Below are 54,914 nucleotides of genomic sequence, written 5' to 3'. Positions count from 1 at the left end.
GCGCCCGTTCCGGCCCGACCGCGGGGACGGTGCAGTTGACCGGGATCCGGTCGCGCACCGGCGCCGGCGGCGGCCGCGTCGCCTGCTCGACGGCCGCCAGCAGCCACGACACGGACTCGGCGTCGTCGTAGTCGGCGAACGGGCAGAACTCGCCCCAGCCGGCCGGCCCTTCGATCAGCATGCCCTCGCGGACAGTGATGCCGCGGAATCGGGTGCGCAGCGGGATCGCGTAGACCAGCGCGCCCGCGAAGTCGAGGTCGGCCACCCGGTCCATGCTGCCAGGGGTTTGATCAGCCGGTCGCCGGGCACCCTACGGGCGGAGGCGCGTGCATGGACTGGTTCTCCGCCGAGGGCTACTGGCTGAGCCGGCTGGTGTTCCAGCGGGCGCTGGCCGGCGTCTACCTGCTGGCGTTCCTCGGCGCGGTCCGTCAGTTCAAGGGGTTGATCGGCGAGCGCGGCCTGACGCCTGTCCCGCGGTACGTGGCGCGGGTGCCGTTCCGCCGCGCGCCGAGCCTGTTCCAGCTGCACTACTCCGACCGCTTCTTCGCGGCCGTGGCGTGGCTGGGTGTGCTGTGGTCGGCCGGTCTGGTGCTGGGCCTGGCCGACGACCTGCCGGTCTGGGCGAACCTGCTGGTCTGGGCGGTGCCGTGGGCGCTGTACCTGTCGATCGTGCAGGTCGGGCAGGTCTGGTACGGCTTCGGCTGGGAGTCGCTGCTGTGCGAGGTGGGGTTCCTGGCGATCTTCCTCGGGCCCGCGGCGATGCCGCCGCCGCTGCTGGTGCTGGTCGCGCTGTGGTGGGTGCTGTTCCGGCTGGAGTTCGGCGCCGGGCTGATCAAGCTGCGCGGCGACCGCTGCTGGCGCGACCTGACGTGCCTGTACTACCACCACGAGACGCAGCCGATGCCGAACCCGCTGAGCTGGTGGTTCCACCGGTTGCCGCGATGGGCGCACCGGGCGGAGGCGGCCGCGAACCACATGACGCAGCTGGTCGTCCCGTACCTGCTCTTCGCGCCGCAGCCCGTGCGCACCGTCGCCGCCGTCGTCGTCCTCGTGACGCAGGGGTGGCTGGTGCTCAGCGGCAACTTCGCCTGGCTCAACGTGCTGACGATGGTGGTGGCGACGACGGCGGTGGGTGGCGGCCTGTGGGCGGCGTTGCTCCCGGTGGACCCGCCGGCCGCACTGTCCGGCCTGCCCGCCTGGTACGCGGCCGTCGTCGTCGCTCTCACCGGCGTGCTGACGGTGCTGAGCTACTGGCCGGTGCGCAACCTGGTCTCCAGCCGGCAGGTGATGAACACCAGCTTCAACCCGTTGCTGCTGGTGAACACGTACGGGGCGTTCGGCAGCGTCACCCGGATGCGGCACGAGGTCGTCATCGAGGGGACCGCCGACCAGGTGCTGCGCCCGGACACCGTCTGGCAGGAGTACGAGTTCCGGGGCAAGCCGGGCGACGTGCGCCGCCGCCCGCGGCAGGTGGCGCCGTACCACCTGCGGCTGGACTGGCTGATGTGGTTCGCCGCGATCTCACCGGGCTACGCGCACCCGTGGTTCCCGGTGCTGCTGGAGAAGCTGCGCGACAACGACCCGGACGTCGTGGCGCTGCTGCGGCGCAACCCGTTCCCGCACCTGCCCCCCGCGCACGTACGGGCGCGGCTCTACCGGTACCGGTTCACCGACCGCCGGGAGCGCCACGACACCGGCGCGTGGTGGCACCGGAGACTCGTCGGCGACTACCGGGCCTGAAAACACGCTGGCCCCGGGCTCAGTGCCCGGGGCCTCAGCGTCCTGAAAGGTGTCAGCCGGCTTTGATCGTGTACTCGTCGCGAGCGGCCTCGAGCAGCCCACGCCAGGAGTCGACCTCGGGACGGCGGCGGAGGAGGGCACGTCGCTCCCGCTCCGTCATGCCACCCCAGATACCGAACTCGGTGCGGTTGTCCAATGCATCTGCCAGGCACTCGGTGCGCACCGGGCAGCCGAGGCACACGGCCTTGGCTCGATTCTGTGCTGCGCCCTGGACGAACAGTTCGTCTGGCTCAGCACTGCGGCATGCCGCCAAGCTGGTCCAGTCATCGATCCACGTCATCCGGCTGTCACCCCCGTCAACTCGGTGAACACACCAAACCCTCTCTAGTTCACCCCGATGACGTGACGCTATGCAAACACGAGGGTCATGAACAGACCCTGATTGACCGAAACTACTATCAGCCGGTTGGACGATGGCGGCGGTCCCGAACATCTGTTAATTGTCGGCTCGCCGTGTCTCGGTTACTGCCAGTGTGGCATAAGCACGTAAGCTTGCCGTCCATGGCGATACGTCCCTCCGCCGTCGTAGCCACGGTACGCCGTGTCCTCCTGGTCGCGGGTGTCGCCGCGCTGTGCGGCGTCCTACTCGCTGGCTTAGCCCTGCCCGTCGTCGCGGGCCTGGGGCTCACCGCCCGCGAGAGCGCCGACACGTTCGCGGAGCTGCCCGCCGACCTCGAGCCAGGCCCCATGGCCCAGACGTCGTACCTCTACGACGCCAACGGCCAGCAGTTGGCCACGTTCTTCCAGGAGAACCGCATCGAGGTCGGCCTCGATGCGATCGCGCCGGTCATGAAGGACGCCATCCTCGCCATCGAGGACGACCGCTTCTACGAGCGCGGCCCCATCGACATCCAGGGCACGCTGCGCGCGTTCCTGCGCAACGTCGAGGCCGGCGAGACCCAGGGCGGTGGCTCCACCCTCACCCAGCAGTACGTGAAGCAGGTGCGCGTCTCGCAGGCCACCAGTCCGGACGAGGTCCAGGACGTCCTGGCCAGCACCGGCACCGAGGGCTACCGCCGCAAGCTCGAGGAACTGCGCATGGCCGTCCAGGTCGAGCAGGAGCTGAGCAAAGACGAGATCCTCCAGCGCTACCTCAACATCGCCTACTTCGGCTCCGGCGCCTACGGCGTCGAGGCGGCCGCCCGCACCTACTTCTCCACGTCGGCCGCCGAGCTGACGCTGCAGCAGGCGTCGCTGCTGGCCGGCATCGTCCAGCGGCCCGACGCCTACGACCCCACCAAGGACCCCGAGGCCGCGCTCGGCCGCCGCAACGTCGTGCTCAACCGCATGGCCGCCACCGGCCGCATCACCGAGCAGCTGGCCGCCGAGGCCCGGCAGACCGAGCTCGGCCTGAACCCGACTCCGACGCCGAACGGCTGCGTCAACGCCTACGCCGGCTACTTCTGCGACTACGTACGGCGCGAGCTGCTCACCATGCCGGAGCTCGGCGAGACCCGGGCGGATCGCGAGGCGATGCTGCTGCGTGGTGGACTGCGGGTCGAGACCACCATCAGCCGGGCGTCGCAGCAGGCGGCGCAGGCAGCCGTCTCCGACCGTGTCGCGCCCCGAGACTCCGTCATCGGCTCGCTGGCCACGGTGCAGCCCAACAACGGCTACATCCGGGCCATGGCCAACTCCCGCGACTACGGCGTCGAGGGTGAAGGCGTCAGCAACCTCAACTACGCCGTCGACCAGAGCATGGGCGGTGGCGCCGGCATCCAGTCCGGGTCGACGTTCAAGGCGTTCGTGCTCGCGGCCGCCATCAGCCAGGGCATCCCGCTCAACACGTCGATCAACGCGCCGCAGCAGGTCAACCTGCGGGTCAACTCCTTCAGCACCTGCGACGGCCGCATCCGCAGCAGCGAGACGTGGTCGCCGAAGAACTCCACGGGCAGCGGCTCGTTCAACCTGCGCACCGGCACGGAGCGCTCGGTCAACACCTTCTTCGCCCAGCTCGAGCAGCGCACCGGGCTGTGCGAGCCGGCCACCATCGCGCAGGGCGCCGGCGTCATGCGCGCCGACCTCGACGAGGACGGCCAGATTCAGCCGCTGCGCCAGGTGCCGTCGTTCACCCTCGGCGCCAACGAGGTGTCGCCGCTGTCCATGGCCGCGGGCTACGCGATGTTCGCCAACCGCGGCCTGCACTGCCCGACCACGTCGGTCGTGCGGGTCACCGACGCCGCGGGCAACGTCCTCGTCGACCACACCCAGCCGACCTGCGAGAAGGTCGTCGAGCCGGCGGTCGCCGACGCCGTCAACTCCGTCCTGCAGGGCGTCATCGACAACCCGGGCGCCACCGGAAACCGCATGCGCCTCGACGACGGCCGCCCCGCGGCCGGCAAGACCGGTACCACCAACGGCGCCATCGCGGTCTGGTTCGTCGGCTACACGCCGCAGCTCTCCACCGCCGTGGCCGTCGCCGACGTCGAGGCGCCGCAGGAATCGCTCGACGGCCGCACCTACAACGGCGAGCGCATCGGCGAGGCCTGTGGTGGGTGTATCCCCGGCCCCATCTGGAAGCAGATGATGGACCAGGCGCACGACGGCGCCGAGGAGGTCGCGTTCACCGCGCCCGACCCCGAGACCATCCGTGGCATCACCGTCGCTGTTCCCGACGTCCGGGGCATGAGCTCCGAGGACGCCATCCGCACGCTCGAGGACGCCGGCTTCGGCGCCGCCGTCGCGGGGGAGGTGAATTCGGACTTACAGGAGGGCCTCGTCGTCAACACCGATCCCGGTGCTGGCGCAGAGGTCGCCTCAGGTTCGAATATCTCCCTCACGGTGAGCAACGGCGAGCCGGAGGAGCCCACCGACGACTTCACCGTCGGCCCGCCCCTCGAGGAACCGCCGGTCTTCGGCAACGAGGAAGGCGACGAGGAGGGCGGCGGCGAGGACGGCTGGCGCGACGGCTTCTCGCCGGGCGCGGTGCTACCCGGCGAGGTCCTGCCAGCGCGGTAGCGACCCGTGAGCGGGGCGGTGCGACGCAGGTCCGGCGCTGACCCCGCGCCCCACGAGGGCCATGTCACGCGGGCTGGGCAGGGCCTGGGCTGACCCTGCGCCCCACGAGGGCCTGGGTGATGCCAGACACGCAGAGGCGCGTCGACCGCTGGAAGGCGCTTCGGGACTGGAGCCTGCTTGCTCTGCTCGTCCTGGTCGCCGCGGGGGTATGGCGCGGTACAGAAGCGCTGCCTGAGTCGCCGTGAGCACACTCAGCCGGCGTGGAAGAGGCCGCCGATCTGGCGGAGGCCGTCGAGGTCGTGGACGTCGCCGGCGAGGGCCGGGATGCGGGTGACCGGCACCTCGGGGTGGGCCGCGCTGAACCGTTCGCCGATCCGCTCGTCGCGGGCGGCCAGCTTGAGGCGGTCGGAGTGCAGGCGCAGCAGCGCCGCGGTCAGCGCGTGCGACCCGGACGACTCCAGCCGCTCGGCCGCGGCGACCGCCTGTTCCGCGCCGATGCTCGCGGCCTCGGAGGCGTGCACCCGGTTGAGCACCAGCCCGGCCAGCGGCATCGCGTCGCGGCCGAGGCGGTCGACGAAGTAGGAGGCCTCGCGCAGGGCGTCGTGCTCGGGGGCCGCGACGACGATGAAGGCGGTCTCGGGGCGCTTGAGCAGGGCGTACGTCTGCTCCGCCCGCTCGCGGAAGCCGCCGAACATGGTGTCGAGGGCGTTGACGAACGTGGAGACGTCCTTGAGCAGCTCGCCGCCGAGGACCTTGGTGAGCGCCGACGTCACCACGTTGAAGCCGGCGTGCAGCACCTTGAGGTACGTCCTCCCGCCGGCCCGCGCCGTGCCGCCGAGCAGCCGGATCAGCCGTCCGTCGAGGAAGGAGCCGAGCCGCTCGGGCGCGTCGAGGAAGTCCAGTGCCGACCGCGCCGGCGGGGTGTCGACGACGATGAGGTCCCAGTCGGAGCGGGCCCGCAACTGGCCCAGCTTCTCCATCGCCATGTACTCCTGCGTCCCCGCGAACGACGACGACAGCGCCTGGTAGAAGGGGTTGGCGAGGATCTGCTTGGCGCGGTCGGGCGTGGTGTGGTCCTCGACCACCTCGTCGAACGTGCGCTTCATGTCGAGCATCATCGCGTCGAGGCTGCCGCCGGCGTCGCCGTCGACGCCCTTGACGGCGCGGGGGGTGTTGTCGAGCTCGGACAGCCCCATCGACTGCGCCAGCCGCCGGGCCGGGTCGATGGTCAGCACGACGGCCTTGCGGCCCCGCTCGGCCGCCCGCAGCGCGATGGCCGCCGCCGTGGTGGTCTTGCCGACGCCGCCGGAGCCGCAGGTGACGACGATGCGGATGCGGCGGTCGTCGATGAGGCGGTCGACGTCGAAGTGGGCGGGCTTCGCGGCCCGTGGTCCGGGGTTCACACGGCACCCTGCTCGGCCAGCGCGTCGGCCAGTTCGTAGAGGGCGGTCGGGTCGATGCCGTCGGCGACTCGGGGCAGCTCGTACACCGGACGGCCGAGGTCGTCGACGAGCGCCCGCTGGGCCGTCTCCAGCGCGGTCCGCTCGGCGTGGTCGGCGGCCTCGCTCGTGAGCAGCTCGACGACGCCGTCGGACGCGGGCAGCCCGGCCGCGCGCAGCCCGGCGAGCACCTCGTCGTGGTCGAGCCGGCCGCGCCGGGCGGCGGGCAGCGACCGGCTCGCGAGGTGCGGCGGCCGGACCTGGTTGACGATGACGGCACCCACCGGGATCTGGGCGGCCTGCAGGGCCGCGACTGCGTCAGTGGTCTCCTGGACCGGCATGTCCTCGAGCAGCGTCACGACGTGCACGGCCGTGCGCGGGCTGTGGATGAGGTCGGTGATGGAGTTGGCCTGACGGTTGATCGGGCCGACCCGGGCCAGCGACGACACCGAGGTGGTGACGTCGAGGAAGCGGACCACCCGGCCGGTCGGCGGCGCGTCGAGCACGACGGCGTCGTAGGCGTACCGGTCGCCCGTGCGCCGCCGGGTCGCCTCGTACGCCTTGCCCGTGAGCAGGACGTCGCGCAGGCCGGGGGCGATGGTGGTGGCGAAGTCGACGAAGCCGAGTTTGTCCAGCGCGCGCCCCGCCCGGCCGAGCCGGTAGAACATCGCGAGGTACTCGTGCATGGCCTCACGTGCGTCGATGGCCAGTGCGTACACCTCGCCGCCGCCGGGTGCGGAGGCCACCCGCTGCTCCTCGTAGGCCAGCGGCGGGACGTCGAACAGCTGGGCGAGACCCTGCCGCTCCTCGACCTCGGCGATCAGCACCCGCCGCCCGCCGGACGCCAGCGCCATGGCGAGCGCCCCCGCCACGGTCGTCTTGCCGGTGCCACCCTTCCCAGTGACGACGTGCAGCCGCACGCCCTCCCAGTCGCCCATACTCCCAGAGCCTACGGAACCGCCGGCACGTGCTGCTTGAAGGCATGGACGGAGCGCCCGTGCAGCAGCCGCTGCAGACCGAACCCGGCCGCGAGCGTGAGGTAGCCGCCGACGGCGTCGAGCACGTAGTGGTTGCCGGTGGCCGTGATGACCAGCACCGTCGCGAGCGGGTACAGCACGCCCAGGACACGCAGCCATTTGTGCCGCGCGAACATGATCAGCGCGATGCCGCACCACAGCGACCAGCCGGCGTGCATCGACGGCATGGCCGCGTACTGGTTCGACAGGCCCTGTAGGTCGCCGGACGTCAGCGCGCCCACGGTGTCGTGGATGGCGACGGTGTCGAAGAACCCGCCGCTGGGCAGCAGCCGCGGCGGCGCCAGCGGGAACAGGTAGTACCCGAACAGCGCCAGCCCGGTGGTGAACGCCAGCACCGTGCGGGCCGCGCGGTAGCGGCCGGGGTGGCGGACGAACAGCCAGACCAGCACCGCTCCGGTGACCGCGAAGTGCATGAACACGTAGAAGTAGTTGACCGTGACGGTCAGCCACTGGACGGCATGCACGGTGTGGTTCAGCCAGAGCTCGAAGTCGATGTGCAGGTCTTGCTCGGTGCTCCAGATGCGCACGCTGTTGGCGACGGCGCGCGCTTGGTCGTCGGGCACGTTGTTGCGGATCATCGAGTACACGCCGTAGGCCGCGGCGAGGATGCCGAGCTCGACGATGAGGATGGGGCGCCGCGGCGTGCGGATGTGCCGTAACGCTCGTCGGATGAGTTCGGTCGGGGTACGCGGACCGGCCGGCGCGGGGGTGTCCCGCTCCGGCTCATCCACGACTGATGGATGTGCCACCCTGATATCCCCCAGTAGCCGGTTCAGGTCGTCGTGAGGTCACGCCGGCGGAAGCCGAGCAGACCGATCCAAACGAAGGCGACCGCTAGCACACCCATTATGACAACCGCTACCGTGCTGAGGTCTCCTCCTGGAAGACTAGATGCGGCGTCGAAGGGCGAGATCTTCGTCACCCAGTCGGGGAACTGGAAGAATCCGCCCAGCAGGCCGACCACGACGCCGTAGGTCAGGACCACCCAGCCGAGGTGCACCAACTGGGGGGCCCACCCGAACAACGCGACGACCACGGCGATGACCAGCCACACGCCGACGGCATGCGCCAGCGCGGCGCCGAACAGCCGGCCGACGATGCTGCCGTCGTCGAGAGCGATGGCCGCCGTGATGCCCAGGCCGAGCCCGCCGGCCAGCAGGAGTACCAGGCTGCCGCCCATCGCGACGATCAGGTGACCGGCGGCGAACCGGGTCCGCGAGACCGCCGTGGCCAGCACCGGTTCGGCCCGCCCGGCGGTCTCCTCGCTGCGCAGCCGCAGCACGGACGTCAGCCCGTATGCCGCCGCGAGCAGGGCCATCATCAGCACCACGATGGCCATGAAGCCGTCGACCAGGCTGTCGGAGTCGGCCAGGAAGTCCTGGATCGTCGAGTTGTCGGAGACGAACTCCTCGATCGACGAGGCGAGGCCGCCGTAGGCGAGCCCGAACACCAGCAGGCCGACGGCCCAGCCGATGAGGCCACCGCGCTGCAGGCGGATCGCGAGACCCAGCGGCGACGACAGCAGCGCGCCGGCCCGTGGGCTGCCCGGGCTCGGCTGCACCAGCCCGGCGCCGACGTCGCGCCGGCTGGTGGTGGCGAACGCCAGCGCGACCAGCAGCACCGTCAGCCCCAGCGACAGCAGCAGCGGCCACCAGCGGTCGTCGACGTAGACCTGGGTGCGCTGCGCCCAGCCGATGGGCGACAGCCACGACAGCCAGTCGTTGCCGACGTCGCCGATGGCCCGCAGCGCGAAGGCGACGCCCAAGGCGGCGGCGCCGAGCCCGGTCGCGGCCCGGGCATGCTCGGTGACCTGTGCCGTCAGAGCACCGATGCCGGTGAAGACCAGGCCGACGGAGGCGACCGCGGCGGCGAAGAGCAGCGAGCTGGACGCGGGCAGTTCGCTGAGCGTGGCCGGCATCAGCACCGCGAGCAGCAGGCCGATCAGCACATTGGCGGCGCCGACGACGACGAACGCGGCGGTGGTGGTGGCCTGCCGGCCGAGGACGCCGGCGCGCAGCAGCTCGGTGCGGCCGGTCTCTTCCTCGGCGCGCGTGTGCCGGACCATGAGCAGGATGCTCATGAGCGCCATGGCGATGGCGACGAAGCCGAGCAGCTCGTTGGCCGTCATGGCGCCGAACGTGTAGTCGTCGCGGCCGTACGCCGGGCCGGTCAGCGCGATGGTGGCCGGGTTGTCGAGCAGGTTGGCCCGGGCCTGGCGGTCGGCCGCCGTCGGGTAGGTCTCGGGGAACGCCGGCAGGCTGCCGACGACTCCGAGGACGATGGCGCCGATCCAGATGGGCAGGCGGACGCGGTCGCGGCGCAGGATGAACCGGATCATCGTCGCGGTGCCGGTGAGCGTGGTGCCGCCCTGCCCCCGCTGGGCGGCGTGGTCGCGGTGCCGTGGCTCGGCGGTCGTGATGCTCACGACGGGGCACCTGCCTCGGTCGCGACGCCCTCGGCGGCGAGCTCGTCGCCGTAGTGGCGCAGGAACAGCTCCTCGAGCGTCGGTGGCTGGCTGGTGAGCGTCAGGATGCCGGCCGGTGTGAGGTGCTTGACGGCGCCGTCGAGCTGGGCGGTGTCGACACTGAACGTGACGCGGTTGCCCTCGGCGACGAGGTCGTGGATGCCCGGGAGCTGGTCGAGCCCGGTGACCGGCCGCTGCGTCTCGGCGGCGATGGCGGTGCGGGTGAGGTGGCGCAACTCGGCCAGCGTGCCGCTCTCGACGATCTTGCCGGTGCGGATGATGCTGACGCGGTCGCACAGCTTCTCGACCTCGGCCAGGATGTGGCTGGACAGCAGCACCGTCTTGCCGTCGTCCTTCCACTCGTCGATGCAGTCCTGGAACACCGCCTCCATCAGCGGGTCGAGGCCCGAGGTGGGCTCGTCGAGGATGAGCAGCTCGACGTCGGAGGCCAGCGCCGCGACCAGCGCGACCTTCTGCCGGTTGCCCTTGGAGTAGGTGCGGCCCTTCTTCGTCGGGTCGAGGTCGAACCGCTCGAGGAGATCCTGACGGCGCTTCTCGTCGACGCCGCCACGGAGCCGGCCGAGCAGGTCGATGGCCTCGCCGCCGGTGAGGTTGGGCCAGAGGTTCACGTCGCCCGGGACGTACGCCAGCCGCCGGTGCAGCGCGACGGCGTCGTCCCAGGGGTCGCCGCCGAGCAGCCGCGCGGTGCCGGAGTCGGCACGCAGCAGCCCCAGCAGCACTCGGATCGTCGTCGACTTGCCGGCTCCGTTGGGGCCGAGGAAACCATGGACCTCGCCGGTGGAGACCCGCAGGTCGAGCCCGTCGAGGGCACGGACCGTCCCGAAGGTCTTGACGACCCCGGCGACGTCGATCGCAGTAGTCATGGTTTCGACACTACACACTCTTCACAGTTTTGTGAATTGACTTAAGTCCGTTATGGTCGGAACACAACAAGGGGGTGGGACGGTGTCCAGCGAGGACCAGGAGCGCGCGCGCAGCCGGTTCGTCGAACAGTTCGCCATGGTGTTGAACGACGCCGGCATGCAGCGGATGCCGGCCCGGGTGTTCGCCTACGTGCTGGCCTCCGACGCCGAGACCCACACGGCGTCAGAGCTCGCCGACGGCCTGCAGGTCAGTGCGGCGGCCATCTCGGGGGCGGTGCGGCCGCTGATCGACATGGGCATCCTGGTGCGCGACCGCGTCCCGGGCGACCGTTCCGACCACTACCGCATCTACAGCGACGACGTCTGGTCGACCATCATCGGGCGGCAGGAGTCCATGTTCCGCCACATCGACGTGCTGCTCACCAACGGCCTGCGAGCCCTGACGCCGGGGGCCGGTCGCCGGCGGGTCGGCGAGACGCGCGAGTTCTACCGGTTCCTGAACTCGCAGGTCGACACGCTGGCGCTGCGGTGGCGAGCCCACCAGGCCGCGCTCACGACGTCACCGGAACCTGCTCGGGCCGCGTCGAGCGAGTGACCGGCGCCCGGCTGCCGCGGGCCAGCAGCACGACCCCGGTGGCGGCGGCCAACGCGGCGGCCACCGACAGTGTCACCTCGAACGGCCCGCCGGTGAACCGCTCGCCGAGCAGCCCGATGCCGATGGCCGAGGCGGCCACCGGGTTGACGATGGTCGCGGTCGCCAGCGGGGCGCCGAGGCCGCCGCGGTAGGCCCGCCGGGCCAGCAGCAGGCCGGTGGCCGCCAGCACCAGCACGACGGCGCTGGCCGGCTGGAGGGCAGCGGACATGCCCGAGTCGCTGACCCGGATGGTGACCGTCTGGGTCAGTGCCGACGAGACGCCGAACGTCGTGCCGGCGGCGAGCGCGAACAGCAGGCTGCGTCTGACCGGTCGCAGGGGGAGCCGGGAGGCGGCGGCGAGGGTCACCGCGATGAGCCCGACGACCCCGAGCGTCAGGAGGAGGATCTGCGTGGAGGTCAGCTCGCTCCGCGGCCGTGTCGGCGCGGCCAGCAGCAGTAGTGCGGCCAGGCCGGCCATGCACAGCGCCATGCCGCGCCACTCGCGCGGGGTGACCCGTCGCCGCGTCAGCGCCCACGAGAGCACCAGCGCGAACGCCAGGCTGAGCACGCCCAATGGCTGCACCAGCGTCAGCGGGCCGAAGTGCAGCGCGCACACGTGCAGGCCGGAGGCGGCGATGGTGAGTGCGGTGGGATACCACCAGCGGCGCTGGGCGACCATGCCCAGGGCGGCGAGGGCGTGCAGGCTCGCGGCACCGGCGGCGAACGCCACCGCCAGGCCCGTGCTGCTCACGCCATCCCCCAATCCCGGGGTCGTGGGGCGGCTCGACCGCGACGCCCACGGCTCCACTGAGAATGTAGTGGCTCTCCGGGGCGTGCGGCCGTAGCACCCCCGCCTACTAGCCAACCTAGCGTATTCACGAAGTTGTGAAATGGCTAAACGTAAGATGGTTGCTCACAGCGAAGGAGGACGCCCGATGACCGGTCCGGCCACGGACGACGACCAGGACGCGTTGCTGCGGTTCGTGGAGCAGTTCGCCCTGGTGCTCACCGAGTCCGGACTCCCGCGGATGCCCGCGCGCGTGTTCGCGTACGTGCTGGCCGAGGACGCCGAGCGTTACACCGCGGCCGAGCTGGCCGAAGGACTGCGGGTGAGTCCCGCCGCCATCTCCGGCGCCGTGCGCGCCCTGGTGCAGGCCGGCCTGCTGGCCCGCGAACGCGAGCCCGGCTCCCGCGCCGACCACTACCGCATCTACGACGACGACGTCTGGGCGCACATCATCATGCAGCGCGAGCCGCTGCTGCGTCGCTACACCACCGTCCTCTCCGACGGCCTCGACGCGCTCGGCGAGGGCCGCGGCGCCCGGCGCATCGCCGAGACCATCGACTACATGCAGTTCATGCGGGCGGAGCTGCCGCTGATGATCGAACGCTGGCGCCGGCACCGCGCCGAGCACGCACGTCCCGGGGCGTCAGAGATCGAGGAGTAGCCCCAGCGGCGACTCCACGCAGTCGGCGACGTAGCGCAGGAAGCCGCCGGCGACGCCGCCGTCGCAGACGCGGTGGTCGAAGGTCAGCGACAACTGGCTGACCTTGCGGACCGCCAGCCGGCCGTCGACGACCCAGGGCTTGTCGACGATGCGGCCGACGCCGAGCAGCGCGGCCTCGGGGTGGTTGATGATCGGGGTCGAGCCGTCGACGCCGAACACGCCGTAGTTGTTCAGCGTGAACGTGCCGCCGGTCAGGTCGGCCGGGGTGAGCGTGCCGGCCCGGGCCGCGTCGGTGAGCCGGGCCAGCTCGGCGGCCAGCTCGGCCGTGCTGAGGTCCTGGGCGTCGTGGACGACGGGAACGACGAGGCCGCGATCGGTCTGCGCGGCGAAGCCGAGGCCCACCGAACGGTGGCGGACCAGCACGAGGTCGTCGCCGTCGTGCTCGACGGATGCGTTGAGCTCGGGGAACCGGGTCAGCGCGGCCACCGTGATGCGCCCGAGCAGCGCCAGCAGACCGACCGGACGGTCCGGCGCGGCCGTCCGCAGCGCGTCGCGCGCCTCGACCAGCGCCGTCGCGTCGACGTCGACCCAGGTGGTCGCGTCGGGGATCTCGCGCCGGCTGAGGGCCAGCTTGTCCGCGATGGCGCGGCGCACGCCCCGCAGGGGTTCTCTGCTCTGACTCGACGGTGCCGGATGCGGCGCCCGCTCCGGCGGTGCTGGGAGGACAGCCGGCTCGACGCCGCCCGTGGCCGCGCCGTGCGCCACGGGCGTCCCGTTGCTCGTGGCCGTCCCGTTCCCCGCGGCGGCCTCGACATCGCGACGGAGGATCACGCCGCCCGGACCCGAGCCGCTCACCGCCCGCACGTCGACGCCGTGGTCGCGGGCCAGCCGGCGCACGACCGGCGAGAGCACCCGGGGCGCGCCGCCGGCCGCCGCCGCCGTCGCCGCCCGCCCGCGCGACCGCCGAGCCAACGTCGCGTTCCCGGTGCCGTAGCCGACCAGCACCGCGCCCGACTCAGCCGTTCCCGGCCCGCTCGGGCCCGCTGCGGGTGCGGCGACCGTGATGAGCGGCGCGCCGACCTCGATCGTCGCTCCGGCGGCGCCGTGCAGCGTGACCACCCGGCCGGCGTGCGGGCACGGGACCTCGACCGTCGCCTTCGCCGTCTCCACGTCGACCACGACATCGTCGACGCCGACCTCGTCGCCGACCGCGACCCGCCAGGCGACGATCTCGGCCTCCGTCAGCCCTTCGCCGAGGTCAGGGAGAACGAAGGTCCGTTCCACCGCCTGAGCTCCGTCCTGGCCGGAGGAGCCTGTCTCGGCCGAGGGGATCGGGTAGTCGGTCATCGCGACCCCGCCAGGAAGCGCGGGTCCGGCACGTCGTCCCACTGCAGCCTGTCGACGGTGTCGAGGATGCGGTCGACGCCCGGCAGTTGGTACTTCTCCAGCACCGGCGGCGGGAACGGCACGTCCCAGCCGGTGACCCGCAGCACCGGCGCCCACAGCGAGTGGAAGCAGCGCTCCTGCACGCGCGCGGCGATCTCCGCCGACACGCCGGCGAACCCGGTGGCCTCGGCGACGACGACGCAGCGGCCGGTCCTGCGCACCGACGCCGCCACCGTCGCGTCGTCGAACGGGACCAGCGTGCGCAGGTCGACGACCTCGAGCGAGCGCCCGTCGGCCGCCGCGGCCTCGGCCGCCTCCAGCGCGACCGGCACCGCCGGGCCGTACGCGACCAGCGTCGCGTCGGACCCCTCGCGCCGGACCACCGCGGTGCCGAACGGCTCGGTCGTCACCGGCAGGGTGACCTCGTCCTTCGCCCAGTAGAGCTTCTTGGCCTCCATGAACACGACCGGGTCGGGGTCGGCGATCGCCTCGCGCAGCAGCGAGTAGGCGTCGGCGACGGTGGCCGGAGTGACGACCTTGAGGCCGGGCGTGTGCGCGTAGTAGGCCTCGGAGGAGTCGGAGTGGTGCTCCACACCGCCGATGCCGCCCGCGTACGGCACCCGGATCACCATCGGCAGGCCGATGGCGCCGCGGGTGCGGTTGCGCATCTTCGCGACGTGCGAGGCGATCTGCTCGAAGGCCGGATAGGCGAACGCGTCGAACTGCATCTCGACGACCGGGCGGAAGCCGTTCATCGCCATGCCGACGGCCAGGCCGACGATGCCGGCCTCGGCCAGCGGGGTGTCGAAGCAGCGGTCGTCGCCGAACTCGGCGGTGAGGCCGTCGGTGACGCGGAAGACGCCGCCGAGCGCGCCGACGTCCTCACCGAACATCAGGACGCTGTCGTCCTCGCGCATCGCGTCGCGCAGCGCGGCGTTCAGCGCCTTGCCCATGGTCACCGTCATCGCGCCAGCTCCTCCGCCAGCCAGGTCGCCTGCTCGCGCAGCTGCGGCGTCGGCTCGGCGTACACGTGGGCGAACAGGTCGGCGGGGTCGCCTGCGGGCTCGTCGCTCAACCGGGCGCGGACGTCGGCGGCGAACGTCTCCGCGGCCTCGCGAGCCGCACTCACGTCGTCGTCGGTCAGTTCGCCGCGGGAGCGCAGGTGCGCCTCGAGCCGGGTGATCGGATCGCGCCGCTTCCACGCCTCGACCTCGTCGTGATCGCGGTAGCGGCCGTCGTCGTCGGCGTTGGTGTGCGGCTCGACGCGGTACGTGTGCGCCTCGACGAGCACCGGTCCGCCACCCGCGCGGGCGGATTCGACGGCGTCGGTGAGGACGGCGAGGACCGCGAGCGGGTCGTTGCCGTCGACCCGCTCGCTCCGCACGCCGTAGCCGACGCCCTTGTGCGCCAGCGACGGCGCGGCCGTCTGCCGGGACAGCGGGACCGAGATGGCGTACCCGTTGTTCTGCACCAGGAACACGACGGGCGCGTGGAAGACGGCGGCGAAGTTCAGCGCCTCGTGGAAATCGCCCTCGCTGGTGCCGCCGTCGCCGATGAGCACCAGTGCGACGGTGTCCTCGCCGCGCCGGCGGGCGGCGTAGGCGAGCCCGACGGCGTGTGGGGCGTGCGTCGCGAGCGGCGTGCACTGCGGAGCCGTGCGGGTGGCGACGGGGTCGTAGCCGCAGTGCCAGCTGCCGCGCAGCAGCGTCAGCGCCTCGACCGGGTCGATGCCGCGGCCGATCAGCGACATGGTGTCGCGGTAGGTCGGGAACAGCCAGTCGGTCTCGCGCAGCGCCAGGACGGCGCCGATCTCGCCCGCCTCCTGACCGCGGCTGGACGGGTAGACGGCCAGCCGGCCCTGCTTGGTCAGCGCCGTCGCCTGGGCGTCGAACCGGCGGCCGAGCACCATCGCGTCGTACGCGCGGCGCAGCAACTCGGTGGGCGGCCGCTCGAACCGGCCGTGGGCGTCGTCCGGCGCGGGGCCGCCGTCGTCGTCGAGGAAGCGCACCGGTTCGGCGGACGGCAGCAGGCCGGCCTCGGCGGGCGCGGCGGCCGTGGTGGCGGGCATCCGGTGCTCGGCCTGCGTGGTCATGGCTCAGTCACCTCTGTCGGCAGGCGGACGCGCTGTTGTTTTCGCAGAACCGTCCGCATCGGAGACGCCGGCCGGTCCTCCCACAAATAGTGCGCCTCGTGAGATGGTCATCTCTACAACGGGCCGAAATCGGTGACAGCTGGCAGAGTGGAGCCGCCATGAGCGACCAAACGTCTCAAGGTGATCGGGGTCACACCTGGAATACCGGCCGTTCGTCTGCCAGCGAGCTCGACGACGTCGACCGCCGCATCCTCGCCGAACTGGTCGACCACGGCCGGCTGTCCATCCGGCAGCTGGCCGAACGCGTGCACGTGTCGCGGGCCAACGCCTACGCGCGGGTCGACCGGCTGCTCGCCGACGGCGTCATCACCGGGTTCTCCGCGCAGGTGAGTCCCGAGCGGGCGGGCCTGGCCACCAGCGCCTACGTCATGCTGTCGATCCAGCAGAACGCCTGGCGCGAGGTGTCCGCCGCGCTCGGCTCACTGCCCTACGTCGAGCACTTCGCGTTGGTGGGCGGCGACTTCGACGTGCTCGCGCTGGTCCGCGCGCCCAACAACAGCGAGCTGCGCCACGTCGTCCTCGAGCACATCCAGGACGTCGCTGGCGTGCTGAGTACCCGCACCTGGCTGGTCTTCGACGAGCACCTCGGCCAGGGGTCGCGCTGGGCCTGAGGAGCCGTGCCGCCCAGCCATCGTCGTTCCACCGGTCCCGTGCCCCGTCGCTCGCGGGCGCGGGGACTTCCGTCCGGGCGGGTTGACGGCGCTGCCAACCATTGGCGCTGGTGTCACCCCACCGACGAGGGACGCCGTCCCGGAGCGGATCGTCGCCGTCAGCGCTCGCGCCTGCCGCGCCGGCCGGTCACCGCGCCCAGTAGGCTCGCGGCCATGGCCAAGTGGGAGTACGCGACCGCACCCGTGCTGGTGCACGCGACCAAGCAGATCCTGGACAACTGGGGCGAGGACGGCTGGGAGCTGGTCCAGATCGTCCCCGGCATGAACCCCGAGAACGTGGTGGCTTACTTCAAGCGGGAGAAGGCCGAATGACGGGCACGCCCGAGGAGCGGCTGGCCGAGCTCGGCCTGAGCCTGCCCGACGTCGTCAAGCCCGTCGCGGCGTACGTCCCGGCCGTCCGCAGCGGCTCGTTCGTGTTCACGTCCGGTCAGGTCCCGGTGCGCGACGGCGAGCTGCTCTACAAGGGCAAGGTCGGCGCCGAGGTCACGCCCGAGCAGGCGTACGAGTGCGCGCAGCAGTGCGCCCTGAACGCGCTGGCCGCCATCCGTGCCGAGGTCGGCGACCTGTCCGCCGTCACCCGCGTGGTGAAGGTGCTCGGCTTCGTCGCGTCGACGCCCGACTTCACCGGTCAGCCGCAGGTGGTCAACGGCACCAGCGAGTTGCTCGGCAAGGTCTTCGGCGACCTCGGCCAGCACGCCCGCAGCGCGGTCGGCCTGACGGTGCTGCCGCTGGACGCGCCGGTCGAGGTCGAGATGATCGTCGAGGTCGGCTGAGGTCGCTCGAGTGAACGACGGCCGACGGCGCGCGCTGCCCGCTCCGATCGCGGAGCGGGCCCGGGCGTTCGCCGCCGGCGGCCTGCCGGCCGGCCCGGCTCGGCCCGCGTCCACGGTCGGACTGCTGCGCGACACCGGCGACGGTGTCGAGGTGTACGTGCACGTCCGCCACATCGGCATGGCGTTCGGCGGCATGCTGGCGTTTCCGGGCGGGAAGGTCGATCCGGTCGACGGCGCGGATCCCGCCGAGGCGTTCGTCCGCGCCGCGATCCGTGAGACGCACGAAGAGACCGGCGTCGTGCTGGCGCCCGGTGAGCTCGTGCCGTGGGCGCACTGGATCACGCCGCGGTTCGAGGCGCGCCGCTACGACACCTGGTTCTACCTGGCCGCGCTGCCGGCGGGTCAGGAGGCGGCCGACATCTCCGGCGAGGCGTCGGAGGTGGGGTGGGTACGCCCGGCCGACGCGCTGGCCCGGGCCGAGGCGGGCGAGTGGGTCGTGCTGCCGCCGACGGCGGTCCTGCTGACCTCGCTCACCGGGTTCGCGACGGTGACCCACGCGCTCGCTGCGGGCGCCGGCCGCCGTATCGAGACCGTTCTCCCCGGCTGGTTCGACGACGGCGCGCAGGTGTGGAGCCTGCTGCCCAGCGACCCCGAGTATCCCGGCGACGATCCTGGAGAGCAGACGTGACCGACGTGGTGCTGCCGGAGTGGTGCCGGCTGGTGCGGGCCGACAACCCCGGCCCCATGACGCTCGACGGCACCAACACCTACGTGCTGCGCACCGCCGACGGCACCGTCGTCATCGACCCCGGGCCGTGGCTCGAGGAGCACTTCGACCACGTTCTCGCCCTCGGGTCGGTCTCGCTCGCGCTGATCACGCACCACCACGCCGACCACTGCGGCGGCATCGAGCTGTTCCGTGAACTCACCGGCGGCGCGCCCGTGCTGGCCCGCGACCCCGCCGCCAGCGGCGCCGACGCCGAGCTGCCCGCTCACGGGGAGCGACTGGACGATCTCGGCCTGACGGTGCTGGACACACCCGGCCACACGGCCGACTCCGTGTCGTTCGTCGCCGACGACGGCGAGTCGGTGCTGCTGTTCAGCGGCGACACCGTCCTGGGCCGCGGCACCACGATCGTCTCGCACCCCGACGGCGATCTCGGCGACTACCTGGCGTCGCTGGAGCTGCTGCGCACCGCCGTCCCCGGCGACGCTCTGCTGATGCCCGGCCACGGCCCGCTGCGGCCCCGCGCCGCCGATGTCGTCGACGAGTACGTGGCGCACCGGCAGCAGCGGATCGAGCAGGTACGGGACGCGCTGGGCGGCGGCGCCCGGACCGCCCGCGACGTCGTCGAGGTGGTCTACGCCGACGTCGACCCCGTGCTCTGGCCGGCCGCCGAGCGCACCGTCGAGGCGACGCTCGCCTACCTGCGCGCGGCGGGCTGACCCGACGGCGTCAGCGGGCGCGGCGGCGCAGGCGGTCGACGTCGAGGACGACGACGGAGCGCTGCTCGAGCCGCAGCCAGCCGCGCGACACGAAGTCGGCCAGGGCCTTGTTGACCGTCTCGCGGGACGCGCCGACCAGCTGGGCCAGCTCTTCCTGCGTGAGGTCGTGGACGACCCGCATGCCCTCTTCGGACGGCACGCCGAACCGGGTCGAGAGGTCCAGCAACTGCTTGGCCACCCGGCCGGGCACGTCGGAGAAGACGAGGTCGGTCTGGATGTCGTTGGACCGGCGCAGCCGTGACGCCAGCTGCAGCAGCAGGCCGCGGGCCACCTCGGGCCGCCCCGTCAGCCAGGGGGTGAGGTCGGCGTGGCTGAGGCTCCAGAGCGTGGTGTCGGTGACGGCGGTGGCCGTGGCCGAGCGCGGGCCGGGGTCGAACAGCGACAGCTCGCCGAACATCTGACCCGGGCCCAGCAGCGCCAGCAGGTTCTCGCGGCCGTCGGGCGCCGTGCGGCCGAGTTTGATCTTGCCCTCGGTGACGACGTAAACCCGGTCGCCTTCGTCGCCTTCGCGGAAGAGGGTCTCGCCGCGGCTCAGGTGCACCTCGGTCATCGACGCGCGCAGCGCGCCGGCGGCCTCGTCGTCGAGTTCGCGGAACAGAAGTGCGCTCCGTAGAGCGTCGTCAACCACTGCCAGATCCTCCTTGCCGTCGAGCCACGCGCGGTCCACGGTCTGGTGTTTCGCGTCACGTCGGCCGCAACCTATTGTGCCTGGGTGCCATCATGGCGGACCATTCGCCCCCACACAGCAAACTCGGCAACGCCGAGTCCTAGGGCAACGAGGTGGAATCGCGGGCCTGTCGGTCCCGGAACGTAGAGTGAGGTGGTGTCGATGGTCGCTACCGAGTCCAAGCTCGCCCTCACGCGGCGGGCCCGCAAGATCAACCGTGAGCTCGACGCGACGTACCCCGACGCGCACTGCGAGCTCGACTTCACCTCCCCGTTCGAGCTGCTGATCGCGACGGTGCTGTCGGCGCAGACCACCGACGTCCGGGTCAACGGCGTCACGCCCACGCTGTTCGCCCGCTACCCCGACGCCGTCACGCTGGCGGCCGCCGAGCGCGACGACGTCGAGAAGATCATCCAGCCCACCGGCTTCTTCCGGGCCAAGACGCAGTCGATCCTGGGGTTGTCGCAGGCCATCGTCGAACGGTTCGGCGGTGAGGTCCCCGGCACGCTGAAAGACCTCGTCACGCTGCCCGGGGTCGGCCGCAAGACCGCCAACGTCGTGCTCGGCAACGCGTTCGGCGTCCCCGGCATCACCGTCGACACCCACTTCGGCCGGCTGGTGCGCCGGTTCGGCTGGACCAGCCAGACCGACCCCGACAAGGTCGAGGCCGAGATCGGCGCACTCTTTCCCAAGAGCGAGTGGACCATGCTGTCGCACCGGGTCATCTGGCACGGACGGCGCCGGTGCCACGCCCGCCGGCCGGCCTGTGGCGCCTGCCCGCTGGCCCGGCTGTGCCCGTCCTACGGCGAGGGCCCCACCGACCCCAAGGTGGCCGCCAAGCTGGTCCGCGAAGGGCCGCGTGCATGACCACCGCGGACGCCGCCGGCCCACCTGGGTGGCTGCGGCGTATCGCCGATGCCGCCGGCGGCGCCTGGGCCGCGCAGCCCGGCCGGTGGTCCGCCCCTGACGACACCGCGCGCGAGTCCGCGGTGCTGCTGCTGTTCGGCGAGACCGACGGCCGGCCCGACGTCCTGCTCATCGAGCGGGCGGCGGGGCTGCGCAGTCACGCCGGGCAGGCGGCCTTCCCCGGCGGCGGCGCCGAGCCCGACGACGGCGGCCCGGTCGGCACGGCGCTGCGCGAGTGCGCCGAGGAGACCGGCGTCGACCCCGCCGGCGTCGAGGTCATCGCCACGCTGCCGCCGCTGTGGATCTCCGTCTCGAACTATTCCGTCACGCCCGTGCTGGCCTGGTGGCGCGAGCCGTGCGAGGTGCGCGTCGCCGACCCCGACGAGGTCGCGTCCGTGCACCGGGTGCCCGTGGCCGAGCTCACCGATCCCGCCCACCGCCTGCAGTTGCGCTACCCGTCGGGGCAGTCCGGGCCGGCCTTCCGGGCCGACGGCCTGCTGATCTGGGGGTTCACGGCGGGCGTGCTGTCCACGTTGTTCGATGCGGCCGGAATCGCCGAGCCGTGGGATCGTACTCTCGTCGAGCCGCTGCCATCGGGGCCGGCTCTGCGCCGTGAAGGTCGAGGTGGGTCGTGACGCTGGGCTTGAACGCCGTCGACCTGATCATCATCATCCTGGCGGTCGTCGTCGGCTACACCGGCTGGACCCACGGTTTCGTCGTCGGCCTGTTGTCCTTCGTCGGTTTCGTCGGCGGCGCGGTCGCCGGGTTGCTGCTGGTCCCGCTGGTCCTCGGCAGCTTCGACCCCGGGCTCGGCGTGTCGGTGCTGGCCGTCCTGCTGGTGCTCGGCGTCGCGTCCATCGGACAGGGCGTGCTCGCCTGGGCCGGCGGCTGGGTGCGGTCCAAGGTGTCGTCGCAGCCGGCGAAGAAGTTCGACGCGGCAGGCGGCGCCATCCTCGGCGTGGCCGGTCTGCTGCTGGCCGCCTGGGCGGTCGGGCTGGCCATCTCGACCGCGGCCGTGCCGTACGCGTCGCCCGGCGTCCGCGAGTCGCGGCTGCTGCACCTGGTCGACCAGGCGGTGCCCATCTCGCCCGACAGCCTGCGCGACGCCTTCGAGGACGTCGTCGCGGCCGGCGGGTTCCCGCAGGTCGTCGTCCCGTGGGCGTCCGAGCCGATCGTCGACGTCGGCCCGCCCGGCAGCCTGCTGCGCCGCGACCCCGAGGTGCGCACCGCCGCCGCGAGCGTCGTCCAGATCACCGGTCGTGCCGACGCCTGCGAGCGGGTCATCACCGGCAGCGGCTTCGTGGTCGCGGGTGAGCGCGTCCTCACCAACGCGCACGTCGTGGCCGGCGTCCGCGAACCGGTCGTCACCTTCCCCGACGGCGACCCACTGGCCGCCCAGGTCGTCGCGTTCGACCCCGAGACCGACCTCGCCGTGCTGGCCGTGCCCGGGCTGCCGTTGAATCAGCTGACGCTGGCCACCGACGATCCCGGCAACGGCGACGAAGCCGCCGTCATCGGCTACCCGAACAACGGCCCGCTGCGCAGCGAGGAGGTTCGCGTCCGCGACGTCCACGAGCTGATCGGGCACGACATCTACGACGAGAACACCATCACCCGCGAGGTCGTGTCGCTGCGCGGCAACATCCGGCCGGGCAACTCCGGCGGGCCGCTCGTCTCGCCCGACGGCACCGTGCTCGGCGTGGTGTTCGCCGCCTCGCTGACCGACCCCGACACCGGTTATGCGCTGGCGCCCAGCGAGTTCACCGACCTCGCGGCCGGCGCGGCCGAGGCCACCGAGCCGGTGTCGACCGGCTCCTGCACCTGACCACGCCGGCCGCCCTGTCGCTACGGCCGAGACTCGGGAGACCCACCTGAGACGCCGAACGGCGCGGCGTAGCGGATGGTCCCGGACGGCAGCGGGTACGCGGCATCCAGCGTGAGCGCCATCAGCGCCTCGTCCGGTACGGACAGCGTCGTCCCGATGTCGTGCTCGGACGCGCGGCCGAAGCCGAACCGCGGGTAGTACTCCGGGTGCCCGAGGACCGTGACGACACGTTCACCGTGGTCGCGGGCAGCCCGCAGCGCGGCCCTGATGGCGGCCGAGCCGGCGCCGGACCTCTGCTGCCCGGGCCGCACGGAGCAGGGCCCGAGGCACAGCGCCGGGGTGTCGCCGATGTGGCAGCGGGTCAGCAGTGCGTGCCCGACGACGGCGCCGTCAGGGCCGGCCGCGACGATCGACAGGCCGTCGATCCAGGCGGCGTCGGCGCGGAGCGCGTCGATGAGGTCGGCCTCGTCCGGCCGGTCGAAGGCCGCGATGGTGACGGCGCGGATGGCGGCGACGTCGGCGCCGGTCTCGGCGCGCGTGATCCAGTGCGAGTGCATAGGAGATCCGTTCGTGCTCGGGTGACTGAGGTCAGGACGAAGTCAGGCCGCGGCCTGTCGCGCCGACATCAACGCCACTCCCTCACGGATCCTCGAAGAGACACGAACGTGACCGATCGTAGCGTCAGTCGTGCTGGGCGCGCTGCTTGACCAGCCAGTCCAGCAGCGCGTCGGTGACGGCGCCGGGCGTCTCCTCGTGCGGGAAGTGGCCGGCCGACTCCAGCGACAGCCAGTGGTACTCGCCGGCCACCATCTCCCGCGACGCCGCCGCCAGCTCGATGTCGAAATTGGAGTCCTGGACGCCATGCACCTGCAGCACCGGCATGGTGAGCGGGTCCTGGATGCGTTTGGCGAACCGGCGGCCGTCGCCGCGGAACAGGGAGCGGAACAGCCAGCGCTGGTACTCCAGCGCGCAGTGCGGCGCCGGCCACAACTGCATGGCGGCGCGGTAGTGGCGCGACGCTTCGTCGTCGGGGAACGCCGAGCCCGGCGCCGACCAGCGCCGCAGCAGCGTCTCGACGTGAGCGCCGTCGTCGGCGATGAGCCGCCGCTCCGGCGCCATCGGCGTCTGCACCCAGGCCAGCGACCCGCTGTGCCGGAACCGGCCCTTCAGCAGGTGCCGGCGCAGGATCAGCGGATGCGGCATGGACAGGACGGCGAGCGCGTCGACGTGCGCCGGGCGCATCGCCGCCGCCGTCCACGCGCCGTAGGCGCCCCAGCCGTGCCCGACGAGCACCGCGCGGCGCTCGCCGAGCGACCGGATCGCGCCCGTGATGTCGGCGGCGAACGTGAACGCGTCGTACCCGCGTGGGGTCTTGTCGCTGCCGCCCGCGCCGCGCAGGTCGATCGCGACGGCGCGCCAGCCGGCCGCGGCCAGCGCGGGCAGCTGGTACCGCCAGGCCCACCAGAACTCCGGGAAGCCGTGCAGGAGCAGGACGAGTGGTCCTTGCCCCATCTCCGCCGCATGGAACTGCGCCCCGTTGGCGGCGACGGTCCGGTGTGTCCAGGGGCCGGGGATCTCGACCGTCTGGCGATGTGCGTCGTTGGTGATCACGTGCTGTTGCTGGACCTCTTCAGAGCGCGGGCGGCCTCGCGAGCGGTGGTCTTCGTCCGCTCGGCCTTGGAGATCCTGCCGAACCGGCTCCGGGCCGCCAGCAGCAGGAGGAGTGCGACGAGCACATAGGCGCCGGCGACCACGAGGAAGGACCACCCGAGGGTCAGTCCGAGAGCGTGGACGCCGTACACGAGCGCGATGGAGCCGAGGACGAACGCGACCAGGCCGAGGAGCGCGGCGGCCGCGATCATGGCGCCGCCGAGGCCGGCCTCCTTGGCGTCCTCCCTCAGCTCGGCCTTCGCCAGCTCGATCTCGTCCCGGACCAGCCCGGTGAGGTCGTCCTTGATCGAGGCCACGAGCTGGCCGATGGAGGCCGAGCCGTCGGCCTCGGTGGTTGCCCGCGCGGCCATCAGGAACCCCCTCGTCGCAGTAGTCGCGAGTCACGTCGGCCGCGGCGGCGAGTTGCCGGCGTGGCCTCGTGTTCGACTCTAGAGCAGGTCGACACCCCTGGTCGCGTAGACGGGCCGACGGGTCACGGCCGAGTGCCCGGCTCCTCGGCCTGGTACACGTCCGGGATGCCGTCGTGATCGTCGTCGCGGGTCTCCTCGGCGGCCAGCCGCTTGTAGATGACGTTGCGCCGGCCGAGCACGATCGTGGCCAGCAGCGCCGCCAGCACCGAGCCGACCAGGACGGCCGTCTTCACCAGCTCCGCGTGGTGCGGGTCGTCGCGGAAGGCCAGCTCGCCGATGAGCAGCGAGACGGTGAAGCCGATGCCCGCGATGGTCGCCAGGCCGAACACGTCGCTCCAGGTCAGGTCGCTGCTCAGCTCGGCCCGGGTGAATCGCGCAGTGAGGTACGTGCCGCCGAAGATGCCGACGGCCTTGCCGACCACCAGCCCGAGCGTGACGCCGAGCGCCACCGGCTGCGTGAACACCTCGCTCAGCGAGTCGGGCGAGATGGTGACGCCGGCGGCGAACAACGCGAAGACCGGCACGCAGAGCACGGCGGAGAACGGCCGGACCCGGTGCTCGACGCGCTCGGCCGGCGCCTGCTGCTCGCCGTCCTTGCGGTGCGCGCGCGTGAGCAGCCCGAACGCGACGCCGACGACCGTGGCATGCACGCCGCTCTCGTGCATGAGCGCCCACGCCACCACCCCCATCGGCACGTAGAGCCACCAGGCGCTGATGCCGCGGCGCTGCATGAGGTCGTACGCGACGAGGATGGCGGCGGCACCGAGCAGCGGCCAGATGCGCACGTCGGTGGTGAAGAAGATCGCGATCAGCAGGATGGCCAGCAGGTCGTCGACCACGGCGAGCGTCAGCAGGAACGCGCGCAGCGCCGACGGCAGTTGCGAGCCGATGACGGCCAGCACGGCCAGCGCGAAGGCGATGTCGGTGGCGGTCGGCACCGCCCAGCCCGTCATCGGGCCGCCGCCGATGCCGTTGACGACGACGTAAACGATGACCGGGCCGGCCATGCCGCAGACCGCCGCGATGATCGGCAGCGCCGCCTCGGCCGGCCGGCGCAGGCTGCCGACGACCAGCTCGCGCTTCAGCTCCAGCCCGGCGACCAGGAAGAAGATCGCCAGCAAGCCGTCGGCGGCCCAGGTCGCGAGGTCGAGGTCGAGGTGCAGCGACGCCGGTCCGATGGTCGTGGTCCGCAGCGCCTCGTAGGAATCGGCGCCGACGTTCGCCCAGACGAGCGCCGTGGCCGCCGCCACCAGCATGAGGAACCCGCCGGTGGTCTCGCTGCGCAGGACGGACGCGACGTACTGGGCTTCGGGCCAGGTGGAACGGGCGAACAGGCGGCGGGGCACGGAACTTCACCTCTTCTGGTCGGGGACGCGACGACGTCACGCCGACCAGACTTCCCGGCACACCAGCGGCCATTCTATCGGGTCCGCGGCACTCCTAGGCGCGGGCGAACGTCCGCACCGGCTGACCTGGTCGCCAGAGCGTGATCTCCATGCCGGTGCGGGTGTCGTTCAGACCCGCCAGAACGACGTCGTCGATGCCGAGCCGGAACAGGTGGAACGGCCCGGGCGGAAGCCCGGCGGCGTGGGCGGTCTGGTACGCCTCGAACTCGGGCCCGGTGACCTCGGCCGCGCGCCCGGAGATCTTGATGTCGGCCACCGTCATCGATCCGTCGCCGGGATTGTTGTGCAGCGCGTAGCGCGAATCGCGCTGCAGGTCGTGCGCCTTGCGCGCCTCGGGCATCGAACCCAGCGTGAGGTGGTCGCCGTCGAAGTCGACCTCGGTGCCGCTGACCCGCGGTGAGCCGTCCGCGCGCAGGGTCGCGAGGACGTGGTGCTTCGTGGCCGTGAGCTGGGCGCGCACGACCTTCGCCAGCTCCGGTGCTTCGTCGTCGAACTGCTTCCATGTCGCCATGTCATCCATGCTGCGGGTCGATCGCTGACATCCGCTGTCAGGGACTTGGCATAGGTTCGGTCTCGTGAGAGCCAGCCGGTTGATGGCGATGATGCTGCTGATCCAGCAGCGGCGGGCGATGACGGCTGCCGAGGTGGCCGCCGAGCTCGAGGTGTCCGTCCGCACCGTCTATCGCGACATCGCGGCGTTGCAGGCCTCCGGTGTGCCGCTGTGGACCGAGTCGGGCCCGGGCGGAGGCATCCGGCTGGTCGAGGGCTGGCGCACGAAGCTCGACGGACTGACCGGCGACGAAGCGGCCGCGCTGTTCTTCGGCGGCGTGCCGAGCGCGGTCGCCGACCTCGGACTGGGCACCGTCCTCGTCGCGGCGCAGACGAAGGTCATCGCGATGCTGCCGCCGGAGCTCCGCGGCCGGGCCGCCCGCCTGCGCGAGCGCTTCCACGTCGACGCTCCCGGCTGGTTCGACGACGCGGCGCCCCCGGACGCGCTCGCGACGGTGTCCGACGCGGTGTGGTCCGGCCGGCGCCTCGATGTCTCCTACCGGCGGTCGGACCGGACGGTGTCGCGGCTGCTCGACCCGCTCGGTCTGGTGCTCAAGGCCGGTACCTGGTATCTCGTGGCGGCGCACCGCCAGCAGGTGCGCACGTACAAGGTCGGCCGCATCGACGCCGCCACGGTGCTGTCCGAGGCCGGCTGGCGGCCCGACGACTTCGACCTCGCCGAGTGGTGGGCCGCGTCGTCGGCGGAGTTCGACCGGTCGCTGCTGTGCTACCGGTGCCGTATCCGGCTGTCCGCGTCGGCAGTGCGGCGGCTGCACACGGCCGTCGGCGCGCTGGCGGCCGCGCAGGCCCGCGAGACCGCCTCCGCCCCCGGCGACGACGGCTGGTCCGAGGTCGAGCTGTGGACCGAAGCCGAAGACGTCGCCGCGTCCCAGCTGTTCACCCTGATGAACGGCGTCGAGGTGCTGGAGCCCGTGTCTCTGCGCGCCACCCTGCGCTCCGTCGCGCTCGAGGTGGCCGCCCGGAACGCGTAGTTCAGGAGAACTGGAATCTCCCGTCGCTGTATTCTAGTTTCCGGCAGCAAACTTGAATACTACTCATCTAGATTCCAGTTTGCGAGGGCGAGATGGATCGCAATCGGTTCGGCAAGAGTCCGATCGGGTCGCTTGTCCCGATTCGTGGCACCGGCGGTCGCACGGGCAAAGCGTATGACCACGTCGCCTTCATGCCCCAGCCGCTGGGTGACGAGCCGGCGCTCGACAACGCGGCGTGGCGGGCGGTGAGTGCGGCGAACCATGCGTTGGGCGCCCTCGACCAGGCCGGGCGCCAGGTCCCGGAGCCGACCCTGCTGCGCCGGCCGACGCTGCGACGGGAGGCGCAGAGCACGTCAGCGCTCGAAGGAACCTATGCCCCGCTGGCCGACGTCCTCGAGGCCGACATCGGCGACCAGCGGACGGCGGAGCTGACGGAGGTGCTGAACTACGTTCAGATCGCGGAACTCGCCTTCGCCGCGCTGGCCGACGGCCGCCGGCTCAGCATGGCTCTGCTGCTGGAGCTGCAGCGCGGTCTCGTCCGCGGCACGGCGGCCGAGACCAGAGACGCCGGGCGCATCCGGACCGTCCAGGTCGCCATCGGCGGGAGCACGGCCACCGCGCTCACCGCGGCGCGCTTCGTCCCGCCTCCGCCCGGTCTCGCACTGGAGTCGTCGACCAGGGATCTGGTCGACTGGATCAACGACACACCACGGGCCGGCCGGGACCCCGTGGTCGCGGCCGCCATGGCGCACTACCAGTTCGAGACCCTCCACCCGTTCAACGACGGCAACGGGCGCGTAGGCCGGCTGCTGATCGTCCTGGGGCTGATCCAGGACGGAAGCATCGGCGATGCCCTGCTGAGTGTGTCGCCGTGGTTCGAGGCTCGGCGGCGTGACTACCAGGACCACCTTGCCGACCTGAGCGCGACCGGTGACTGGAGCCGGTGGGTGCAGTTCTTCGCACAGGGCCTCGAGGACTCCGCCGAGGAGACCTCCTCGATCGTCAGGGAGCTGCTCGACCTGCAGGAATCGCACCGGAAACGGCTGCGGCTCGCGAAGGTGCGCGGGGTCGCCGAGGACATCGCACGATCACTGATCGCCAGGCCGATCACCACGATCACGGAGGTGGCGTCGCTGGTCGGGCGGGGCTACCAGACGGCCAGCAACGCCGTCGAACGCCTGGTGGACCTGGAGATCCTCGCGCCGTACGGCAGCGGGCACCCGCGGCGCTACGTGGCGATGGAGGTGCTCGCCGCGATCCAGCGCCGGCCATGAGCAACGGGCGGGGAGACGATGCGTCTCCCCGCCCGTGCGTGCTGCTCGGTGCGCGGATCAGTCCTCGGACGAGCCCGTGGTCAGGCCCTCGCTGATGAGGTTCATCACCGTCGGGTCGGCCAGCGTCTGGACGTCGCCCAGCTCGCGGTTCTCGGCGACGTCGCGAAGAAGGCGGCGCATGATCTTGCCGGAGCGCGTCTTGGGCAGCTCCGCCACGATCATGATCTGCCGCGGCTTGGCGATCGGGCCGATCTCCTTGGCCACGTGGTTGCGCAGCTCCTGGACGACGTCGGCGCCGCCGTCGCCGGCGCTGGCACGCAGGATGACGAACGCGACGATGCCCTGGCCGGTGGTCGGGTCGGAGGCGCCGACGACGGCGGACTCGGCGACCTTCGGGTGCGACACGAGGGCCGACTCGACCTCCGTCGTCGAGATGCGGTGGCCCGACACGTTCATGACGTCGTCGACCCGGCCGAGCAGCCAGATGTCGCCGTCGTCGTCCTTCTTGGCGCCGTCGCCGGCGAAGTAGCGGCCCTTGAAGCGCGACCAGTAGGTGTCGATGAAGCGCTCGTCGTCGCCCCAGATGGTGCGCAGCATCGACGGCCACGGCTCGGTGAGCACGAGATAGCCGCCGTGACCGTCGGGCACCACGGCGCCGGAGTCGTCGACGACGTCGGCCACGATGCCCGGCAGCGGCGTCTGCGCCGAACCGGGCTTGGCGGCCGTGACGCCGGGCAGCGGGCTGATCATCATGGCGCCCGTCTCGGTCTGCCACCACGTGTCGACGACGGGGGTGCGGTCGCCGCCGATGACGCTGCGGTACCAGATCCACGCCTCCGGGTTGATCGGCTCGCCGACGCTGCCCAGGACGCGCAGCGACGAGAGGTCGCGGCGTGCGGGGATCTCCTCGCCCTGCTTCATGAACGTGCGGATGGCCGTCGGCGCCGTGTACAGGATGCTGACCTTGTACTTCTCGACGATGTCCCACCAGCGGCCGGGCTCGGGGAAGTCGGGCGTGCCCTCGTACATCACCTGTGTGGCGCCGTTGGCCAGCGGCCCGTAGACGATGTAGCTGTGGCCGGTGACCCAGCCGACGTCGGCCGTGCACCAGTACACGTCGGACTCGGGCTTGAGGTCGAAGACGTTGCGGTGCGTGTACGCGGTCTGCAGCAGGTAGCCGCCGGACGTGTGCTTGATGCCCTTCGGCTTCCCCGTGGTGCCGGACGTGTAGAGGATGTAGAGCGTGTCCTCAGAGTCATGGGGCTGTGCCTCATGCTCGTCGGACTGGCGGTCGACGAGCTCGTGCCACCACACGTCGTGGCTGTCGTCCCAGTCGACCTCCTGCTCGGTGCGGCGCACGACCAGCACCTTCTCGATGGACGGCGACTTCGCGACGGCCTCGTCGACGGCGGGCTTGAGCGCCGACGGCTTGCCCCGCCGGTACCCGCCGTCGGCGGTGATGACCAGCTTGGCCTGAGCGTCCTCGATGCGGCTGCGCAGCGCCTCGGCCGAGAACCCGCCGAACACGACGGAGTGGATGGCGCCGATGCGGGCACACGCCAGCATCGAGATGGCGGCCTCGGGGATCATCGGCAGGTAGATGGCGACGCGGTCGCCGTGGCCGACGCCGAGCTCCGTCAGGGCGTTGGCGGCCTTGGACACCTCGGCCTGCAGGTCGGCGTACGTCAGTGTCCTGCTGTCGCCCGGCTCGCCCTCCCAGTAGAGGGCGACGCGGTCACCGTTGCCGGCCTCGACATGGCGGTCGACACAGTTGTAGGCCACGTTGAGCGTGCCGCCGACGAACCACTTCGCGAACGGCGGGTTGGTCCAGTCGAGGACCTGCGACCACTCGGTGTTCCACGACAGCAGTTCGCGCGCCTGGCGCTCCCAGAACGCCAGCCGGTCCGCGGCCGCCTCCTCGTACAGGTCGGCCTTGGCGTTGGCCTGGGCGGCGAACTCCTCGGACGGGGGGAAGCTCCGGTCCTCGTGCAGCAGATTGGAGAGAGCGTCATTGGTCACGTTCGTCTGCTCCTCATGTCAAGGGATCGTGGGCAGCTGAAGGGGCGCCCGGCAGCGCACCTGAGCGCGCTGCCGTCTACCTCACCATCGCATGTGCCCGCTGGGCAAGGACGACGAGGTCGACGGCAGCGCGCGCCGGGTCAGTGCTGTGTGGCCTTCTCGGCACCGGCGCCCGAGAGCGACCGGACCTCCATCTCGGCGTACTTGGCCGCGTTGTACTCCTTCGACAACCGGGCGCCGAGGAACCCGAACAGGAAACCGGCCGGGATCGAGATCAGGCCGGGGTTGTCCAGCGGGAACCAGTGGAAGTCGACGTCCTGCAGCATCGACGGGCTCCGGCCGGTCGCCGGGTTCACCGGCTTGCCGGACACCACGGGCGAGAAGACGATCAGCGTCACCGCGGTGAGCAGGCCGCCGTAGATGCTCCACACCGCGCCGCGGGTGTTGAACCGCTTCCAGAACAGCGAGTAGAGGATCACCGGCAGGTTCGCGCTGGCCGCGACGGCGAACGCGAGCGCCACGAGGAACGCGACGTTCTGGCCGTTGGCGAAGATGCCGCCGACGATCGCGACCGCGCCGATGACCACCGCCGTGATGCGGGCGACCCGCACCTCGTCGTTGGCGCCGATCTCGCCCTTCTTGATGACGTTGGCGTAGACGTCGTGGGCGAACGAGGCCGACGCGGTGATCGTCAGGCCGGCGACGACCGCCAGGATGGTGGCGAACGCGACGGCGGCGATGATGCCGAGCAGGATGGTGCCGCCCAGCTCGTAGGCCAGCAACGGCGCCGCGGAGTTCACGCCGCCCGGTGCGCCGAGGATCTCCTCCGGCCCGACCAGCGCGCCCGCGCCGTAGCCCAGCACCAGCGTGAGCAGGTAGAACAGGCCGATCAGCGCGATCGCCCAGGTGACGCTGTGCCGGGCGTCGCGTGCCGTCGGCACCGTGTAGAACCGCATCAGCACGTGCGGCAGGCCGGCGGTGCCGAGCACCAGGGCCAGCGCGAGCGAGATGAAGTCCAGCTTCGAGGTGTCCGTCGCGCCGTACTGGTTCATCGGGTCCAGCAGGCCCGCGGCGCCACCGGCGCTGTCGACGGCCGCGCCGAGCAGCTGCGACAGGTTGAAGTCGTGCTGTGCGAGCACCCAGATCGTCATGACGAACGCGCCACTGATCAGCAGGATCGCCTTGACGATCTGCACCCAGGTGGTGCCCTTCATGCCGCCGACCAGGACGTAGAAGACCATCAGCGCGCCCACGACGGCGATGACGACGCCCTGGCCGCCACGGTCGGTCACGCCGAGCAGCAGTGCGACCAGGCCGCCGGCGCCGGCCATCTGGGCCAGCAGGTAGAAGAACGACACCGCGAGCGTCGACGTCGCGGCCGCCGTCCGGACCGGTCGCTGCCGCATCCGGAACGACAGCACGTCGGCCATCGTGAACCGGCCGGTGTTGCGCAGCAGCTCGGCCACCAGCAGCAGGGCGACCAGCCACGCCACCAGGAAGCCGATGGAGTACAGGAAGCCGTCGTATCCGTAGATCGCGATCGCGCCGGCGATGCCGAGGAACGACGCCGCGGACAGATAGTCACCGGCGATCGCGATGCCGTTCTGCTGGCCGGTGAAGGAGCGGCCGCCGGCGTAGTAGTCCGCCGCGGTCTTGTTGTTCCGCGACGCCCGCAGCACGATGACCAGCGTCACCGCGACGAACAGCGCGAAGATCGTGATGTTGACTCCGGGACTGCCGACATGGGTCTCCATCAGCGCGCCCCCTCCAGCTCGTCGCGGATCTGCGTGGCGATCGGGTCCAGCTTCTTGTTCGCGTGCCGGATGTACAGCCACGTGATCAGGAACGTCGATGCGAACTGGCCGAGACCGAACAGCAGGCCGACGTTGATGTTGCCGACCACCCGCTCCGACATGAAGTCGACCGCGTAGGTCGACAGCAGCACGTACAGCAGATACCAGGCCAGGAAGGCGGCGGTCATGGGGAAGGCGAAATTGCGGAACCGCCGGCGCAGCTCGGCGAACTCCGGGCTGGCCTGCATGCGCTCGTATTCCTCGGCGGTGGGTACGGCGCGTTCGGGCGGTGGTGTCTCGAGACTGGCCACGCTCCGACCTCCTCGTCGTCATGTGGTCCGGCTCACAGTGATCCGGTTGTGGGGCGCCACGGTAGGGCCGTGGCCTCCGGCCTCGGGAGACGCCTCGCAGGGGCGTGCGGTGAGCGGTTCGAGAGAGCGGCGTGCGGGACTCGGCCGTGCGACGAACGGTCGTTGATCTGCGACGAGCGGTCGGGCCTCTAGAGTCAGCGGGTGGACTTCTGGGCGACGCTGCCGCGCAAGCGGATGGCGGCCGCGGTGCTGTTCTCGGACGCCGGCGGCCGGGTGCTGATCGTCGAACCGACCTACAAGGACCACTGGGAGCTGCCCGGCGGCCTCGTCGAGGCCGACGAGTCACCGCTGGCCGCCGCGCGGCGCGAGGTGCGGGAGGAGCTCGGGCTCGACCGCCCGCCCGGCCGCCTCCTGGTCGTCGACTGGGTCCCGCCGCGGCCCGAACGACCTGAGGGCCTGACGCTGCTCTTCGACGGCGGTCTGCTGCCCGAATCCGCGACGGCCGCCGTCGTCCTGCCGGCGGACGAGCTGCGCGGCTGGGCGTTCTGCCCCGTGCCGGAGGCGGCTCGGCTGCTGTCGCCCCTGCTGTCCCGGCGAGTCGCGGCCGCCCTGGCGGCCCGCACCACCGGCACCGTCGCGTATCTCGAGGACGGCCGCCCGCCGCTCAGCTGAGGGCGGCGTACTCGCTGTTCCGGCGGATGGATGAGCGTTTGGTGTAGCTGTGGCGACAGCAGACGCTCACCCATCCACTCATGGGGTCGAGGCGCGTGATCCGGACGCCGTTGTCGGCGCGGTGGAAGACCCGCGCGGGTGCAGGCGCGGACACTGCGCTGGCTCGACGCCCACCTCGGGCGTCACGTCCGCCAGCGGTCCTCGGGATCCCAATCGCCGCGGTTGAGGTCGAGGTGTTCGGGGGTGTGCAGGCGGACCATGGTGCGGTTCACACCGGGCGCCATGTGCTGCTGGGTCGCCAGCGACACCGCGATCATGACGAGGAAGGCGAGCGGCATCGTCCAGGCGGCCGGCTGGGCGAGCAACGCGCCGATCCAGCCGGACTGCGGCCCGCCGAGGATCGTCACGACGACGGCGACGGTGGAGGCTCCGCCGCCGACCAGCAGGCCCGCCACCGCGCCCGGCCAGGTCAGCCGCCGCCACCAGATGCCGAGCAGCAGCAGCGGGCAGAACGACGACGCCGCGACGGCGAAGGCGAGGCCGACGACGTCGGCGATGCCCAGGAACGGGCTGGTCAGCGCCAGCCCGATCGGCACCAGCAGCGCCAGGAACGCGCCCAGCCGGAACCCGGTGACGGGGTTGCGGACCCGCCCGTGCAGCAGATCCTGCGACAGCACGCCGGCCACCGATACCGTCAGCCCCGACGACGTCGACAGGAAGGCGGCGAACGCGCCCGCCGTCACCAGCATCGACAGCGCCTCGCCCGCCACGCCGTCGATCAGCCGTCCGGGCAGCACCAACACGACGGCGTCCGTGCGGCCGGTCAGCAGCAGCTCCGGCGTGTACAGCCGCCCCAGCGCCCCGTAGAGCCCGGGCAGCACGTAGAACACGCCGAGCAGCCCGAGCACCGCCAGCGTCGTCCGGCGCGCGGCCCGGCCGTCGGGGTTGGTGTAGAACCGCACGAGTACGTGCGGCAGCCCCATCGTCCCGAAGAACAGGGCGACGATCAGCGAATACGTCGCGTACAGCGGATGGTCGCCGCCGGCGGTGAGCGGCAGTGCCCACGACTCGCCGGTCATCGGGGTCAGCGACTCCGCATGCGGGATCGGCGCGCCGGCCGGGAAGTCCAGCACCGTCCCGGCCTCGATGTCGTGCGACCCCGGTTCCAGCACCAGCGGAGACCCGTCCGCGACGACCACCACCCGTGACGGCACCTCCACCGTCACGTCGATGGTGACCTCGACCGACGTCGCCTCCTCGAACACCGGCTCACCGGGTGCCGCCAGCTCCGGCCGTCCGTCGCCGGTCCACACGAGCAGCAGGAAGATCACCGGCACCAGCAGCGCGGTCAGCTTGAGCCAGTACTGGAACGCCTGGACGAACGTGATGCTGCGCATGCCGCCGCCGAGCACGCTCACCAGCACGACCAGTGCGACGACGACGGGTCCGGCCCACTGTGGCGCCCCGGTGACGGTGCGCAGCGTCAGCCCGGCGGCCTGGAACTGTGGCAGCAGGTACAGCCAGCCGATGGTGACGACGAGGATGCTGGCCGCCCGCCGCGCGGCCGCCGACTCCAGCCGTGCCTCGGCGAAGTCGGGCAGCGTGTACGCCCCCGACCGCCGTAGCGGCGCGGCCACCAGCACCAGCAACATGAGGTACCCGGCGGTGTAGCCGACGGGGAACCACAGCATGTCCGTCCCGTAGGCCAGCACCAGCCCGGCCACGCCCAGGAACGACGCCGCCGACAGGTACTCGCCGCCGATCGCCGACGCGTTCCACCACGGCGTCACGGTCCGGGAGGCGACGTAGAAGTCGCTGGTCGTACGAGCCGCGCGGACGCCATACATGCCGATCAGCACCGTCGCGACCGCCGTCAGGACGACCGCGACGATGCCGGCGGTCGTGCTCACCGCCGGTTCACCATGTCGCCGAAGTCGCGCTCGACCCGCTCGGCAGCGCGGACGTAGAACCAGGCCGCCGCGACCAGCGCCGGGTAGATCAACCCGCCGAGTACCAGCCACGGCAGCGGCACGCCGGCCAGTTCGATCGCGTTGACCCGTGGCGCGACGGCGAACAGCAGCGGCAGCGTCGCCAGCAGCCCCAGCACGACGCCGGCGACCGACAGGCTGAGCCGCAGCTGGGCCCGCAGCAGCGCCCGCATGTACACCTCGCCGAGCTGCGTCTGGGCGTCGATCTCGGCGGTGACCGCCCGGCGGCGAACCGGTGGCCGGCGCCGTCGCGGCCCGGTGACGGTGATCCGCTCCGTCACGGCGTCACCGGGTCCCGCCGGCCCGCCGGACCAGCCGGTCGCGCAGCTCACGGGTGTGCCGCCGGCTCACCGGCAGCGTGGTGTCGCCGATGACGACGGTGTAGCGCCCGGCGTCGGCGCGCAGCTCCTCGATGGACGTGAGCGCGACCAGGTAGCTGCGGTGGATGCGGACGAAGCCGACCGGAGCCCAGCGGTCCTCGAGCGTCGCGAGCGGCATCCGCAGCAGGTGGCTGCCGCCGTCGGCGGTGTGCAGCCGCGCGTAGTCGCCCTGCGCGCTGACGTAGGCGACCTCGCTGCGCCGGATGAACCGGGTGACGCCGCCCAGCTCGACCGAGATGGTCTCGTCGTCCCCGTCGTCGGCGGCCGACCGCGCGCCGCTGACCGCGTCCGTCGCCCGCCGGATCGCCTCGAACAGCCGCTCGCGCCGGTACGGCTTCATCACGTAGTCGACGGCGTGCAGGTCGAACGCGGTGACGGCGTGGTCGTCATACGCGGTGACGAACACGACGGCGGGCGGGCGGCGGAACCGGGCCAGCACGCGGGCGAGGTCGAGGCCGGACAGCCCGGGCATCCGGATGTCGAGGAAGACGGTGTCGACGTGCTGGTGCTCGAGCAGCCGCAGCGCCGCGGCGCCGTCGCCGGCGGTCAGCACCTGGCCGACGTGCTCGTCCTGCTCCAGCAGGTAGGCGAGCTCGGCCAGCGCCGGTGGCTCGTCGTCGACCGCCAGAACGCTGAGCATGGCGGCGAGGCTAGTGCCCGCCGCCCGCCGAAGGCCAGCGTCAGGTCGCGTGCACGCCGGGCCGGTACTTCGGCACCCGCAGGCTGACCTTCGTCCCGGCGCCGTGCGCGGTCTCGATGACCAGGCCGTACTCGTCGCCGAAGACGGCGCGCAGCCGCTCGTCGACGTTGCCGACGCCGACGCGGTCACCGGCGCCGTCGCCGGTCAGCAGGCTGCGGGCGAGATCGGGGTCCATGCCGACGCCGTCGTCGTCGATGCTGATCAGGGCCTCGTTGCCGGCGTCCTCGGCGATGATCGTGATGTGCCCGGGGTCGGCGCGGCCCTCCAACCCGTGCCGGACGGCGTTCTCGACCAGCGGCTGCAGGCACAGGAACGGGACGGCGACGGGGAGCACCTCGGGCGCGACCCGCAGCGTCACCGACAGCCGGTCGCCGAAGCGGGCCTTCTCCAGGGTCAGGTACCGCTCGATGGAGCGCAGCTCCTCGGCCAGTGTCGTGAAGTCGCCGTGCCGGCGGAACGAGTACCGGGTGAAGTCGGCGAACTCCAGCAGCAGCTCACGCGCGTGCTCGGGGTCGGTGCGCACGTACGACGCGATGGCGCCGAGAGCGTTGTAGATGAAGTGCGGGGAGATCTGCGCCCGCAGCGCTCGGATCTCGGCTTCGGCCAGCTTGGCCCGCTCGCGGTCGAACTCGGCCAGCTCCAGCTGTCCGGAGACGAACCGGGCGACCTCCTCGACGGCGCGGACGAGACCGGCGGACGGCCGCGCCGACGTGTACGCGATCAGCGCGCCGGCCACGCGGTCGTCCGTGGTCAGAGCGGCGGCGACGGCATGCCGGACGGGGCAGTCGAGCCGGTTGCACTCGACGGCGGGCGGGCCGAGCACGTCGGTGTTGCCGTCCAGTGCCCGGGCCGCGTGCCGCCGGACGTCGTGCACGTGCAGGTTGGCGCCGACACCGTCCCACGTGACGACGCCGTCACCGTCGGTCAGCGCCATGGCGGGCGTCGCCAGCAGTTCGCGCAGGTGCCGGACCGCCTTGTCCGCGCCCGCCGACAGCCCGGCCCGCAGCTCGGGCGAGGCGAGGCTCGTGGTGTGCAGGATGCGGTACGTCGTCTGGTCCTCGGTCGTGCCCAGTACCAGCCGCGACCGGACCAGCCGGGTGAGCAGGACGGCCGCCAGCGACACCGCGACGACCGCGACGACGATGACGACGACCGGCTGCTCCATGCACCGGACCCTAGCGTTCAGTCCAGTTTCAGCACCGGCTCCCTAGGGTCACGGCTGTGACCTCATGACCACGGATGAGGGAGGAGCCATGAAAGCGCTGTGGATAGCGGTCGTCGTGCCGCTCGTCGGAGCGGGCGCCCTGGCCGGTGCGTCACTGGCCGACGGCGGTGCCGCGCCGACGTCTCGAGGGGCGGCACATGTCGTGCAGCTGGACGACGCGCGCCTCAAGTTCGAGATCAACTCCACCGACGGTGACGGCGGCGTCCAGCTCTTCGGGGACTCGGAGGAGCCCTGGGCGCGGCTGTCCGTCTACGACCCGCACGGCAAGCGGATCTTCACATCGACGACCAAGGGGACTCTCGGCAGGCAGGGCGGCACGGAGCTGTTCCTGGAGAGCGGCGAGCCACCGTTCACCGACCTGCCGCTGAAGGAGCTGCTGGCCCGGTTCCCGGAGGGGACCTACGAGTTCCGGGGGCGGGGCATCGACGGTGAGCGGCTGGCCGGGGAGGCCGAGCTGACCCACGACATCCCCGACGGGCCCACGTTGGTCGCACCGACAGAGGGCGACGGACCGCAGAACCCGGACGCCACCACCGTCTCGTGGAAGCCGGTCGGGCCGGCGAACGGCAGCCCGATCATCGCCTACGAGGTGATCGTGGTGGACGAGAACACCGGGCTCGACGCGCTGCCGGAGGCCACGATGGACGTCATGATGCCGCCGTCGGCCACCAGTGTCGACGTCCCGCCGGGGTTCCTGAAGGCCGGTACCGATTACACCTGGGAGGTGCTGGCGATCGAGCAGAGCGGCAACCAGACGATCTCGTCGGACGTCTTCACGACGGCCGGCTGAGGGCGAGCGCCGGCGCCGCCGTGATCGTCCGCGTTCCGGGCGAACTGCAGCGCAGGATCTCCGCCTCGCTCGCGTTGCCGCCGGTGCAGACGACGGCGACACGGCGGCCGGCGAACCGGTCCGGATCGGCGAGCACCACGGCGAGCGCGGCCGCTCCGGCGCCCTCGGCCAGCGTGTGCGCGTCGCGCAGGAGGCACCACTGCGCCGCGGCGATCTGATCGTCGTCGACCAGCACGAAGTCGGCCAGCCGCTCGCGCAGCACCCGTTGCGGCAGCGCGAAGCCGGACCCCGTCGCGAGCCCTTCGACGGCGGTCCGGTTGGGCCGCCGCAGCAGCTCCCCGGAGCGCCACGAGTCGTGCGCCGCGGGCGAGTCGGCCGCCTGGACCGCGATCACCTCGCACTGCGGAGCCAGCGCCGACGCGACCAGGCAGGCCGCGGCCGCGCCGCTGCCGCTCCCGACCGGGACGACGACGGCGTCCAGGTGCGGCTGCTGCGCGAACAGCTCGGTGTACGCCGTCGCGACCCCGGCGATGATGGCCGGCTCGTTCGCCGCGCTGACCAGCCGCATCCCACGCTCGTCCGCCAACGCACGGGCGTATGGCGCGGCGTCGTCGAAGGTCGCACCGTGCTCGACCAGTTCCGCACCGAGCCGCCGGACGGCGTCGGCCTTGGCCGGGTTGGGGTGCTCGGGCATGACGATCGTGCACGGGACGCCGAACAGCCGCGCCGCATAGGCCAGCGACTGCGCGTGGTTGCCGGTCGAGTAGCCGACCACGCCGCGCTCGCGCTCCGCCGGGTCCAGCCGCGACAGCAGCGCGATGCCCCCGCGCACCTTGAACGCGCCGGTGGGTTGCGTGTTCTCGTGCTTGACGAACACCGTCGCGCCGGCCGCGGCGTCCAGCGCCGGGTAGTTCCACGTGGGCGTCGGCGGCAGATACGGCGCGAGCAGCCGCTGGGTGTCCAGGACGTCGGCGAGGGTGGGTGGCTCCATGCGACCACCGTCACCCGGCACGACTCATAGGTCCAATGCCGGTTATCGAGGTGAACATCGATGGTGTCTATACTTGCTGGTCATGCTGGATCTGACCCGGTTGCGGGTGCTGGTCGCGGTCGCCCGTGAGGGATCGGTGACGGCGGCCGCCGACGCGCTGCACTACGCCCAGCCCTCCGTCAGCCACCACCTCGCACGGCTCGAGGCCGAGGTGGGCATGCCGCTGACCCAGCGGGCCGGCCGTGGCCTGCGGCTCACCGAGGCGGGGGAGCTGCTGGCCCGCCGGGCCGAGGAGATCCTGGGCCAGGTCGAGGCCACCGAGGCCGAGCTGTCCGCGCACGCGGGCCTGCGCACCGGCCGTGTCCGGCTCGCGGCGTTCCCGTCGGCGCTGGCCACGCTGGTCCCGGCGGCCGCCGCCCGGTTCGCAGCCGCCCATCCCGACGTCGAACTGGCGCTCAGCGAGGCCGAGCCGTCCGTGGCGTTGACGGCGCTGCGCACCGGCGACGCCGACGTGGCGGTCGTCTTCGCGCACGGCGCGCTGGAGGAACGCGGCGTCACCGTCGAGCCACTGCTGACCGAGCCGCTCTACCTCGTGACGCCTGCCGACGACGTGCCCGCTGACGACGTGCCCGCCGGCGTCCTTGCCGCGCACGCGAGCGCACGCTGGATTGCCGGGTGCGAGCGCTGTCGCACGCACCTCGTCGAGTCGTGCGAGCTGGCCGGGTTCACGCCGGCCATCGCGTTCGAGACCGACGACTACGTGGCGGTCCAGGCGCTGGTCGCGGCCGGACTGGGCGTGAGCACGCTGCCCGGGCTGGCGCTGACGGCGAACCGGCATCCGGGCGTCCGGGTCGAGCCGCTGCCCGGCGACCGCCGCACCGTCGCCGTCGCCACCTACGGCCGCTCGCCCGCGCCGCTGCCCGTCCAGGCGTTCCGTACCGCCCTGCGTGCGGCGGCGGCCGAGTTCACGCAGTGGTGACGAGCGGCTGCTTCGCGGCCGGGATGACCAGCGGCGTGCCCGTCTCGGGGTCGTCGATGATCCGGCAGGACAGCCCGAACACATCGCGTACCAGCGTTTCGTCGACGATGTCCGAGGGCGCGCCCTCGGCGACGATCTCGCCGTCGCGCATCGCGATCAGGTGGGTCGCGTAGCGGCAGGCGTGGTTGAGGTCGTGCAGGACGGCGACCAGCGTGCGGCCGTGCGTCGCGTGCAGGTCGTGGCAGAGGTCGAGCACCTCGATCTGGTGCGCGATGTCGAGGAACGTCGTCGGCTCGTCCAGCAGCAGGATCGGCGTCTGCTGGGCCAGCACCATCGCCAGCCAGACCCGCTGACGCTGACCTCCGGACAGTTCGTCGACCCGGCGATGCCGCAGGTCGGTGATGCCGGTGTTCGCCATCGCGTCGGCGACCGCCTCGGTGTCGGCGGTGGACCACTGCCGGAACAGCCGCTGGTGCGGGTAGCGGCCGCGGGACACGAGGTCGGCGACGGTGATGCCCTCGGGTGCGATGGACGACTGCGGCAGCAGCCCGAGCCGGCGCGCCGCCTCCTTCGTCGGGTACTGGGTGATCAGCTGGCCGTCCAGGTGGACGGCGCCGGCCGTCGGCTTGAGCATGCGGGCCAGTGCGCGCAGCAGCGTGGACTTGCCGCACGCGTTGGGCCCGACGATCACCGTGAACGACCCGTCCGGGATCGCCACGGACAGCTCGCGGGAGATGACCCGCTCGTCGTATGCGAGCGTGAGGTCGTTCCCGTGCAGCCGGGGTTCAGACATGGTTGCGCCGCCCTTCCCGTGCGAGGAGCCAGACGAGGTACAGACCGCCGATGCACACCGTCACCACGCCGACCGGCAGTGGCGTCGGCAGCACCCATTGAGCGATGAGGTCGCTGGCGCCCAGCAGCGCCGCGCCCATGAGTGCGGCCGCGCCGACGGCGGCGCCGGACGCCCCGGTGAGCCGCCGGGCCAGGTGCGGCGCCGACAGTGCGATGAACGCGATGGGCCCCGCCGCCGCGACGGCGATGGCCGCGAGCACCGTCGCGGCGAGCAGCATGCCCAGCCGCGTCCGCTCCGCGTTGACGCCGAGGCCCGTCGCCGCCTCGTCGCCCATCTCGATCAGCCGCATCGGCCGGGACAGGACGGCGAGCAGCGGCGCGACCAGTGCGACGCCGATGCCGACGGCGACGACGTGGTCCCAGGCGCGGGTGTTCAGCGACCCGGTCAGCCAGACCTGCGCGCTGGCGGCCTGGATCAGCTCGGCCCGCATGAGCATGTAGTGGACCGCGGACGTCAGCATGGCGCCGGCCGCGATGCCGACGAGGATCAGCCGGAACCCCTGGACGCCGCGCTTGTAGGCCAGCAGGTACACGGCGATCGCGGTGACCAGCCCGCCGACGACGGCGCCGCCGGCGACCTGCAGCATGCTGCCGCCGGTCACCAGGATCACGAACACCGCGCCCGCCGACGCGCCGGACGTGAAGCCGATGACGTCCGGGCTGCCCAGCGGGTTGCGCGACAGGCTCTGGAATACCGCGCCGGACGCGCCGAGCGCGCCGCCGACCAGGAACGCGACCAGCACACGCGGCAACCGGCGGCCGTTGACGATGAAGTCGGCCAGCGGGTCCGGCGGGTTGCCGAACAGCGTCCGCACCACGTCGCCCGGCGAGATGGTGAAGTCACCGACCGCCAGCGACGTCAGGAAGACCGCCACCAGCACCGCGACGAGCAGCCCGCACATCAGCGTGACGCGGCGGTCGAACCGGACCGACAGCTCACGCGGCCCGCGCAGCACGTAGCCGGTGGGCGACAGGTCGGTCGGGGCGACGCTGATCCGCCGGGTCTTCGCGTCCGGACCGGACGTCCCAGGGGGACCGGCCGGCGCCGCGGGCGTCGTCGGGGCCGTCACGAGGACACCATCCGGCGGCGGCGCACCAGCGCGATCAGCACCGGGCCGCCGATGACCGTCGTCACGATGCCGACCTGCAGTTCGCCGGTCGACAGCACGACCCGTCCGACGATGTCGGACGCCAGCAGCAGGATCGGCGACACGACCAGGCAGAACGGCAGGATCCAGCGCTGGTCGGGCCCGGTGAACGCGCGCACGATGTGCGGGACCATCAGCCCGACGAAGGCGACCGGCCCCATCGCCGCGGTCGCCGCGCCGCACAGCAGCGTCACCGCCAGCACGCCGATCACGCGGGCCAGCAGGACGTTCACGCCGAGCGCCGCCGCCGTGTCGTCGCCCAGCGCCATCGCGTCCAGCGTCCGGGCCAGCCCCAGCGCGAGCAGCACGCCGACCACGATGAACGGCAGCACCGAGCCGACGGTCTCGACGTCGCGGCCGGCCAGCGACCCGACCTGCCAGAACCGGTAGACGTCGAGCACCTCCGGGTCCATGATCACCATCGCCTGGGTGAACCCGAGCAGCACCGCGGCCAGCGCGATGCCCGACAGCGCCAGCCGCACCGGCGACGCCTGCCCCCGTCCGAGCGACGCCAGCGCGTAGACGATGACGCTGGCCAGGGCCGCGCCGCCGAAGGCGAACCAGATGTAGCCGTAGAGGCTCATCGACCCGAACAGCGTCACGCCGAGCACGACGGCGAACGCGGCGCCGGCGTTGACGCCGAGGATGCCGGGGTCGGCGAGCGGGTTGCGGGTCAGCGCCTGCATGAGCGCGCCGGCCAGGCCGAGCGCGATGCCGCAGATCACGCCGAGCAGCGTGCGGTTCACCCGCATGTCGCCGACGATGACCTGGTTGTTCGCGTCACCGGAGTCGAACAGTGCCCGCATGACCTCGTCCAGCGGGATGTACTTGGCGCCGATCGCGATGCTGGCGAGGCAGATCACCGCCAGGACCGCGACGCAGACCCCCAGCCACAGCAGCCGGCCCCGGGTCGTGCGGACCAGTCCGGCCGCGGCGACCGCCGCGTCGTCGGCGGTGGCGACGCTGCCGGACGGCGGCTCGGGCGGCCGGTCGACGGCGGGAGCGGGCATGAGCAGAGGCTAACCTTACTTGCCCCGGGTGCGCGAATCCGCCCCGTCCGTCCGTGTCGCATCCGTTTGATCACGTTCACCACCGAATCCGGTGCCACGCCGGACCCGCGGGCCCCGTGATGTGCGCAGACGCCTGGTGACGGTGGCGGCCGCCGGCCTTGGGCGGCGGGGCGTCGGGCCTGACGGCGGTCCGTCAGCCGCGAGTCGAGCGGTAGCAGTGCGTCGCGTACGGCAGCACGACGCCGTCCGGTCCGGCGACGCGGTCGTAGAGGGCGCCGACGCGGGTCAGGAGTGCCTCGCGTTCCGGCGCGGTGAGGATGGCGACGTAGGAGCGCGACGCGACCAGCCCGAGCAGGCCGTCGCGGTCGAGACGTTGCTCGTGCCGGAACGTCCGCTGCTCGACCGGCCCGAACGGCGTGATCACCTGAGGGTCGTCGGCGCGGCGGCCCTCGTGGTCGCCGAACATCGACCAGAGCTCGTCGACCCAGCCGACGGAGTCGTCGCGCAGGTTCCAGACCAGGCCGAGCCGTCCGCCGGGCCGCAGCACGCGGGCGATCTCCGGCAGCGCCGTCGCGGGGTCGAACCAGTGATAGGCCTGGCCGGCCGTGACGACGTCGACCGACGCGTCGTCCAGCGGCAGCCGCTCCGCCGTCCCGGCCCGCGCGTCGACGGCGGGCAGTGCGGTACGCAGCTGGGCGAGCATCGGCTCGGACGGGTCGACCGCGACGACGTCGTGCCCGGCGGCGACGAGCGACCTGGTCAGCTTGCCGGTCCCGGCGCCGAGGTCGAGGACGCGGACGGGCTGGTCGCCGGTCAGCCAGCGCACCGCATCGTCCGGGTATCCGGGCCGGGTGCGTTCGTAGACGTCGGCGACCCCGCCGAACGAACTGGCGCGCAGGTGGAACTCGTCGGTCGTCACCTCGTGAGGGTAACCCCGTCCGAGGGCTTGTCGGCTGAACAATCGCGATATATCGTCTGAGTATCGCGACCGTTCGATGGACAAGTAGGTGAGAACGATGCACGGACGACGCGGAGGACACGGCTTCGGGCCGTGGGACATGTTCGGAGGAGGGGGCCGTGGCTCCTGGGGCGGACCTCCGTGGGCCGGTGGCCCATGGGGCGGGCCGCCTTGGGGTCGACGAGGCCCGAAGGCGCGCCGCGGCGACATCCGCGCGGCGATCCTCGGGGTGCTGGCCGACCGGCCGATGAACGGCTACCAGATGATCCAGGAGATCGCCGAGCGCAGCGGCGGCGTGTGGAAGCCGAGCCCCGGCTCGATCTACCCGACGCTGCAGCAGCTCGAGGACGAGGGCCTGGTCCGCGCCGACGAGGCCAGCGGCCGGCGGACGTTCCGGCTGACTGCCGAGGGCGAGCAGTACGTCCAGGAGCACGCGGCCGAGGTCAATGCGCCGTGGGAGTCGATGTCGGCCAACGCCGAGGACGACGACGCCGCCGGTCTGCGTCCGCTCGTCGCGCAGACCGCACAGGCGCTGTGGCAGATCATGGCCACCGGCAGCCCCGACCAGCAGGCCCGCGCCCGCGAGGTGCTGGCCGACACCCGGCGCAAGCTGTACGGCATCCTCGCCGACGGTGATGACCAGGAAGGTGGCCCCCGATGAGCGGGCCGGCCTTCCGGGTCGGCGACGCCGAGCGCGACGCCGCCGTGTCGGCCCTCGGCGAGCACTTCGCCGCGGGCCGGCTCACCAAGGACGAGTTCGACGAGCGGTCCGGCCGTGCGTGGTCCGCCCGCTACGCCGACGATCTCGACGAGCTCTTCACCGACCTGCCGCAGCCGGTCGCCGTCCGGTTCGAGACGGCGCCGCAGGGACGGGCACGCGGGCCGTGGCCGGTGCCGCGGCTGCTGCTCCTGGCGCCGCTGGCGATGATGGCCTTCGGTGGGCTGCTGTTCCTCATCGTCTGGACGGCGCCCTGGTTGCTGTTCGTCTTCGGGATGCTGTTCCTGTTCGGCGGGCCGCCCTGGCGGCGGCGCCACTGGCACGGGTACGAGGGCGGCGGGCCGCGCTCCGGCTGGGGACCGCCCGGCTGGGGTCCGTCCGGCCGCCGGGGCTGGGGGCCGCCGAGTGGGCGCGGCTGGGACGGATCCAGCCGCCGCGGCGGGGCGCCGCCGAGCCGCGGCGACCGGTTCGCCGAGCGGCGCGACTGGCCGCCGGCCCGCCCCGGCTGGGGACCGCAGCCCCGCGGCTGGGCGTCCAGCCGCTAGGGCAGGTGACCGGCCGGCGCCGGCTCGCAGTCAGGGCGACGCCGGCCGGCGGACCGGCCAGTGGGGGCGACCTGTCCGGATGGACGGCGGTGGACGTGACCGGCCGGCGCGACCGCCGCTGGTCACGGCCGGCCGCGGCGTCGACGGGACGTCGGCCGCGCGGGCTCCATCGAGGCGCGCCGGCTCGACCTGGGCGATCCGTCGGCAGCGCGGCTTCGCGACCGGCCTCGACGTGCGGATCGACGACGCAGGCGTCCTGGCGGTGCCGCAGAGGCCGGCGGCGGACGGCTTCGACACACGCCGCGGCGTCGACCGCCGGGTGCCGGGAGCGCCGCCGCCATCGGCGGCGGCCGGGCCTTCGCGTGGTCCGGGCTGGGCGACCCGGTGTTCACCCTTGAGTCGCGGCGGCCGGCCGCGGCTCGGCGGTGGATGCGCCCGGAGGACGGCGTCCGCGACGCCATCGAGTCGACCGGAGGTGTGCCATGAGAGTGCTCTGGTGGGCCGGGGCGCTGCGTCAGCCCAGATCGAACGGCGACTCCGCCAGCAGAGCGGCCAGCGTCTGCAGCGGCGCCCGCGCGAACGCGCCCGCACGCTCGAACCCGTCCGCCCGCACCGCTCGCAGCCACACCAGCGACCGCCCGATCCTGCCGACGCGGCAGGCCAGCTCGAGTTCCGTCACCAGCCCCGCCGGCGACCCCAGGTCGGAGAACGCCTCGAGATAGGCGTCGCGCACCCGGAGTATCCGTGGGTCGTCGTCGGCCAGGCGCAGCTCGGAGCGGAGGAAGCCGAGCGTGACCAGCATGCTGGCGAACGGGTGCGCCACGACGGCATCGCCCCAGTCGTAGAAGCGCGGTCCCCCCGACGGTGTCGTCAGGACGTTCCAGACGTGCAGGTCGTTGTGATCGACGCTGGCCGGCACGACCCCGGCGGCCAGCCGCTCGCACCACGTCACGACGCTCGGCCGGGCATCGGCCACCCGGCGCAGGGCGGCGCGGTCGTCGTCGTCCGCGTGCCGTCCGAGATACCGGCCGATCGCCTCGACGGCCTCGTCCAGCCGATCGGGCAGCCCGTTCGGCCGCAGGTCGGCCAGACCGAACGCGAGCAGGTCGCCGATCTGCCCGGCGAGGGCGCGCTGCAACTCGGCGTACAGCGGCACGATCGCGGCGACGGCGCCGGGCAGCTGGTCGGCCGGCACGCCGTCGCCCAATGGTGTGCCGCCGTCGGGGAGCAGCAGCCAGTCACGGTCGACGTCGGCGGCGATCGGCACGAGCACGCGGTCCGGAGCGACCTTCGCCAGCAGCCGGTACAGCGGCACCTCGAACGCCGACTCCGGGCCGGGCGCCTTGAGCCAGACCGGCCCCCGATCGGTCGGCGCGGTGAGGACGGTGCCCCAGGGACGCAGGTGCGGCTGGGTCACGGGCCCGCTGCGGACCCGCCCGGCGGCCGCGAGCCGGTCGTCCAGCCACCCGGTCGCCGTCGCCAGCCACTCGGCCGACGACCACAGCTCGGCGGTCACACGGCCGCCCGGGCCTGCGCCGTCCGGCCGAGGATTCGGCGGCCCGCGGCCTGACACCGGCCCGTGTCCGGACACCGGCCCGTGTCCGGACAACGGCCCGTGTCCGGACGCCGGCCCGTCGTCACGCCGGGTCCTGGGCCCCGACCGGGCGGACGTGACGCAGCCCGGCCAGCGCGAGGATCCCGAGACCCACGGCGATCACCGCACTCACCGTCGCCGTGCCGTTGAGCGCCCCGGCCAGAGCGTCACGCACGTCGGTGGCGAGCTCGCCCCCGGGAGCGGGCAGCTGGTCGGCGTCGGCGCCATGGCGGTAGATCGCGGTGCCGATGACCCCCATGACGGCCACCCCGGCCGCGATGCCGAACTCGCCGGCCGTCTCCGACATCGCCGCCGCGGAGCCGACCTGTTCCGGACGGACCGAGCCGAGCGCCAGCCCCATGCTGAGCCCCGCCATCGGCCCGATGCCGACCGCCGTCAGCACCAGACCGGCGATCAGCAGCTCGAGCGAGCCGGATCCGTCGACCAGGGTGAGCAGGACGTAGCCGGCCGCGACCAGCGCCAGGCCGCTCGCCATCACCCGCGCCGGCGCGAACCGGCGGGCGAGCAGCGGTGCGACCTGCAGGCTGACGATCGTCACCAGCGCCGACGGCAGCAGCCACAGTGCGGCGTCCAGCGGCGACAGCCCGGCCACCAGTTGCAGGTACAGGTAGACGAAGAGCTGGCTGCCGGCCATGATCCCGGCGATCGTCGAGATCGTCAGCCCGGCGGTGAACGTGCGGTTGCCGAACAGCCGCAGGTCCAGCATCGGCTCCGCCAGCCGGCGCTGCCGCCGCACGAACCAGCGCGCGGCCAGCAGGCCCACGACGACGGCGGCAGCGGGCAGCACTTCGACACCGTCGCGGGAGATCTCCTTCAGTCCGTAGACCAGTGGCAGCACGGTCCCCAGGCAGAGCAGCACGCTGACCGGGTCGAGCCGTCCGCCGGCCGGGTTGCGGTACTCGGGGAGCACCGCCGGCCCGGTGACCAGGAGCAGCAGCATCACCGGTACGCCGAGCAGGAACACCGAGCCCCACCAGAAGTGCTCGAGCAGCACGCCGCCGACGATCGGGCCGAGCGCCAGTCCGCCCATGAAGCAGGCCATCCAGATCGCGATCGCCATGCCGTGCTGGCGCGGGTCGCGGAACATCGTGCTGATCAGGGTCAGTGTCGACGGCATCAGGGTCGCGCCGGCGACGCCCAGCAGAGCGCGGCTCACGATGAGCATCTCGGCGCTGGTGGAGTAGGCGGCCACGATCGAGGCGAGGCTGAACGCCGCCGCGCCGAGCAGCAGCAGCCGGCGCCGGCCGATGCGGTCGCCGATGGTGCCCATCGTGATCAGCAGCCCCGCGACCATGAACCCGTACACGTCGGTGATCCACAGCTGCTGCAGGCTGCTCGCGCCCAGGTCGGCGCCGAGATGCGGCAGCGCCAGGTACAGCACGCTCATGTCCAGGGAGACGAGGGTCGTGGGCAGGGTGAGGACGGCCAGGCCGGCGTACTCGCGGCGACCGGCCCGGGGGACGACGTCGGTGGTGGTCACGGCTCAGTCCGCCAGCATGCCGTCGGGGATGCCGGGCAGGTCGAGCTGCACCCAGATCAGGTCCGGCCGGTCCAGCTCGTGGTAGCGGCGCAGCGCGGCGACACCGCCGAGCCAGCCGAGCCAGCCGCCGTAAGGTGGGTTCTCCTCGTCGAAGCCGCTGTTCACGAACGTCAGCCGGGTGCCGCCGTCGGTGCCCTCGAGCTCCCAGGTGGCGACCAGGGAGGGCCATTCGAGCGTGACCTTGCGGGCCGGTTCGAGCTCGACGATGAGTGCGGGCTCGTCGTCCAGGTCGAAGCCGCCCATCGCGAACCGGCCGCCGACGCGCCGCTCGATGTCGACGTTGGCGCCGAACCACTGCCGGTACTGGCCGGGGTCGACCATCGACTCGTAGACCTCTTCGGGCGTCGCGGCGATGGTCACCTCGCCACGCATCTCGAGCGTCGTGAAGTCGCACTTCGGGGTGAGGTCGCGGCCCTCGACGTAGTCGACGAGGTTGGCGATGGACAGCGCCCAGAACGTCGGGAGCATGCCGCGGATGTGCGTCTCGGCGACGGCGACGCTCCACGGCGGCACGTGGCTCTGCGTCACCGTGATGAGCGTGGCGTCCGGGCCGTCCTCGGCCAGCGAGATCTCCGTCGTCGTGTCCTCGCCGCCCAGCGGCCAGACGAACCTGAGGCCGGTGTCGTCGAGGTGGAGCAGCCGCTGGCGGGGCTCGGCGCCGTCGGGGGTGTAGCGGCCCCAGAACACGTAGCGGCCGCGTTCCGGGTCGACGTCGACATGCTCGGCCAGCCAGGTGCGCAGAGCGTCGGGATCGGTGAGTGCGCGGTGGATCGTGGCCAGCGGCGCCTGCGCACGGGCGCGCAGCATGGTGGGCGAGGTCATCCTGGAGTCTCCTTGGCGATGCGTGGGTACAGCGCGACGGCGAGCCGGAACTCGTCGCCCTCGGCGCCGCCGTAGCGGGTGAAGAGGTCCTGGAGGGTGGACTGCAGGTCGGCGAGGAACTCCTGGCGCCGCTCCGGGTGCACCCGGATCTCGCCGGAGACGCCGATCGACGGAAGCTCGGGCGCGGCCGGACTGCCGGCCAGACCGGCGATCGTCGCGACCTCGTCCTGCACCTCCTCCATGAGGTCGAGCAGGTAGCCGAGGCTGAGCGCGTCCCGGCTGCGACGCGGCCCGAGCCGGCCGACCAACCGCGGCGACAGCCAGTACGACCGGGCGGTCGCCTGGTAGACGCCCTCGTTGATGCCGCGCACCCGGCGCTCGTTCACCCGGGTCGCCAGGCCGGCGTCGACCAGGCGTTTCACGTGGTAATAGACCCACTGCGGCGTCTGGCCCAGCGCCCGGGCGACCTCGGTGCACGAGCGCGGCTCGGCCAGTTGCCGCAGCACCTCCACGCGCTGCGGCTTCAACAGCGCTTCCGCCTTGTCGACCTCGTCGAGGTACAGCACGTCCCTCATGTGAAGAGATTCTTGTATGTAAAGTCAAATTTTGTCAATGGTGGCGGGTGGCTAGGCTGAGGGCATGGACGATCCGCTCGCGGGGGTGCTCAGCCTGACCGGCGTGGGCGCCGCGGCCGCGCAGGCCCGCAGCTCCGTCGACGCTCTGCTGCGGCACCCCGCCATGCGCCGCGACGCCGGACGAGTGGCGGGGCTGTCCGCGGTACGCGGCGCCCAGGCGTCGGCCACGCTCGACGGCGGCGACCCCGACGCCGTCGACGACCCCGTGCTGCAGGGTGCGCTGCGGGTCACGGCGGCGGTGCCCGAGCAGGCCCAGGTGTGGGGACGGTCGCCGCGGCAGGCGCTGGCCCGGCTGCACATGCTGGCGGCGCGCGACCTGGTCTCCGACCCCGATCAGCTGGGGCGGCCGCGCGCGTCGGTCGATGCCGCGCGGCTGGACCAGTTGCTGCGGCTGGCGACGGCGCCCACGGCGGCGCCCGGGGTGGTGGTCGCGGCGCTCGTGCACGGTGAGCTGCTGGCGCTGCGGGTCTTCGGTGTCGCCGACGGCGTGGTCGCGCGGGCGGCGGAACGGGTCGTGCTCGTCGCGCTCGGCGTCGACACGAAGGCGGTGAGCGTGCCGGAAGCCGGGCACCTCGCGTTGGAGCGGGCGTACGAGCCGTTGGCGCAGGCATATGCCGGCGGTGCGCCGGACGGCGTGGGTGCGTGGATCCGGCAGTGCGCGGATGCCTATGCCCTCGGCGCCGAGGTGGGCCTGACGCTGGCCGAGCACGTGCGGACGGCGGTGTCCGAGGCCGGCTGACCGTCGTCGGCGGGGCGTCTGGTGGGGCCGCCTGGTGGGGTCCTGCCGCCGGTGATGGAGGCGTGGTGCCGCTCTGGGCCGCGCCCGCGGTGACGTGCGGTGGCCGGCTCCGTTGCGGGGCGGGGTTGGCTCCGTTGTGGGGCGGCGGCCGGTTTCGGATGGCCGCGGTCCGGTCGTCCTGCCAGCCGTCTTGCCGGACGCGCGTCCGGCGGAGTCGTTCTCGTTGGCGCGGGCTGGAACCGCGCTGCCGGCTGGTCGGGCGTCGGCTCAGTGCTGAACTGCCCGGCACACATGCGAGCGGCGCCCCGCGTGAGGTAGGGCGCCGCCGCTGACACGGCTGAGACGGGTTACCAGTGCGTGCATCTCATCCGTCGCCCCGGCATTCCCGGGGACGACTGCCCGTACATGGGTAGATCGCCGCGTGGGTTCCCTCCGCCGTGCACTGGACCTTGCGGTCCGTACTTTGTTTCTAGGACATCACGGGGTCACAGCGAAAGGGCAACGGCCAGATCTTTACGTTTCGCAGACCCGGACCGCGAGGCGCACCAGCTCGATCAGGGTCGGGTTGCCCAGCGGCTGCGAGACGCGGGTGTCCATGCTCTCGTTGTGGATGTTGACGGCGACGGTCGCCTCGGCGAACCGCGCGGCGTCGTCGCAGTCCGTCACCGTCCACAGGGTCTCGACCTGCACCGTCGCGCCGGCCCCGACGTCGATGGGGAGCGGGTCCGTCGTCATCGTGAAGCCGGGTGTCGTGGTCTCCATCGCGGTGACGGTCAGCGGCTCGTCGTCGCCGTTGCTCACCGGCATGACGATGCGTGCGCCGCTCGCGTCGGCCGCGATGGTGCGGCTGTCGCCGATGAGGATGCCCGTGCTGCCGGCCGTCTGGCAGCCGCCCTGCCAGGCCCAGATCAGCTGATCGTCGCCGGGCTGACCGGTCACGACGGCCGTCTGCTCGCCCGAGGCGGTGCGGACGCGGACCTCCAGCGTTCCGGGCGGCCGGATGTCGCAGTCCGGCTCGACGGTGGCGCCGATGCGCACCCACTCGCCTGGCGCCGCGGTCACGGGACTCTCGTCGCCGTCCTGCAGTGAGGTGAAGCCGTCGACCTCGATGGAGAGGATCTCCAGCTCACGTGGGCCGGTGTTGATCAGATTGACGTTGAGTCGCTGCGAGTCGGAGGACAGCGGCGAGCCGAACTCGACGTCGACCGTGCCGCGGACGAGGTCGACCGTGGCGTACTCGGACGCGTCGTTGCGGGCGTTGTTGGCGACGATGCCGACGACGGCGCCCACCACCAGCGCCGCTCCCAGCGCGATCCACATCCGCCACCGCGGCGTCGGACGGCCCGTCTCAGCGTCGTCGTCGAGGTGCGTGAGACCGACAGCGCCCAGCTCAAGGGGCACACTGCGCTCGTCGTCGGTCTCCATGGACCGATTGTGGCCCCCGGCCCGCTGAACGGGACATCACGCGACGGTCACGGTTCGTTCCGTTTGCGAGGTCCGCGTATCGACGCCATGATCGGAAATTATGGTGAACCGGGGGAACCGGCTCAGATACGTCATGTGGTTCGTACTGGCCGGCGTCGTGCTGCTGCTTGCTGCGCTGATCGTGGCCATCGCCATGGACGTCGAGATCTCCACAGCCGCCTCGGCCACGATCCTCGCGGTCTGCGGTGTCGTCTCCGCGGCGCTCGTGGTCGGGTCGCGAGCGCTGGCGCAGCAGCCGATCGTCGGTACGGACCAGTCGGGCGACTCCGCCCAGGTCACCGACCCGTCCGCGGGCAACATCTCCAACTGGATGTTCCTCGCCGATGCCTACGTGGAGCGGCAGGAGTACGAGTCCGCGGAACGGTTCTACCGCCGCGCCTCCGACGCCGGCCACACTCCGGCCATGGCCCGCCTCGGCGAGGTGCTCTACGAACTCGGCCGCGACGACGAGGCGGCGTACTACCGCGACAAGGCGCGCGAGTTCGGCGGCTGAGTAGCGGGTTGTCCGGTCGCTTTGTGTGTAGGGGGCGTGGCAGCCGCCGGGTGACCGTCGGATTCTCCGGCTGGGCCGTCGGTCGGCGGGAGACCGTCGGAACTGTCCGGCCGGCCCGTGGGTCTGGTGCTGCTGCGGCTCGCCCGGCAGACGGGTCGGCAGGTGACGCGTCGGCCATCCACCCGCAGGGTCGCCGTTGGATTCCTCGGCTGGACCGCCAGTCTGGTGCTGCTGCCAGTGGCGGGCGTCCTGACCGTTGGCCCGCTTGACCGTCAACCTCGCGGCAGCCGGCTCCGTCGCCGACCCTCCAGCGGCCGGTACTCTGCGGCCGGCTCCACACGCGGCCGCCGGCGCATTGACGCCCCACGCTGCCGTCAGCCCTCGCCGATTGCCGCTCGAAGCTCACGGCGCGTCGACGGCGGGGTGCGGAACGCCGCGGCTGCGGAGGACGGCCGCCCGGCTGTCGTCGGGCTCGAGGGGCAGCAAGCCTGCAGCCGATACCGTCAAATCCCAGGTCTCAGGAGCGGCGCCGCCGGACGGCGTACCAGGCCAGCCCGGCCGCCGCCGCCCCGGCGCTGATCGCAGCCGCCGCGATCGCCGGCTTCGGCGCGTCCCTGATCGATGCCCGCTGGCGCAGCGCGACCGGCTTCGAGAACACCAGCACCGGCCAGCCGTGGTCGGCGGCGGCGCGGCGCAGCGCGCGGTCGGGGTTGACGGCGTACGGGTGGCCGACCGACTCGAGCATCGGCAGGTCCGTCGCCGAGTCCGTGTACGCGTAGCTGCGGCTGAGGTCGTAGCTCTTGTCCTTGGCCAGCTCGCGGATCGCCTCGGCCTTGTTGTCGCCGTAGGCGTAGAAGTCGATCTCGCCCGTGTACTTGCCGTCGTCGCCGACGACCATGCGGGTGGCGATGACGCGGTCGGCCCCGAGCATCTCGCCGATCGGCTCGACGACCTCCGCACCGCTCGACGACACCACGACCACCTCGCGGCCGGCCAGGTGGTGCTCCTCGATCAGCGTGACCGCCTCGTCGTACACGATCGGGTCGACGATCGTGTGCAGCGTCTCGGCCACGATGTCCTTGACCACCTGGACGTCCCAGCCGGTGACCAGGCCGGACAGATACTCGCGCATCCGTTCCATCTGGTCGTGGTCGGCGCCGCCCACGAGATAGACGAACTGGGCGTACGCGCTTCGCAGCACAGCCCGACGGTTGATCAGACCGCCCTGGTAGAAGCTCTTGGAGAAGGCCAGCGTGCTCGACTTCGCGATGATCGTCTTATCGAGGTCGAAGAACGCCGCGGTCGCAGGGCGGTCGTCGTTGTCCACGAGTATCGAGGATATCGACCCGTGCCCGACGCTGCTCCGTTGGCGGCTCCGTGGCGCGCCTGGATTAAAAAGTCGTCGCTTGGGTTTGGCCCCAACCGAGGCGGGGGACGATGCGTTCTGGCGGCACCCCCCCGCCGCCTTTTGACCCGGCCCGCCCCCCTGGCCGGGTCCGCACGGCTCCTGCCACCCACCCGGCAGGGGCCGTGTCTTTTTTCTGGCACCGGTTTCATCGCCCCACTCGCGGTCGCGCGATGGAACCATGTCCGGCGCGCGGGAGTTGCCCGCCAGCCCGCCAGCCCGCCAGCCCGCCAGCCCGCCAGCCCGCCA

The 54,914-nt window shown here is 72.2% G+C and carries 56 protein-coding genes (1 of these 56 running past the window's edge); 21 read left to right on the top strand and 35 right to left on the bottom strand.

Annotation, left to right across the window (positions count from 1 at the left end; genetic code table 11):
* Nucleotides 1-274 carry the 5' portion of an o-succinylbenzoate synthase gene (locus DZA62_RS12030; protein WP_116949154.1) on the bottom strand. It extends 728 nt beyond the left edge of the window, so only the first 274 of its 1,002 coding nucleotides appear in the window; the start codon lies at nucleotides 272-274; its stop codon lies off the left edge, out of view.
* Nucleotides 275-330: 56 nt separating this feature from the next.
* On the opposite strand from DZA62_RS12030, the gene DZA62_RS12025 reads away from it, so the two are divergent.
* Complete coding sequence (locus DZA62_RS12025; protein ID WP_116949153.1) at nucleotides 331-1,740, top strand: lipase maturation factor family protein; 1,410 nt, start codon at nucleotides 331-333, stop codon at nucleotides 1,738-1,740.
* 52 nt (nucleotides 1,741-1,792) lie between these two features.
* On the opposite strand, the gene DZA62_RS12020 is transcribed toward DZA62_RS12025, so the two are convergent.
* Nucleotides 1,793-2,080, bottom strand: a complete 288-nt coding sequence (locus tag DZA62_RS12020; protein WP_116949152.1) for a WhiB family transcriptional regulator — start codon at nucleotides 2,078-2,080, stop codon at nucleotides 1,793-1,795.
* A gap of 221 nt (nucleotides 2,081-2,301) precedes the next feature.
* On the opposite strand from DZA62_RS12020, the gene DZA62_RS12015 reads away from it, so the two are divergent.
* Entirely contained in the window at nucleotides 2,302-4,758 is a 2,457-nt protein-coding gene (locus DZA62_RS12015; RefSeq protein ID WP_198663672.1) for a transglycosylase domain-containing protein, read from the top strand.
* A 251-nt stretch (nucleotides 4,759-5,009) separates the two neighbouring features.
* Here the strand turns inward: DZA62_RS12015 and DZA62_RS12010 are convergent, their stop codons facing one another.
* From DZA62_RS12010 to DZA62_RS11990, 5 genes are read right to left on the bottom strand one after another with little or no spacing between them, the layout of a single operon-like run.
* Nucleotides 5,010-6,161, bottom strand: coding sequence for an ArsA family ATPase (locus DZA62_RS12010; protein ID WP_116949150.1), 1,152 nt, complete (start codon nucleotides 6,159-6,161; stop codon nucleotides 5,010-5,012).
* Nucleotides 6,158-7,135 (bottom strand): ArsA-related P-loop ATPase, encoded by a 978-nt coding sequence (locus DZA62_RS12005; RefSeq protein ID WP_116949149.1) that lies wholly within the window; start codon nucleotides 7,133-7,135, stop codon nucleotides 6,158-6,160. Before DZA62_RS12005 ends, DZA62_RS12010 begins: the two co-directional genes overlap by 4 nt.
* An 11-nt stretch (nucleotides 7,136-7,146) precedes the next feature.
* The gene (locus tag DZA62_RS12000) at nucleotides 7,147-7,965 is read right to left on the bottom strand and encodes a phosphatase PAP2 family protein (protein WP_198663671.1); all 819 of its coding nucleotides are present in this window, start codon (nucleotides 7,963-7,965) and stop codon (nucleotides 7,147-7,149) included.
* Between the two features lie 41 nt (nucleotides 7,966-8,006).
* The gene (locus DZA62_RS11995; protein ID WP_116949148.1) at nucleotides 8,007-9,659 is read right to left on the bottom strand and encodes an ABC transporter permease; all 1,653 of its coding nucleotides are present in this window, start codon (nucleotides 9,657-9,659) and stop codon (nucleotides 8,007-8,009) included.
* Complete coding sequence (locus DZA62_RS11990) at nucleotides 9,656-10,582, bottom strand: ABC transporter ATP-binding protein (protein WP_116949147.1); 927 nt, start codon at nucleotides 10,580-10,582, stop codon at nucleotides 9,656-9,658. The genes DZA62_RS11995 and DZA62_RS11990 overlap by 4 nt, the downstream gene beginning before the upstream one ends.
* 82 nt (nucleotides 10,583-10,664) lie before the next feature.
* Between DZA62_RS11990 and DZA62_RS11985 the strand changes: the two genes are divergently transcribed.
* Nucleotides 10,665-11,177 (top strand): GbsR/MarR family transcriptional regulator, encoded by a 513-nt coding sequence (locus tag DZA62_RS11985; protein ID WP_198663670.1) that lies wholly within the window; start codon nucleotides 10,665-10,667, stop codon nucleotides 11,175-11,177.
* On the opposite strand, the gene DZA62_RS11980 is transcribed toward DZA62_RS11985, so the two are convergent.
* Nucleotides 11,134-11,967 carry a DMT family transporter gene (locus DZA62_RS11980; RefSeq protein WP_116949145.1) on the bottom strand — a complete coding sequence of 278 codons (834 nt, stop codon included), beginning with the start codon at nucleotides 11,965-11,967 and terminating at the stop codon, nucleotides 11,134-11,136. The genes DZA62_RS11985 and DZA62_RS11980 overlap by 44 nt on opposite strands.
* 184 nt (nucleotides 11,968-12,151) lie before the next feature.
* On the opposite strand from DZA62_RS11980, the gene DZA62_RS11975 reads away from it, so the two are divergent.
* Nucleotides 12,152-12,664, top strand: coding sequence for a GbsR/MarR family transcriptional regulator (locus DZA62_RS11975; RefSeq protein WP_116949144.1), 513 nt, complete (start codon nucleotides 12,152-12,154; stop codon nucleotides 12,662-12,664).
* Here the strand turns inward: DZA62_RS11975 and DZA62_RS11970 are convergent.
* From DZA62_RS11970 to pdhA, 3 genes are read right to left on the bottom strand one after another with little or no spacing between them, the layout of a single operon-like run.
* Entirely contained in the window at nucleotides 12,647-14,011 is a 1,365-nt protein-coding gene (locus tag DZA62_RS11970) for a dihydrolipoamide acetyltransferase family protein (protein ID WP_116949143.1), read from the bottom strand. The genes DZA62_RS11975 and DZA62_RS11970 overlap by 18 nt on opposite strands.
* Nucleotides 14,008-15,015 (bottom strand): alpha-ketoacid dehydrogenase subunit beta, encoded by a 1,008-nt coding sequence (locus DZA62_RS11965; protein WP_116949142.1) that lies wholly within the window; start codon nucleotides 15,013-15,015, stop codon nucleotides 14,008-14,010. Before DZA62_RS11965 ends, DZA62_RS11970 begins: the two co-directional genes overlap by 4 nt.
* Entirely contained in the window at nucleotides 15,012-16,142 is a 1,131-nt protein-coding gene (gene pdhA / locus DZA62_RS11960; RefSeq protein ID WP_116949141.1) for a pyruvate dehydrogenase (acetyl-transferring) E1 component subunit alpha, read from the bottom strand. The genes DZA62_RS11965 and pdhA overlap by 4 nt, the downstream gene beginning before the upstream one ends.
* A gap of 158 nt (nucleotides 16,143-16,300) precedes the next feature.
* Here pdhA and DZA62_RS11955 point away from each other — a divergent pair, with 158 nt between their 5' ends.
* From DZA62_RS11955 to DZA62_RS11935, 5 genes are all read left to right on the top strand, one after another.
* The gene (locus DZA62_RS11955; protein WP_116949140.1) at nucleotides 16,301-16,813 is read left to right on the top strand and encodes an Lrp/AsnC family transcriptional regulator; all 513 of its coding nucleotides are present in this window, start codon (nucleotides 16,301-16,303) and stop codon (nucleotides 16,811-16,813) included.
* Nucleotides 16,814-17,026: 213 nt separating this feature from the next.
* Nucleotides 17,027-17,185 (top strand): DUF4177 domain-containing protein, encoded by a 159-nt coding sequence (locus tag DZA62_RS11950; RefSeq protein ID WP_074946573.1) that lies wholly within the window; start codon nucleotides 17,027-17,029, stop codon nucleotides 17,183-17,185.
* Complete coding sequence (locus DZA62_RS11945) at nucleotides 17,182-17,646, top strand: RidA family protein (RefSeq protein WP_116949139.1); 465 nt, start codon at nucleotides 17,182-17,184, stop codon at nucleotides 17,644-17,646. Before DZA62_RS11950 ends, DZA62_RS11945 begins: the two co-directional genes overlap by 4 nt.
* Before the next feature lie 10 nt (nucleotides 17,647-17,656).
* On the top strand, nucleotides 17,657-18,334 hold the full coding sequence (locus tag DZA62_RS11940) for an NUDIX hydrolase (RefSeq protein WP_116949138.1): 678 nt from the start codon (nucleotides 17,657-17,659) through the stop codon (nucleotides 18,332-18,334).
* Between the two features lie 56 nt (nucleotides 18,335-18,390).
* A complete protein-coding gene (locus DZA62_RS11935; protein ID WP_116949482.1) occupies nucleotides 18,391-19,092 on the top strand; it encodes an MBL fold metallo-hydrolase in 702 nt (233 codons plus the stop codon).
* Nucleotides 19,093-19,102: 10 nt separating this feature from the next.
* Here the strand turns inward: DZA62_RS11935 and DZA62_RS11930 are convergent, their stop codons facing one another.
* Complete coding sequence (locus DZA62_RS11930; RefSeq protein WP_232827396.1) at nucleotides 19,103-19,780, bottom strand: Crp/Fnr family transcriptional regulator; 678 nt, start codon at nucleotides 19,778-19,780, stop codon at nucleotides 19,103-19,105.
* A 201-nt stretch (nucleotides 19,781-19,981) separates the two neighbouring features.
* Between DZA62_RS11930 and nth the strand changes: the two genes are divergently transcribed.
* Genes nth through DZA62_RS11915 form a run of 3 tightly spaced genes read left to right on the top strand, consistent with a single transcriptional unit; the run spans nucleotide 19,982 to nucleotide 22,550 of the window.
* Nucleotides 19,982-20,686 carry an endonuclease III gene (gene nth / locus DZA62_RS11925; protein WP_116949481.1) on the top strand — a complete coding sequence of 235 codons (705 nt, stop codon included), beginning with the start codon at nucleotides 19,982-19,984 and terminating at the stop codon, nucleotides 20,684-20,686.
* The gene (locus DZA62_RS11920; protein ID WP_116949137.1) at nucleotides 20,683-21,360 is read left to right on the top strand and encodes an NUDIX hydrolase; all 678 of its coding nucleotides are present in this window, start codon (nucleotides 20,683-20,685) and stop codon (nucleotides 21,358-21,360) included. Before nth ends, DZA62_RS11920 begins: the two co-directional genes overlap by 4 nt.
* On the top strand, nucleotides 21,357-22,550 hold the full coding sequence (locus DZA62_RS11915; RefSeq protein ID WP_116949136.1) for a MarP family serine protease: 1,194 nt from the start codon (nucleotides 21,357-21,359) through the stop codon (nucleotides 22,548-22,550). The genes DZA62_RS11920 and DZA62_RS11915 overlap by 4 nt, the downstream gene beginning before the upstream one ends.
* Nucleotides 22,551-22,570: 20 nt before the next feature.
* Here DZA62_RS11915 and DZA62_RS11910 read toward each other — a convergent pair whose 3' ends face one another.
* From DZA62_RS11910 to DZA62_RS11890, 5 genes are all read right to left on the bottom strand, one after another.
* Nucleotides 22,571-23,107, bottom strand: a complete 537-nt coding sequence (locus tag DZA62_RS11910; RefSeq protein ID WP_116949135.1) for a GNAT family N-acetyltransferase — start codon at nucleotides 23,105-23,107, stop codon at nucleotides 22,571-22,573.
* 124 nt (nucleotides 23,108-23,231) lie between these two features.
* Nucleotides 23,232-24,161: an alpha/beta fold hydrolase gene (locus DZA62_RS11905; RefSeq protein WP_198663669.1), complete on the bottom strand. Its 930-nt coding sequence runs from the start codon at nucleotides 24,159-24,161 to the stop codon at nucleotides 23,232-23,234.
* On the bottom strand, nucleotides 24,158-24,571 hold the full coding sequence (locus DZA62_RS11900) for a phage holin family protein (RefSeq protein WP_116949134.1): 414 nt from the start codon (nucleotides 24,569-24,571) through the stop codon (nucleotides 24,158-24,160). The genes DZA62_RS11905 and DZA62_RS11900 overlap by 4 nt, the downstream gene beginning before the upstream one ends.
* A 122-nt stretch (nucleotides 24,572-24,693) precedes the next feature.
* Entirely contained in the window at nucleotides 24,694-25,977 is a 1,284-nt protein-coding gene (nhaA, locus tag DZA62_RS11895; RefSeq protein ID WP_116949133.1) for a Na+/H+ antiporter NhaA, read from the bottom strand.
* 94 nt (nucleotides 25,978-26,071) lie between these two features.
* A complete protein-coding gene (locus tag DZA62_RS11890; RefSeq protein ID WP_116949132.1) occupies nucleotides 26,072-26,548 on the bottom strand; it encodes a pyridoxamine 5'-phosphate oxidase family protein in 477 nt (158 codons plus the stop codon).
* Nucleotides 26,549-26,612: 64 nt separating this feature from the next.
* Here DZA62_RS11890 and DZA62_RS11885 point away from each other — a divergent pair, with 64 nt between their 5' ends.
* A complete protein-coding gene (locus DZA62_RS11885) occupies nucleotides 26,613-27,578 on the top strand; it encodes a helix-turn-helix transcriptional regulator (RefSeq protein ID WP_116949131.1) in 966 nt (321 codons plus the stop codon).
* Nucleotides 27,579-27,769: 191 nt separating this feature from the next.
* Nucleotides 27,770-28,852 carry a Fic family protein gene (locus DZA62_RS11880; RefSeq protein ID WP_198663668.1) on the top strand — a complete coding sequence of 361 codons (1,083 nt, stop codon included), beginning with the start codon at nucleotides 27,770-27,772 and terminating at the stop codon, nucleotides 28,850-28,852.
* A gap of 57 nt (nucleotides 28,853-28,909) precedes the next feature.
* On the opposite strand, the gene acs is transcribed toward DZA62_RS11880, so the two are convergent.
* The 3 genes from acs to DZA62_RS11865 all read right to left on the bottom strand — a co-directional run bounded on the left by acs (nucleotide 28,910) and on the right by DZA62_RS11865 (nucleotide 32,912).
* The gene (acs, locus tag DZA62_RS11875; protein WP_116949129.1) at nucleotides 28,910-30,871 is read right to left on the bottom strand and encodes an acetate--CoA ligase; all 1,962 of its coding nucleotides are present in this window, start codon (nucleotides 30,869-30,871) and stop codon (nucleotides 28,910-28,912) included.
* Between the two features lie 140 nt (nucleotides 30,872-31,011).
* Entirely contained in the window at nucleotides 31,012-32,625 is a 1,614-nt protein-coding gene (locus DZA62_RS11870) for a solute symporter family protein (RefSeq protein WP_116949128.1), read from the bottom strand.
* A complete protein-coding gene (locus DZA62_RS11865; RefSeq protein WP_116949127.1) occupies nucleotides 32,625-32,912 on the bottom strand; it encodes a DUF485 domain-containing protein in 288 nt (95 codons plus the stop codon). The genes DZA62_RS11870 and DZA62_RS11865 overlap by 1 nt, the downstream gene beginning before the upstream one ends.
* A 297-nt stretch (nucleotides 32,913-33,209) precedes the next feature.
* On the opposite strand from DZA62_RS11865, the gene DZA62_RS11860 reads away from it, so the two are divergent.
* Nucleotides 33,210-33,647, top strand: a complete 438-nt coding sequence (locus DZA62_RS11860; protein ID WP_116949479.1) for an NUDIX domain-containing protein — start codon at nucleotides 33,210-33,212, stop codon at nucleotides 33,645-33,647.
* A 182-nt stretch (nucleotides 33,648-33,829) separates the two neighbouring features.
* Here the strand turns inward: DZA62_RS11860 and DZA62_RS11855 are convergent, their stop codons facing one another.
* Genes DZA62_RS11855 through DZA62_RS11840 form a run of 4 tightly spaced genes read right to left on the bottom strand, consistent with a single transcriptional unit; the run spans nucleotide 33,830 to nucleotide 37,880 of the window.
* Entirely contained in the window at nucleotides 33,830-35,557 is a 1,728-nt protein-coding gene (locus tag DZA62_RS11855) for a sodium/solute symporter (RefSeq protein ID WP_116949126.1), read from the bottom strand.
* Nucleotides 35,554-35,916: a hypothetical protein gene (locus DZA62_RS11850; protein WP_116949478.1), complete on the bottom strand. Its 363-nt coding sequence runs from the start codon at nucleotides 35,914-35,916 to the stop codon at nucleotides 35,554-35,556. Before DZA62_RS11850 ends, DZA62_RS11855 begins: the two co-directional genes overlap by 4 nt.
* Nucleotides 35,917-35,920: 4 nt before the next feature.
* Nucleotides 35,921-36,655 carry a LytR/AlgR family response regulator transcription factor gene (locus DZA62_RS11845; RefSeq protein WP_116949125.1) on the bottom strand — a complete coding sequence of 245 codons (735 nt, stop codon included), beginning with the start codon at nucleotides 36,653-36,655 and terminating at the stop codon, nucleotides 35,921-35,923.
* 40 nt (nucleotides 36,656-36,695) lie between these two features.
* A complete protein-coding gene (locus DZA62_RS11840) occupies nucleotides 36,696-37,880 on the bottom strand; it encodes a sensor histidine kinase (RefSeq protein WP_116949124.1) in 1,185 nt (394 codons plus the stop codon).
* 88 nt (nucleotides 37,881-37,968) lie between these two features.
* Between DZA62_RS11840 and DZA62_RS11835 the strand changes: the two genes are divergently transcribed.
* Nucleotides 37,969-38,730 (top strand): fibronectin type III domain-containing protein, encoded by a 762-nt coding sequence (locus DZA62_RS11835; protein WP_157987610.1) that lies wholly within the window; start codon nucleotides 37,969-37,971, stop codon nucleotides 38,728-38,730.
* On the opposite strand, the gene DZA62_RS11830 is transcribed toward DZA62_RS11835, so the two are convergent.
* Nucleotides 38,714-39,721 (bottom strand): threonine ammonia-lyase, encoded by a 1,008-nt coding sequence (locus DZA62_RS11830; protein WP_116949122.1) that lies wholly within the window; start codon nucleotides 39,719-39,721, stop codon nucleotides 38,714-38,716. The two genes, DZA62_RS11835 and DZA62_RS11830, sit on opposite strands and share 17 nt — an antisense overlap.
* Before the next feature lie 82 nt (nucleotides 39,722-39,803).
* Here DZA62_RS11830 and DZA62_RS11825 point away from each other — a divergent pair, with 82 nt between their 5' ends.
* Entirely contained in the window at nucleotides 39,804-40,700 is an 897-nt protein-coding gene (locus DZA62_RS11825) for a LysR family transcriptional regulator (protein WP_116949477.1), read from the top strand.
* On the opposite strand, the gene DZA62_RS11820 is transcribed toward DZA62_RS11825, so the two are convergent.
* The 4 genes from DZA62_RS11820 to DZA62_RS11805 all read right to left on the bottom strand — a co-directional run bounded on the left by DZA62_RS11820 (nucleotide 40,687) and on the right by DZA62_RS11805 (nucleotide 44,629).
* The gene (locus tag DZA62_RS11820; RefSeq protein ID WP_116949121.1) at nucleotides 40,687-41,493 is read right to left on the bottom strand and encodes an ABC transporter ATP-binding protein; all 807 of its coding nucleotides are present in this window, start codon (nucleotides 41,491-41,493) and stop codon (nucleotides 40,687-40,689) included. The genes DZA62_RS11825 and DZA62_RS11820 overlap by 14 nt on opposite strands.
* Entirely contained in the window at nucleotides 41,486-42,622 is a 1,137-nt protein-coding gene (locus tag DZA62_RS11815; RefSeq protein WP_232827392.1) for a FecCD family ABC transporter permease, read from the bottom strand. Before DZA62_RS11815 ends, DZA62_RS11820 begins: the two co-directional genes overlap by 8 nt.
* Nucleotides 42,619-43,710 (bottom strand): FecCD family ABC transporter permease, encoded by a 1,092-nt coding sequence (locus DZA62_RS11810; protein ID WP_116949120.1) that lies wholly within the window; start codon nucleotides 43,708-43,710, stop codon nucleotides 42,619-42,621. Before DZA62_RS11810 ends, DZA62_RS11815 begins: the two co-directional genes overlap by 4 nt.
* Before the next feature lie 193 nt (nucleotides 43,711-43,903).
* Complete coding sequence (locus DZA62_RS11805) at nucleotides 43,904-44,629, bottom strand: class I SAM-dependent methyltransferase (RefSeq protein ID WP_232827389.1); 726 nt, start codon at nucleotides 44,627-44,629, stop codon at nucleotides 43,904-43,906.
* A gap of 268 nt (nucleotides 44,630-44,897) precedes the next feature.
* On the opposite strand from DZA62_RS11805, the gene DZA62_RS11800 reads away from it, so the two are divergent.
* On the top strand, nucleotides 44,898-45,329 hold the full coding sequence (locus DZA62_RS11800) for a PadR family transcriptional regulator (protein ID WP_198663666.1): 432 nt from the start codon (nucleotides 44,898-44,900) through the stop codon (nucleotides 45,327-45,329).
* Nucleotides 45,326-45,931 carry a DUF1707 SHOCT-like domain-containing protein gene (locus DZA62_RS11795; protein ID WP_116949118.1) on the top strand — a complete coding sequence of 202 codons (606 nt, stop codon included), beginning with the start codon at nucleotides 45,326-45,328 and terminating at the stop codon, nucleotides 45,929-45,931. The genes DZA62_RS11800 and DZA62_RS11795 overlap by 4 nt, the downstream gene beginning before the upstream one ends.
* Nucleotides 45,932-46,445: 514 nt before the next feature.
* Here DZA62_RS11795 and DZA62_RS11790 read toward each other — a convergent pair.
* The 4 genes from DZA62_RS11790 to DZA62_RS11775 form a co-directional block, all read right to left on the bottom strand.
* Nucleotides 46,446-47,447, bottom strand: coding sequence for a phosphotransferase (locus DZA62_RS11790; RefSeq protein WP_116949117.1), 1,002 nt, complete (start codon nucleotides 47,445-47,447; stop codon nucleotides 46,446-46,448).
* A 121-nt stretch (nucleotides 47,448-47,568) separates the two neighbouring features.
* Nucleotides 47,569-49,026, bottom strand: coding sequence for an MFS transporter (locus tag DZA62_RS11785; protein WP_198663665.1), 1,458 nt, complete (start codon nucleotides 49,024-49,026; stop codon nucleotides 47,569-47,571).
* Nucleotides 49,027-49,029: 3 nt separating this feature from the next.
* A complete protein-coding gene (locus DZA62_RS11780; protein WP_116949116.1) occupies nucleotides 49,030-49,908 on the bottom strand; it encodes an SRPBCC domain-containing protein in 879 nt (292 codons plus the stop codon).
* On the bottom strand, nucleotides 49,905-50,483 hold the full coding sequence (locus tag DZA62_RS11775) for a winged helix-turn-helix domain-containing protein (protein WP_116949115.1): 579 nt from the start codon (nucleotides 50,481-50,483) through the stop codon (nucleotides 49,905-49,907). Before DZA62_RS11775 ends, DZA62_RS11780 begins: the two co-directional genes overlap by 4 nt.
* A gap of 64 nt (nucleotides 50,484-50,547) precedes the next feature.
* On the opposite strand from DZA62_RS11775, the gene DZA62_RS11770 reads away from it, so the two are divergent.
* Nucleotides 50,548-51,282, top strand: a complete 735-nt coding sequence (locus DZA62_RS11770; protein WP_116949114.1) for a Fic family protein — start codon at nucleotides 50,548-50,550, stop codon at nucleotides 51,280-51,282.
* A 513-nt stretch (nucleotides 51,283-51,795) separates the two neighbouring features.
* Here the strand turns inward: DZA62_RS11770 and DZA62_RS11765 are convergent.
* Nucleotides 51,796-52,707 (bottom strand): hypothetical protein, encoded by a 912-nt coding sequence (locus DZA62_RS11765; protein WP_116949113.1) that lies wholly within the window; start codon nucleotides 52,705-52,707, stop codon nucleotides 51,796-51,798.
* A gap of 100 nt (nucleotides 52,708-52,807) precedes the next feature.
* Between DZA62_RS11765 and DZA62_RS11760 the strand changes: the two genes are divergently transcribed.
* Nucleotides 52,808-53,260: a tetratricopeptide repeat protein gene (locus DZA62_RS11760; protein ID WP_116949112.1), complete on the top strand. Its 453-nt coding sequence runs from the start codon at nucleotides 52,808-52,810 to the stop codon at nucleotides 53,258-53,260.
* Nucleotides 53,261-53,777: 517 nt separating this feature from the next.
* Here DZA62_RS11760 and DZA62_RS11755 read toward each other — a convergent pair.
* Nucleotides 53,778-54,593 carry an HAD family hydrolase gene (locus tag DZA62_RS11755; protein WP_408618754.1) on the bottom strand — a complete coding sequence of 272 codons (816 nt, stop codon included), beginning with the start codon at nucleotides 54,591-54,593 and terminating at the stop codon, nucleotides 53,778-53,780.
* Nucleotides 54,594-54,914: the final 321 nt, after the last annotated feature.

Source organism: Jiangella endophytica (genome assembly GCF_003427025.1).
Classification (GTDB): domain Bacteria; phylum Actinomycetota; class Actinomycetes; order Jiangellales; family Jiangellaceae; genus Jiangella; species Jiangella endophytica.
This window is presented reverse-complemented; position numbering and strand designations above follow the sequence as displayed.

What these genes read in the sequence shown, in the direction of transcription:
- DZA62_RS12025 (WP_116949153.1), top strand. Translation starts at nt 331, where the DNA reads ATGGACTGGTTCTCCGCCGAGGGCTACTGGCTGAGCCGGCTGGTGTTC.
- DZA62_RS12020 (WP_116949152.1), bottom strand. Translation starts at nt 2,080, where the DNA reads ATGACGTGGATCGATGACTGGACCAGCTTGGCGGCATGCCGCAGTGCT.
- DZA62_RS12015 (WP_198663672.1), top strand. Translation starts at nt 2,302, where the DNA reads ATGGCGATACGTCCCTCCGCCGTCGTAGCCACGGTACGCCGTGTCCTC.
- DZA62_RS12005 (WP_116949149.1), bottom strand. Translation starts at nt 7,135, where the DNA reads ATGGGCGACTGGGAGGGCGTGCGGCTGCACGTCGTCACTGGGAAGGGT.
- DZA62_RS11990 (WP_116949147.1), bottom strand. Translation starts at nt 10,582, where the DNA reads ATGACTACTGCGATCGACGTCGCCGGGGTCGTCAAGACCTTCGGGACG.
- DZA62_RS11975 (WP_116949144.1), top strand. Translation starts at nt 12,152, where the DNA reads ATGACCGGTCCGGCCACGGACGACGACCAGGACGCGTTGCTGCGGTTC.
- DZA62_RS11970 (WP_116949143.1), bottom strand. Translation starts at nt 14,011, where the DNA reads ATGACCGACTACCCGATCCCCTCGGCCGAGACAGGCTCCTCCGGCCAG.
- DZA62_RS11965 (WP_116949142.1), bottom strand. Translation starts at nt 15,015, where the DNA reads ATGACGGTGACCATGGGCAAGGCGCTGAACGCCGCGCTGCGCGACGCG.
- pdhA (WP_116949141.1), bottom strand. Translation starts at nt 16,142, where the DNA reads ATGACCACGCAGGCCGAGCACCGGATGCCCGCCACCACGGCCGCCGCG.
- DZA62_RS11955 (WP_116949140.1), top strand. Translation starts at nt 16,301, where the DNA reads ATGAGCGACCAAACGTCTCAAGGTGATCGGGGTCACACCTGGAATACC.
- DZA62_RS11950 (WP_074946573.1), top strand. Translation starts at nt 17,027, where the DNA reads ATGGCCAAGTGGGAGTACGCGACCGCACCCGTGCTGGTGCACGCGACC.
- DZA62_RS11945 (WP_116949139.1), top strand. Translation starts at nt 17,182, where the DNA reads ATGACGGGCACGCCCGAGGAGCGGCTGGCCGAGCTCGGCCTGAGCCTG.
- DZA62_RS11935 (WP_116949482.1), top strand. Translation starts at nt 18,391, where the DNA reads ATGACGCTCGACGGCACCAACACCTACGTGCTGCGCACCGCCGACGGC.
- nth (WP_116949481.1), top strand. Translation starts at nt 19,982, where the DNA reads ATGGTCGCTACCGAGTCCAAGCTCGCCCTCACGCGGCGGGCCCGCAAG.
- DZA62_RS11920 (WP_116949137.1), top strand. Translation starts at nt 20,683, where the DNA reads ATGACCACCGCGGACGCCGCCGGCCCACCTGGGTGGCTGCGGCGTATC.
- DZA62_RS11910 (WP_116949135.1), bottom strand. Translation starts at nt 23,107, where the DNA reads ATGCACTCGCACTGGATCACGCGCGCCGAGACCGGCGCCGACGTCGCC.
- DZA62_RS11900 (WP_116949134.1), bottom strand. Translation starts at nt 24,571, where the DNA reads ATGGCCGCGCGGGCAACCACCGAGGCCGACGGCTCGGCCTCCATCGGC.
- DZA62_RS11890 (WP_116949132.1), bottom strand. Translation starts at nt 26,548, where the DNA reads ATGGCGACATGGAAGCAGTTCGACGACGAAGCACCGGAGCTGGCGAAG.
- DZA62_RS11880 (WP_198663668.1), top strand. Translation starts at nt 27,770, where the DNA reads ATGCCCCAGCCGCTGGGTGACGAGCCGGCGCTCGACAACGCGGCGTGG.
- DZA62_RS11870 (WP_116949128.1), bottom strand. Translation starts at nt 32,625, where the DNA reads ATGGAGACCCATGTCGGCAGTCCCGGAGTCAACATCACGATCTTCGCG.
- DZA62_RS11865 (WP_116949127.1), bottom strand. Translation starts at nt 32,912, where the DNA reads ATGCAGGCCAGCCCGGAGTTCGCCGAGCTGCGCCGGCGGTTCCGCAAT.
- DZA62_RS11860 (WP_116949479.1), top strand. Translation starts at nt 33,210, where the DNA reads ATGGCGGCCGCGGTGCTGTTCTCGGACGCCGGCGGCCGGGTGCTGATC.
- DZA62_RS11845 (WP_116949125.1), bottom strand. Translation starts at nt 36,655, where the DNA reads ATGCTCAGCGTTCTGGCGGTCGACGACGAGCCACCGGCGCTGGCCGAG.
- DZA62_RS11840 (WP_116949124.1), bottom strand. Translation starts at nt 37,880, where the DNA reads ATGGAGCAGCCGGTCGTCGTCATCGTCGTCGCGGTCGTCGCGGTGTCG.
- DZA62_RS11835 (WP_157987610.1), top strand. Translation starts at nt 37,969, where the DNA reads ATGAAAGCGCTGTGGATAGCGGTCGTCGTGCCGCTCGTCGGAGCGGGC.
- DZA62_RS11830 (WP_116949122.1), bottom strand. Translation starts at nt 39,721, where the DNA reads ATGGAGCCACCCACCCTCGCCGACGTCCTGGACACCCAGCGGCTGCTC.
- DZA62_RS11825 (WP_116949477.1), top strand. Translation starts at nt 39,804, where the DNA reads ATGCTGGATCTGACCCGGTTGCGGGTGCTGGTCGCGGTCGCCCGTGAG.
- DZA62_RS11820 (WP_116949121.1), bottom strand. Translation starts at nt 41,493, where the DNA reads ATGTCTGAACCCCGGCTGCACGGGAACGACCTCACGCTCGCATACGAC.
- DZA62_RS11810 (WP_116949120.1), bottom strand. Translation starts at nt 43,710, where the DNA reads ATGCCCGCTCCCGCCGTCGACCGGCCGCCCGAGCCGCCGTCCGGCAGC.
- DZA62_RS11795 (WP_116949118.1), top strand. Translation starts at nt 45,326, where the DNA reads ATGAGCGGGCCGGCCTTCCGGGTCGGCGACGCCGAGCGCGACGCCGCC.
- DZA62_RS11780 (WP_116949116.1), bottom strand. Translation starts at nt 49,908, where the DNA reads ATGACCTCGCCCACCATGCTGCGCGCCCGTGCGCAGGCGCCGCTGGCC.
- DZA62_RS11775 (WP_116949115.1), bottom strand. Translation starts at nt 50,483, where the DNA reads ATGAGGGACGTGCTGTACCTCGACGAGGTCGACAAGGCGGAAGCGCTG.
- DZA62_RS11770 (WP_116949114.1), top strand. Translation starts at nt 50,548, where the DNA reads ATGGACGATCCGCTCGCGGGGGTGCTCAGCCTGACCGGCGTGGGCGCC.
- DZA62_RS11765 (WP_116949113.1), bottom strand. Translation starts at nt 52,707, where the DNA reads ATGGAGACCGACGACGAGCGCAGTGTGCCCCTTGAGCTGGGCGCTGTC.
- DZA62_RS11760 (WP_116949112.1), top strand. Translation starts at nt 52,808, where the DNA reads ATGGTGAACCGGGGGAACCGGCTCAGATACGTCATGTGGTTCGTACTG.